The sequence below is a fragment of the Kitasatospora sp. Xyl93 genome (genome assembly GCF_055383135.1).
Genome location: NZ_AP029185.1, coordinates 3297718 through 3352279 on the forward strand (window position 1 = coordinate 3297718; position 54562 = coordinate 3352279).

Genomic DNA, 54562 nt, shown 5'->3' on the forward strand with positions numbered 1-54562 from the left:
GGCGGACGGCGGCGACAAGGTCTCCCCGATGTGGCTCGTCTCGATCTACATGATCCAGACCATCGGCGAGCTGTGCCTCTCCCCGGTCGGCCTCTCGGTCACCACCAAGATGGCGCCGCAGAAGTACGCCTCCCAGATGATGGGCGTCTGGTTCCTCGCCGTCACCGCCGGTGACTGCACCACCGGGCTGCTCTCGCTGGCCGGCGTCGACCTCAACGGCACCGGGATCATCGCGATGCAGGCCGCGCTCGCGGCCCTCGCCGGGTTCGCCGTCTTCACGTACCGCAAGAAGGTCCAGGCCCTCATGGGCGACGTGCGCTGACGGACCGGCCTCCGGCTCCCGACTCCGGGGCCGCCGTGGATTCCTGAGATCCACGGCGGCCCCGGTCGTCTTTCCGGCCACCGGCGCGGAGCGGCTGATCGCCGACCCGGCCGCGCTGGGCCCCCACGAGGGCATCGCCGGGTACGGCCAGGCCTTCGCCCCGTCGAGCCGACGGAACGACTCAGCCCCGGAGCGGCACCGGGTTCTCCGGACCGTCCAGCCACACGGTGTGCCCGTCGGGCCCGGCCGTGAGGCCGAACCGGTCGAAGCCGGGGCGGCCCTGGTCGTCCCACCAGTGCCAGGCGGCCTCCACCTCGTCCCAGAGGTTCCGGGGGCCGGACTGGTACACCTCGTACTCCCTGCGGCCGCGCTCGTAGTCCGCGGACGCCCAGGACCGCTTGTCCCGGCTGTAGAGCCAGAGGGTGTACGCGCCGTTGCCGTAGCGCTCCGCCCGCCAGAACACGCCCGGCACGGCCGCCCCGATGACGAACTGCTCCAACCACCCGCCCGTGTCCGGCGGGGCGAGTGCGGTGGTGATTCTCCTCCCGTCGGCGGGCCAGTTCTGCCCGCGCAGGTAGTCCTCGAAGGGCGGCCGGTCCGTGCGCTGCTGGCGCAGCCGCATGAACGCGGAGCTCCGGGTGAACCTGCCGCTCGCGCTGGTGCCGTCGTCGTTCACGGTCAGCCGGACGATCTGCTCGCCGCCGTACTCGGTGCCGAAGGGCGCCACGATGATCCCGCCGGGGGCTGACTGGGCCAGCCATGCTGAAGGAATCTCCAGCAGGGAACAGGTGGCGATGATCCGGTCGTAGGGAGCGCCGTCCGGCCAGCCCGAGCGTCCGTCGCCCTCGATGACGGTCGGTGTGAGTCCCGCCCGGGCCAGGTTCGCCCGGGCGCCGAGAGCGACGTCCGGGTCGTACTCGACAGTTACGACGTTGGGGCTGCCCAGGCGGTGGGCGAGGAGGCCCGCGTTCCAGCCCGTGCCGGTGCCGACCTCCAGCACCCTGTCACCCGGGCGCACGTCGAGGTCCCGGAGCATGGAGAACACCATCGTGGGCATGGAGTTGGAGGACGTCGGCGTCGTGCCGAGCCCGTCCCCCACATGGTCCCCGTCGTCCCACTGCGTGGTCAGGGGGATGTCCGAGTAGACCGCCCGCCGCCACGCTTCGGGGTCCTGCGCCCGGTACACCACCGGGTTCTGTTCGGTGCCGTCCGCGATACCCGGCCAGATGCGGTCCGGGACGAACAGTTCACGGGGTACGGCTTCGAAGGAAGGGAGCCAGTCCGAGGAGAGCGCGCCGCCGGCCACAAGCGCGGAGGCGAGCCCCTGGGGGCCCGCCTCCCGGTGCGTCTCGCCGGTCACTTGCCGCCCGCCGGGGACGAGCCGTCGGAGGTGTTGCCGCCCTCGTCGGACCCTCCGCCGCCGTGCCCGGCGCCCTTGTTGCTGTCGTCCTGCTGCCCGCCGCCCTTGCCGTCGCCGGTCCCGCCTCCGTGCTTGGCCATCTCGATACCTCCGTGCCGATCGGACCCAACGGGCGGCTGCCTGTTGGGTGGTGCTACCCACCCCAATTGGGGCGGAACTTGTGGGGATGGTGAGCCGAAGGGGCCGGTGCTCGGTCGCACGTCCGCGCGCCCCGCATCTTCACCACCCATTGGCCTCCTCCCGCTGAGCAATCACCAATCTCCGACAGCGCCCGGGACGGTGAAACCTCACGCAAAGGACACTTCAGAACGTCCCTCACGCGGTACAACGTCCCTATAAGAGTCCGGGCTTCGCGGAGAGACAGGCGAGATGCCGAACGAAAAGCTGAAAGGCGTTATGGCGTCGGGTGGTTGGACGTGCGCCGCCCTGGCAGACAAGGCCGGAGTGGACACCAAGTCGGTTGAGCGATGGGCCAATCAGAACCGGACGCCCCGGCTGGGGACGGCCCGTCTGGCCGCAGAAGCGCTGGGAGAAGACATGTTCGCACTGTGGCCGAGCCTGCGGCAGCCACGCGCCGCAAGAGCGATAAGTCCCGAGCTGGTGGCCCTCCACGAGCAGCGCGCTGACCTACCAGTGTCCGTCTTCGTGGACCTGTTCGGGAAAGCTGCAGAGCGCATCGACGTGCTGGTCTACGCAGCTGTGTTCCTCCACGAGGCGTACCCACGCCTCAACGATCTGCTTCGGGAACGCGCCGCCGATGGCTGCGCGGTCCGGATCGCGCTCGGCGACCCTGACAGCGCGAACGTCAGGCAGCGCGGAGAGGAGGAGAGGTTCGGTCACGGCATCGAATCTCGGTGCCACCTTGCTCTCATGCATTACCGCCCACTGCTCGGCACACCGGGCATTGAGATCCGCACTCACGGGACCACCCTCTACAACAGCCTCTACCGGGCAGATGGCGAAGTCCTGGTGAATGCACACGTGTGGGGGGTCAATGCCTTCGCAGCACCCGTCTGGCACCTGCGCCAAACCGGCGCAGGAGCGCTGTTCGACACCTATGCTGCGAGCTTCGAAGCGGTATGGAACGCCGCACTACCGGCTGAGGAGAGCTGATCACGTGGCAAGGACGGAGTTCTACGACGATCCCAACGCGCCCGAGCCGAATCGGCTGGTCGTGGCAGCATCCGCAGTGGTGACGGATCCCGACGGGCGCATCCTGCTCCAGCGACGCACCGACAACGGCCTGTATGCGCTGCCGGGTGGAACGATGGATCTCGGCGAATCGCTTCCGGACACGGCCGTACGGGAGGTCCGTGAGGAGACCGGCCTCGATGTCGAGATCACCGGACTCGTCGGCACGTACACCGACCCCCGGCACGTGATCGCCTACTCGGACGGTGAAGTCCGACAGCAGTTCAACGTCTGCTTCACCGCGCGCATCACGGGCGGGGACCTGCGGATCTCGGGCGAGTCCACCGACCTTCGGTTCATCGCTCCGAGCGACATCGAAGAGTTGCCAATGCACCACACTCAGCGCCTCCGACTTCAGCACTTCCTGGAGCGCAGGGCGATCCCGTATCTCGGCTGACAGAGGGCGCCCGCGAGGCCCTCGCCACAGGTGGGCAAGGGCCTCCGCACGTTTCCGCGCCGGTCGTCGCCCCCTGGGGAGGGGCCATCCGGAGGGCACAGCGACGTTCTGGCGGTGGAGATCCGAGACACCTTGGACGGGTGCCAGCCGCACAGGGCCGCAAGCTGCTTGCCGTCCAAGCCAGCGTCCTCGCACATCTCCCGAAGGCGATCTGCAAGGACTTTCCTGGCTGCTTGGACGTGAGACGACTCCGAGGCGGGCATGACGGATCAGACCAGCTTGTAGTCCTCGTGCGGAGTTGCGCGCTCCCACACGGCCTCAAAGGCGGCACTGACCAGATCCACAACGGCATGATCCGTCCGCCATTCCCTGTCCACGACCTCGCCGGCCCCGGAGAAGTACGTGAACAGCACGGCCGACCCATCGAACATCCACAGGTCCGTTCCCGGCAGCGCGATGTCGGCAGCCCTCCGCCGGGGCAACCAGCGGACCAACTCACCCGCTGCGACGTTCGCGAACGTGAGGTCGTGCTCGAACCGGATGTAGTCCGTCACAGGCTCCGAGACGACCCGGGCCCGCCGCATGACCACGCCGCGCCCGGTTGTCTCAGCCACCAGATCAGCCCAAGGCCCCCACCAGTCGGGCAGCTTGGCCGGATCCCTGTCATACCGATGGCCGGCACGCCAGCGGGTGAACTCCGGATCATCCGGCGTGTAGCTGTCGCGCATCTCCAGGTGCACGGCGGAGCGCTGCGCCCCAGCCAAGCCCTCACGTACGGGGAACTTCACCGGTTCCGTCCTCCAGAGGCGGAATGAACTGCCGCATCACGGCGGTGAGTCGAACGATCGTCTCGTGATCCGGAACATCCGTGCTGTGAGCAGGAATCGACCCGATCTCCTGGCAAGCCGCCACCTCTTCTTCCGTGGCCTTGTAGGACTGGATCAGCAGATCCCCCGTGTCCTCGTCCAGCCAGATCGTCGGCGAGTCATCGACGGGAGTGTTCGGGATGATCCCCAGGAAACGCAACCTCACGACCTCTCGCCGTGTCAATCCGATTGCGCTCGGCTGCACGACTATCGCCACCAGTGGCGCGCCGACCCGGGCCATTTCCCGGCGCCATGGAACCGCAGCTGGTTCAGCCCGTTTCGCGGTAGAGCGCACGGGCGCCTGCGAGGCCCTCGCCCGGGGTGGGCGAGGGCCTTCGCGTGTTTCAGTGCCACTCGTCGCGTGCCTCGGGGCGGGGGGTCCCGAGGGTCGCGAGGGCGAGGAGGGTGACAAGGACCGCGTCGGCGGCGAACCTCACCGGTGCCACGCCTCGTCCCGCTCCAGGTCGCGGAGCAGGTGGAGAAGGTTGAGCAGAGTGCTGACCGGCGCGTTGCCGAAGTCGACCAGGATGCGGCCGTCGAGGGTGGTCTCGCCGGCCGAGGCGGAGCCCCAGAGGAGCCCGTGCGGCATGCCGCGCCGGTGCAGCTCGCCGAGGAGAGAGGTGATCTGGGGCGCGGTGTAGTCGCTCATCCGGGGGTCGTCCGGCGCGACGGGGTCGCGGGTCACGCGAGGGAGTCCAGCTCGTACCAGGTGGTCTTGCCGCGCTTCTGCGGGTCGACGCCCCAGCGGTGGGCGAGGCCCTCCACGAGCTGGAGGCCCCGACCGGTCTCGGCGAGGTCGGAGGACGTTCGCAGCCGGGGGAGGGCGTCGCTCTCGTCGGAGACGGTGACCCGGAGGGTGCGGTCGCGGATGGAGAACCAGACGACGGGCGCGGGGGTCTCACCGTGCCGCCAGGCGTTGACGATGAGCTCGCAGAGGGCGAGTTCGGCGTTGAAGATGGCCTCGGCGTCCCAGGCGCTGCGGGTCATGGCGTCCCGCAGGGCCTGTCGGGTGAGGGTGAGCGAGGGGGTGTTACGGGTGCACACGGGAACCTCCGTGAGGCTGTGGTGTGGGGAGGGATGGTGACGGACGTCGCCGTGAGCCAGGCCGGGGCGCGGCTGCTCTGCGGCGCGCGGGCAGCAGGCGCCTACTGCCGTGAATGCGGGCATTACTGACGATCCGTCTGATCGAGCTGAGACTGACGATAGCGCGGTCCGCCACAGATTTGTGGCGGACCGCAAGAAGTTCCCTCTAACGTGGCAGCACCTCTGCGGCAGACTGGTCCCACGGCCAGCAGAGAGGACACCATGGCGCTTCGATCGAACCCAACTCTCCGTCAACGGCGCCTGGGGGCGGAGCTGCGACGGATGCGTGAGCAGGCAGGGCTTGGCGGCAGTCAACTCGCCCGTGCGCTCGGCATCAATCCCGCCCACGTGACGCAGATGGAGAGTGGCCGGACCGGCATCAGCGTCGAGCGGCTGCGGACGGTCGCCGCGTTGTGCATGTGCGTCAACGAGCCGCTGATCGAAGCCCTGGCGGAGATCATCACGGACCGGGGCAAGGGCGCTTGGTGGGAGGAATATCGCGGGGCCCTCTCAGACGACTTCCTGGAGGTCGCTGAGGTTGAAGGCTATGCGCGCAGACTCTCGACCTACACGATGGCCTTCATCCCCGGACTTCTCCAGACCAACGCATATGCCGGTGCTGTCTTTGATCGCTCCCTGACACCGCTTCCACACCACGAGGTCGAGCAGAGGACGGCCTTTCGAATGCGACGACAGGAAATCGTCCGCTCCGGCGCAACGCCGTACTCCGCCTACGTCCATGAAGCTGCTCTACGCATGCAGTTCAGTGGGCCCGCGATCCAGGCCGAGCAGCTTCACAGCCTCATTGAAGACTCCGAGCGTCCGACCATCTCGATCCGAGTCGTGCCCTTCGACGTCGATGCGCTTCCGCTCAACTACGAGAACTTCACCTATGTCGAAGGGCCGATCCCGGAACTGGACACCGTGCAGACAGACTCCAGCGTCGGCAATGTGCTCTTCGATGCACCGGCCCACCTTGCCAGGTTCCGCTCTCTGCTCGCCCGGCTTGAATCGGCCGCCATCTCGGAAGGCGACTCCCGAGGGTTCATTCAATCCATCAAGAAGGACGTGGAAAGCAAGTATGCCTAACTCTAGCTGGAAGAAGTCCAGTTACTCGGGCGCAAACTCCGACTGCGTTGAGGTGCGGACCGTCGAAGGGGCGGTCGAACTCCGTGAGTCCGATGACGCGGGTGTCATCGTCCGCACCACACCCCTCAGGTTCGCCGCCTTCCTCCAGGGCGCCAAGGCAGGCGAGTTCGACCACCTCACCGCCACCCCCTGAGCGAAAGGCCCCCGCGCCCGGAGCGCGGGGGCCTTCCAGCGACCGTCGTCAGGCCTCGCGGACGCCCGCGCGCCAGACGGCGGCCGTGAGGGGCACGCCCGGGCGGTAGGCGAGGTGGACGTGGGACGGCGCGTCCAGGAGGAGCAGGTCCGCGCGAGCGCCGGGGGCGACCACGCCGACGTCCGTGCGCCGCAGGGCGCGGGCGCCGCCGGCCGTGGCCGCCCAGACCGCCTCGTCCGGGGTCATGCCCATCTCCCGCACCGCCACGGCGATGCAGAACGCCATGGAACTGGTGAAGCTGGAGCCCGGGTTGCAGTCCGTCGAAAGCGCCACCACCGCCCCCGCGTCCAGCAGCCGGCGCCCGCTCGGGTACTCGGCCCTCGTGGAGAACTCCGCCCCCGGCAGCAGGGTCGCCACCGTCGCCGAGCCGGCCAGCGCCGCCACGTCCTCGTCCGTCAGGTGGGTGCAGTGGTCCGCCGAGGCGGCCCCCAGCTCCACCGCGAGCTGCACGCCGGGCCCGTACGTGAGCTGGTTGGCGTGCACCCGGGGGGTGAGGCCGCGCTCGATCCCCGCCGTCAGGACGGCCCGCGCCTGGTCCCCGTCGAAGGCGCCCTTCTCGCAGAACACGTCCACCCAACGAGCGTGCGGGGCACAGGCGTCCAGCATCTCGCCGGTGACCAGGTCGACGTACCCGGCCGGGTCCTCGGCGTACTCGGGGGCGACCACGTGGGCACCCAGGTACGTCGTCTCCGGGGTGTGCCGGGAGGCGATCCGCAGCGCCCGCGCCTCGTCCTCGACCGTCAGCCCGTAGCCGGACTTGCACTCGATGGTGGTGGTGCCCTGGCGCACCGCCTCCCGGACGAACCGGGCCAGGTTGGCGTCCAGTTCGCCGTCGCTCGCCGCCCGGGTGGCCGCCACCGTCGTCCGGATGCCGCCCGCCGAGTACGCCTGCCCGGACATCCGGGCGTTGAACTCGGCGGTGCGGTCGCCCGCGAACACCAGGTGCGCGTGCGAGTCGACGAAGCCGGGCAGCAGGGCCCGGCCCTCCGCGTCGAAGCGCTCGTCCGCCGCCGGTGCCCCGGCCGCCGGGCCGACCCAGGCGACGGTGTCGCCGTCGACCACCACGGCCGCGTCGGTCAGCAGGCCGAGCGGCCCGGCACCCTGCCCGGGGTCGTTGGTGACCAGGCTGCCGATGCCCGTGATCAAGGTGGTCCTGGTGCTCAAGACAAGGCCTTCCGAAGAGAGTCGAACAGAGGAGTCAGCAGTCCAGCGCGCCGATCGCGGAGCGCAGCGCGCCCGGCACGTCGGCCACCAGCAGGTGCGCGCCGTCCCGGACGACGTGCCGGCCGCCGACCACCACGTGCCGTACGTCCGCCGCCGAGGCCGCGAAGACCGCGATCTCGGCGCCGAGCCGGGGCGGCGGTCCCGCCGTGCGGACGGTGTCCAGCGCGATCACCGTGAAGTCGGCGAGCGCCCCGGCCTCGACCCGTCCCGCCTCCGGCCAGCCGAGCGAGGCGTGCCCGTCCTCGGTTCCGGCCCGCAGCAACGAGTTCGCCGTCCAGTGGCCCCGGGTGCGGGTGCGCAGCCGCTCGTCCAGCTCCAGCGCCCGGGCCTCCTCGAACGGGTCGATCACCGCGTGGCTGTCGCTGCCCAGGGTGATCGGGGAGCCCGCCGAGGCGAGCCGGCGGGCCGGGCCGATGCCGTCCGCGAGGTCCCGCTCGGTGGTGGGGCACATGCAGACCGTGGTGGAGGAGTCGGTGAGCAGCCGGACGTCCTCGTCGGTCAGGTGGGTGGCGTGCACGGCCGAGGTGCGCGGGCCGAGCGCGCCGTGGTCGGCGAGCAGCCGGGTCGGGGTGACGCCGTGCGCGGCCAGGCAGGCGTCGTTCTCGGCGGTCTGCTCGGACAGGTGGACGTGCAGCGGTGCCTTGCGCATCGCCGCCCAGTGCGCGACGGTGCCCAGCTGCTCGGCCGGGACGGCCCGCACCGAGTGCACGGCGGCGCCGATCCGGGCGTGCTCGCGCGGCTTGAGCGCGTCCGCCCGGGCCGCCCAGGCGTCCGCGTCGCCGTCGCTGAACCGCTGCTGCGGCTTGGTCGGCTCGGCGCCGAAGCCGGAGGAGAGGTAGCAGGTGTCCAGCAGGGTGATCCGGATGCCGGCCCGGGCGGCGGCCTCGATCAGCGCCTCGCCCATCGCGTTGGGATCGGCGTACCGGGCGCCGCCGGGCGCGTGGTGCAGGTAGTGGAACTCGCCGACGGCGGTGATGCCGGCCAGCGCCATCTCGGCGTAGACGGCGGTGGCGAGGTCGAGGTAGCGGTCCGGGTCCAGCGCGCCGGCGAACCGGTACATGGTGTCGCGCCACGTCCAGAAGGTGCCGGAGCCGACCTGGACGTGCCCGCGCAGCGCCCGGTGGAAGGCGTGCGAGTGGGCGTTGGCCTGCCCGGGCAGCAGCAGCCCGTCGAGCCGGACGGCGTCCGGCGGGCAGGGGCCGCTGTCCGGGGTGACGGCGGCGATCGTCCCGCCGGGGCCGGTGGTGATCAGCACGTCCTGCTCGACCACCGGCCCGTTGTCGTGCGGCAGCCAGGCGTACTGCGCCCAGTACCTCGTCGTGGTCACTGACACGCCAGGTCCTCCAGTACGTCGGCGAGGGCGGCGACCCCGGCCAGGCAGTCGGCCTGCTCGGCGTGCTCGGACGGGGAGTGCGAGACGCCGGTGGGGTTGCGCACGAACAGCATGGCGGTCGGGATGGCGGAGGCCAGGATCCCGGCGTCGTGTCCCGCGCCGGTGGGCAGCACCGGGGCGTCCAACAGCTTGGCCAGCCGGTCGCGCAGCGGCCCGTCGAAGTCCACCACCGGGGTGTAGGACTCGCGGGTCAGCTCGACCCGGACGCCGTCGCGCCCGCCGCGCTCGGCCGCCGCCCGCTCGATCTCGGCGACCAGCTCGGTGAGGGTGCGCTCGTCGGCCGCCCGGGAGTCCAGCCAGCCGCGCACCAGCGAGGCGATCGCGTTGGTGCCGTTGGGCTCGACCGCGACCTTGCCGAAGGTGGCCAGCGCGCCCGCCAGCTTGGCCTTCTTGCGGGCGGCGAGCACGGTGTTGGCGTAGGTCAGCATCGGGTCGCGGCGGTCCTCGATCCGGGTGGTGCCGGCGTGGTTGGCCTCGCCGTGGAAGTCGAACCGCCAGCGGCCGTGCGGCCAGATCGCGCCGGCCACGCCGACCGGCTGCCCCTCGGCGAGGCAGCGGCCCTGCTCGACGTGGAGCTCGACGAAGGCGCCGATCCGGGCCAGCCGGTCGTCGTCCGCGCCGATCGCGGTGGGGTCGTAGCCGGCCCGCTCCATCGCGTCGGGCAGCCGGACGCCGTCGGCGTCGCGCAGCTCGTACGCCTGCTCCGGCGACAGCACCCCGGCGGTGAGCCGGGAGCCGATGCAGGCCACGCCGAACCGGGCGCCCTCCTCGTCGCCGAAGTTGACGATCGCCAGGGGCTTGGTGAACGCGGCGCCGCGGGCGCGCAGTTCGTCCAGCGCGGCGAAGGAGGACACCACCCCGAGCGGGCCGTCGAAGGCGCCGCCGTCCGGGACGGAGTCCAGGTGCGAGCCGGTGACGACGGCCCCCTGCCCGTTCGGGTCGCCCAGCCAGGCCCACTGGTTGCCGTTGCGGTCCAGCTCGTACGTCAGGCCGCGGCCGCGCGCCTGCTGCTCGAACCAGGCGCGGCACTCGGCGTCGGCGGAGTTCCAGGCGAACCGGCGGTAGCCGCCGGAGGAGGCGGAGCGGCCCACGGGGAGCAGCTCCGCCCACATCTCCTCGAACGACGGGCTCACAGCTCACCCATCGGGACGCGCACCCCGCGCTCGGCGGCGACCTCGGTGGCCCGGTCGTAGCCGGCGTCCACGTGCCGGATGACGCCCATGCCCGGGTCGTTGGTGAGCACCCGGCGGATCTTCTCGCCGGCCAGCGCGGTGCCGTCGGCGACGGTGACCTGGCCGGCGTGGATCGAGCGGCCGATGCCGACGCCGCCGCCGTGGTGGATGGAGACCCAGGAGGCGCCGGAGGCGACGTTGACCATGGCGTTGAGCAGCGGCCAGTCGGCGATCGCGTCGGAGCCGTCCAGCATCGCCTCGGTCTCCCGGTACGGGGAGGCGACCGAGCCGCAGTCCAGGTGGTCGCGGCCGATCACGATCGGGGCGGACAGCTCGCCGGAGGCGACCATGTCGTTGAAGCGCTCGCCGGCCTTGTCGCGCTCGCCGTAGCCGAGCCAGCAGATCCGCGCGGGCAGGCCCTGGAAGTGCACCTTCTCCTGGGCCATCTTGATCCAGCGGTGCAGCGACTCGTTCTCCGGGAAGAGGTCGAGCACGGCCTTGTCGGTCTTGTGGATGTCCTGCGGGTCGCCGGACAGCGCCGCCCAGCGGAACGGGCCCTTGCCCTCGCAGAACAGCGGTCGGATGTACGCCGGGACGAAGCCGGGGAAGGCGAAGGCGCGGTCGTAGCCGGCCAGTTGGGCCTCGCCGCGGATCGAGTTGCCGTAGTCGAAGACCTCGGCGCCGCGGTCCTGGAAGCCGACCATCGCCTCGACGTGCCGGGCCATCGACTCGCGGGAGCGCTGGGTGAACTCGGCGGGCTTCTCGGCCGCGTAGGCGGCCATGTCGTCGAAGGCGACGCCGACCGGCAGGTAGCTCAGCGGGTCGTGGGCGCTGGTCTGGTCGGTGACGATGTCGATCGGCGCGTCCATCGCGAGCAGCTGCGGGAACAGGTCCGCGGCGTTGCCCAGCAGGCCGATGGAGAGCGGCTGCTTCCTGTCGCGGGCCTCGGTGGCGAGCTGCAGGGCGTGGTCGAGGTTCTTGGCCTCGACGTCCAGGTAGCGGTGCTCGATCCGGCGGCTGATCCGGGACGGGTCGCAGTCGATGCAGATCGCCACGCCGCCGTTCATGGTGACGGCCAGCGGCTGGGCGCCGCCCATCCCGCCGAGGCCGGCGGTGAGGGTGATGGTGCCCTCCAGCGAGCCGTTGTAGCGCTTGTTGGCGACGGCGGCGAAGGTCTCGTAGGTGCCCTGGAGGATGCCCTGGGTGCCGATGTAGATCCAGGAGCCGGCGGTCATCTGGCCGTACATGGTGAGCCCGAGGCTCTCCAGCCGGCGGAACTCCTCCCAGTTGGCCCAGTCGCCGACCAGGTTGGAGTTGGCGATCAGCACGCGCGGCGCCCACTCGTGGGTCTGCATCACGCCGACCGGGCGGCCGGACTGGACCAGCATGGTCTCGTCCTGCTTGAGGCCCTGCAGCGTCTTCACCATGGCGTCGAAGGACCGCCAGTCGCGCGCCGCCTTGCCGGTGCCGCCGTAGACCACCAGCTTCGACGGGTGCTCGGCCACCTCGGGGTCGAGGTTGTTCATCAGCATCCGCAGCGCGGCCTCCTGCTGCCAGCCCTGCGTCGTGAGCCCCGTGCCACGCGCCGCTCGCACCTCGCGCGGCCCACTCGCCTGCTGCACCATAGTCCCGGCCTCTCTGCGGATGGATTCATTCAAGCTCGGTTCGGCTGAATATATCCAAACATTCAGCTCCCGACCAGACCCGGAACCCATCGGAACAGCCCTGGCCGGAACCGGGCCCCGGGCACGCCGAAGCGCCCGCCCGGCACGGCCGGAACGGGCTGGTGCGGACGGGTGCGGACAGCCCTCAGGCCGCCGCGCCGCCGTCCCAGTCGATGCCGATCTCGGCCAGCCAGCGGCGGTCCTCGGCGTCCGGGGCGGGCGGGGACGGCGGGCGGGGGACGTTCTGGACCGGGCCGAGGCCGTACTTCTCGGCGGCCGCGGCGGCGGCGTCGGGTTCGATGACGCCGACGTGGACGGCCGACTCGTCGCCCGGGTCGAGGACGGTCAGTTCGGGTTCGGGCAGCCGCCGCAGGGTGACGCGGCGTCCGCAGGCGGGGCAGGACCATTCGTCGGCGCCCGAGGACAGCCGGGCGACGAACTTCATCTCGTGGATCACGTGCATGGGCGGCACCCCCTGCCGTAGGGGATGCCCGGGTTCGTGTCGAGTACTCCCCCGCCGCCGCTGCCGGCCGCGCCCGTTCCCGGAACTACTCCAGGAACAGCCCGCGCGCCGCCGCCGACTGCTCGATCGCCTCCAACCTGGCCTCCGCGCCCGGGATTTCGTCGCACATGGACTGCAGCAGCACCCGGCCGAGCATCATCGGCGCGCAGGCGGTGTCGAAGACCAGCCCGGTGCCGACGGCGGCCGGCAGCATCAGGTCGGACAGCTTGGCGACCGGCGCGAAGGCGCTGTCGGCCACGGTGAGCACCGTCAGCCCGCACTCGCGGGCCACCGTCAGCGCGTCCATCAACTCCCGCGGGTAGCGCGGCAGCGCGAAGCAGAGCAGCGCGTCGGCCCCGGCCGCCCGGGCCTGCTCCAGCCGGTCGGCGAGCATGCTGCCGCCCTCGTCCAGCAGCCGGACGTCCGGGTGCACCTTGGACGCGAAGTAGGCGAAGCCGCGGGCCTGCGCCGAGGCGGCCCGCAGCCCGAGCACCGGCAGCGGGCGGGAGGCGGCGAGCAGCCGGGCGGCCCGGATGATCGGCTCCGGGTCGGCGAGGAGTTCGGCGAGGTGGCGCAGGTGCGCGATCTCGGCCAGCACGGCCTGCTGGTGCTCGTTGCGCACCGCCTCGTCCGGGCTCTCCGGCGCGGCCGGTTCGCCGCCGCCGAGCTCGCGCAGCTGCTTGCGCAGCGCCGGGTAGCCGTCGTACCCGAGCGCGACCGCGAAGCGGGTGACGGACGGCTGGCTGACACCCGCGAGTTCGGCGACCTCCACGCTGGACAGGAACGGCGCCTCGGTGGCGTGCCGCACCAGCGAGTGGGCGATCCGGCGCTGGGTGGGCGTCAGCCGGTGCCCCTCGAACAGCTGGAGCAGCCGGGCGGAGGGGCCGACGCTGCCGGTCTCGTCGGTGGCGGTCATCAGCGGTACCTCCGGGTGCGAGGGGTTCGGACGACGACTGTGCAGGAGCGGGCCGCACCTGGCAAAGACGTCTCGTACGGCGGAACGCCCGGTGGGACGTCCCGAGGAGGGCGGGGTCCGGGGCGCCGCCGGGTCGGGGTAACCCTGATTTGTCCCTGAGCCCGCCCGGATTCCTCCGGCGAACGGATGGACCGGCGGCCCCGTCGGCCCCACTCTGGTTCCATGGACACTCGTCAGGACGAACTGCGGCGCGACCTCGACGCCACCCTCCAGGCCCGCAAGGAGCTCGGCCCGGAGTACGAGGACGCCCTGGTCGACTCCTTCATGAAGCGGCTCGACGCCCGGATCAACGCCCGGGTCGAGCGCTCGGTGGCCGAGCGGATCGACGACTACAAGCCGCGGTCCCGCCACGACCGGGGCCACCCGCGCCGTTCGGGCTTCGGCAAGCGCTCCGGCACCGGGCTCGCGGTGACCTCGCTGGTCATCGGCGTCCCGCTGACGGCGATCGCCGGCAGCCCCGAGAGCGGCGGCTTCGCCGGCCTGGTGGTCTGCTGGGCGGGCATCGTCGGGGTCAACCTGGCCGCCGCCCTGGGCGAGCTGCGCAACCGCGGGAACCGCGGCGAGCGCGGGCCGCGGAGCGACTGGGACTGAGCCCCCGTCACCCCGCGGCGGCTCCCGCTCAGGCCAGCGGGCCGGTGACCCGCTCGACCGCGCGCACCAGCTCGCCGGAGGCCACCAGCTCGGCGGCCGCCTCCAGGTCCGGCGAGAGGAAGCGGTCGCGGCCGGCGCCGCCGACCCCCGCCTCCCGGGCGGCGGCCAGCGCGGCCGCGGTGGCCGGGGCGAGCCCGCCGGACCCGTCGGTCTGCTGACGGATCTCCAGCGCGCGGGCGGAGGCGGTGAGTTCGACGGCCAGGATCCGGCCGAGGTTGGCCACCGCCTGGCGCAGCTTGCGCGCGGCCGACCAGCCCATCGACACGTGGTCCTCCTGCATCGCGGAGGACGGGATCGAGTCGACCGAGGCAGGGACGGCGAGCCGCTTGTTCTCGCTGACCAGCGCCGCCTGGGTGTACTGGGCGATCATCAGGCCGGAGTCCACGCCCGGGTCGTCGGCCAGGAAGGCCGGCAGGCCGTGCGAGCGGGCCTTGTCGAGCAGCCGGTCGGTGCGGCGCTCGGAGATCGAGCCGAGGTCGGCGGCGGCGATGGCGAGGAAGTCCAGCACGTACGCGACCGGCGCGCCGTGGAAGTTGCCGTTGGACTCCACCCGGCCGTCCGGCAGCACCACCGGGTTGTCGACCGAGGCGGCCAGCTCGCGCGAGGCGACCAGCCGGGCGTGCGCCAGGGTGTCCCGGCCGGCGCCGGCCACCTGCGGGGCGCAGCGGATCGAGTAGGCGTCCTGGACGCGCGGGGCGTCGTCCTGGTGGTGGCCGGTGAGGCCGGAGCCCTTGAGGACGGCGAGCATGTTGGCGGCGCTCAGCGCCTGGCCCGGGTGCGGGCGGATCGGGGCGTGCAGCTCGGGGGCGAGCACCTTGTCGGTGCCGAGCAGCGCCTCCAGGCTCATCGCGGCGGTGATGTCGGCGGTGGTGAACAGCCGCTGGAGGTCGGCGATGGCCATCACCAGCATGCCGAGCATGCCGTCGGTGCCGTTGATGAGGGCGAGGCCCTCCTTCTCCAGCAGCTCGACCGGCTCGATGCCGGCGGCGGCGAGCAGCTCGGCGACGGGCTTCTCCACGCCGTCCGGGCCGGTGGCGGTGCCCTCGCCCATCAGGACCAGCGCGCAGTGCGACAGCGGCGCGAGGTCCCCGGAGCAGCCGAGCGAGCCGAACTCCCGCACCACCGGGGTGATGCCGGCGTTGAGCAGGGCGGCCATGGTCTGCGCGACCAGCGGCCGCACGCCGGTGCGGCCGGAGGCCAGCGTCTTCATCCGCAGGAACATCAGCGCGCGGACCACCTCGCGCTCGACCGCCGGCCCCATGCCGGCGGCGTGCGAGCGCACCAGCGACCGCTGCAGCTGGGCGCGCAGCTCGGGGCTGATGTGGCGCACGGCGAGCGCGCCGAAGCCGGTCGACACGCCGTAGACGGGACGCGGCTCGGCCGCGAGGGCGTCGATCCGCGCGCGGGCGGCCGCCATCTCGGCGAGCGCGTCGGGACCGATCTCGACCCGGGCGTTGCCCCGGGCGACGGCCAGGACGTCCTCGGCGCTGACGTCGGCCTTGCCGACCAGGACCAGCGGAGCGTCGGGGGCCACAGCACTGTGCATATCCATATACACCATCACATCAGGTGAATGAAGATATGACAACAGGTGCTCACCATCCGGATTCTCCGTCCTCCGGATCGGCGCCGCACACGGTGGCCCCCCGGCCGATCCCCCCGCTACTTCGCGAGCTCCGCCTCGATCAGGTCGGCCGCCCTGGCCGTGCCGCCCTCGGCCCGGCCGGCGGCGGACAGCTCCCGCAGCCGCTCGGCCACCGCGGGGTCGCCGACCAGCTCCAGCAGCGCCGCGCGCAGCGCCTCCGGGGTGGCCTGGTCGGTGTCCAGCCGACGGGCGACGCCGTGCGCCACCAGGGCGTCCGCGTTGGCGAACTGGTCGACACCCTGCGGCACCGCGATCATCGGCACGGCGTGGAACAGCCCCTCGCTGGAGCCGCCCATGCCCGCGTGGGTGACGAAGGCGTCCGCCTGGGCGAGCACCGACAGCTGCGGCACCCACCGGTGCACCTCGACGGTGTCCGGCACCTCGCCGAGGTCGGCGAGGTCGGTGTGCTTGCCGACCTGCAGCACGGTGTGCCAGCCCGGCAGGTCGCCGAAGGCCTGCACGCAGGCCCGGTAGAAAGCGGGCTGGTTGGTGTAGGCCGAGCCCAGCGAGACCAGCAGCACCTTCTCGGCGCCCTCCGGCCGCCGCCACTCGCCCTGGTGGCCGCGGTCGCCGAAGCAGGGCCCGACGAAGGTGATCCGCTGCTCGTCGACCCGGTCGGCATTGGGCTGCAGGGCGCGCGGGATGAGCGCGATCGCCCGCTGCGGGCGGGCCTTGAAGGCGTCCACGTCCCGCTCGGTCGCGCCGGCCTCGGCCAGCCAGTCAGCGAACCGGCGGTAGTACTCGGCGCCGCCCTTCCCGTTGCGGATCGCCTCGAAGACCTCCGCCAAGTCCTCCTCGAAGCCCTCCCAGCCCACGTAGGTGGGCGACAGCTGCACCACCGGCACCCCCAGCCGCTCGCCCAGCGCCCGGCCGGCGAAGCCCGCGATGTCGGTGAGCACCAGGTCGGGCCGGTCGTCGGCGAAGGCCGCCAGCAGGACGGGCCACATCGCGAGCGCGTCCTCCAGGAACAGCTCCTGGAGCCCCACCGGGTCGTCCGTCCAGCTGTTCGGGTCGTCGCCGAGCGGCAGCGTCGTCGGGTACGGGACGAAGGCGGCGCCGGTGGACTCGACGGTCTCCCGGAAGGAGGCGTCGTTGACGTAGCTGACCCGGTGGCCCCGGGCGACCAGCTCGGTGATCACGGCGAGGCTGGGGTTGACGTGGCCGTGGGCAGGAATGGAGACCATCAGGATGTGGGCGGAGCGGGTCATGGGCACCTCCGGGGTAGCGGATGAGACGAGACGGTCCGTCTCGCTGCGTCTTGAGAAGACAATACGTCTCGTCTCGCCGTTTCGCATAGACTTTTTTCCCATGACATCCAGAACCGCTCCGGACCCCGCCCGCCGCAGCGAACGCGCACGCGCCGCCGTCCTCGGCGCCGCCATCGAACTCGTCGCCGAAGTCGGCTACGCCAAGGTCACCGTCGAGGCGATCGCCGCCCGGGCCGGCGTCGGCAAGCAGACCATCTACCGGTGGTGGCCCTCCAAGGGGGCGGTCGTCTTCGACGCCTTCCTCGCCGCCAACGAGCACGAGGGCAGCCTCGCCCTCCCGGACACCGGCGACCTCGCCGCCGACCTCCGCGCGGTGCTGCGCCCCACCAGCGACGAGTTCGCCGACCCGGGCGCCGACCGCACCTACCGCGCGATCATCGCCGAGATCATCAACGACCCCGCGCTGTACACCGAGTACCGCACCCGCCTGCTGGACCCGCTGCTGGAGGTCACCCGTGACCGCCTGCGCAGCGCCCGCGAGGCCGGCCAGATCGCCCCCGACACCGACCTCGACCTCGCGATCGAACTCTTCTACGGCCCGCTCCAGTACCGCTGGCAGTACCGGCTCGGCCCGCTCACCCACGAGCACGCCGACCGGCTGGTCGACGCCGCCCTCCGGGCCCTCAACCCGCCTGCCGCCACCGGCGGTTCCGGCGCCTGACCCGGACCGCGGCCGGCACCGCGGCCGGCACGCGGACCAGCAGGCCGACGGCGACCCACGCGGACGGCCAGCCGAGGCCGCCGTGGGACCCGTGCCGCGACCTGCGAGGGACACGCCGGTCGCCGCATCCCCACCCGGCGCGGGCGGCCGTGAAGCCGGGCGGTCGGCCGGGGCGGCCGGCCGCGGCGAACGCTCAGACCACCGGCGGCGAGGCCGGCCCCGCCAGGGCGACCGAGACCAGGGCGCGCATCGCGCAGGCCGCCTGCCCCAGCGGCAGGGTGGCGTCGTCGGCGAAGAGCTCCACCAGCCAGCCGCCGGCCGGGTTCTGGCCGCCCGCCGCGACCATGCCCCGGTAGCCGGAGACCACGAGCATCGCCTCCTCCGCCGGGTCGTTCCCGGCCGCGCCCGCCCGCAGGGCGAAGGCGCCGCCGCGCACCGCACGGCGGGTCATCGGGTAGTGCCGGAGGTCGAAGACCGCGTCGGGGGCCTCGATCTGGGCCCGCTGGGTCTCGGCGCGGGCGCTGCTGGGCCCGCTGGTCATCCGGTAGACGGCGTGCTGGGCGGTGCGCATCAGGTGGGAGCCGGGCGGGACGTACGAGACCCACCAGCCGACCGCGTCCAGCAGCCGGGCGGAGGCCTCGGCGACCACGACCAGCTTGCCCAGGGTGTCCGCCGGGTGGACGGCCCGGGTGGTGGCGGCCTGGTCGAGGGAGGCGAGCACCGCGGTGAGCAGCTGCCCCGGGTCGGCGCTGTGGGCGGCGCCGCGGAACCGCCGCCGGTCGCCCGCCCCGGCCCGGCCGCTCGGCCCGCGCCGACCGTCCGCCCGGTGGTGCGGGTCGGCGGCGTCGGCGAGCAGCACGGTGGGGTCGGGCGAGAAGCCGGGGCCGTGGCTGCGCCCGGCGACCACCGGGTGGGCGGCCCGGGCCGCCTTGGCCCGGTACTGGGCCGCGTCGGCGAGCCGGAACAGCCGGTCGGGGGTGGTGACCGGCCCGATCGAGTCGCCGGTGGAGGCGACGCCGCAGGCCACGCCCTCGCCCTCGGAGAGCGCGAGGGCCCGGGCGCACAGCTCCTCGGCGACGGCGACCACCTCGTCGGCCTTCTGCCCCTCCACCAGCAGACAGAACTCGTCGCCGCCGAGCCGGGCGGCGAGGCTGCCGGGGAGCTTGGCGGCGGCCAGCGAGAGCTGGTGGGCGAACCGCTCCAGCAGCCGGTCGCCCATCTCGTGGCCGAGCTGGTCGTTGACCCGCTTCAGCCCGTTGACGTCGCAGACCACCAGCGAGACCACGGTGTTGTCCCGGTTGTGCGCCTCCAGCGCGCTCTCCAGCCGGGCGTCCACGGCGCGCCGGTTGGCCAGGCCGGTGAGCGGGTCGGAGAAGGCCAGCTTGCGCAGGTCGGCGAGGCGCTCGGTCTGCGCCAGGCCGGCCGAGACCTGGGCGGCGAGCAGCGTCGCGTAGTCGGCGTCGGCCTCGGTGAACTCCGGCATCCCGGCCGAACGGGCGAGGTACAGCTCGCCCCAGGCCTGGCCGTGCAGCACGATCGGCGCCACCACGCAGCAGGCCCGCCCGCGCCGGCGCAGCGCGGCGGCGCGCTCCTGGCAGTACGCGCCGGCGGTCGGGTGGGCGTGCCCGGCGTGCGACTCACTGCTCTCGGCGCTCTGCAGCCAGGCCCGCGGCAGCCGCCCGGTGCTCCAGCGCTCCTCCAGGTATGTGACGATCTCGGGGAAGTCGGCGACCGGGTACGACTCGTCCTCGGGCAGCTCCTCCTCGCCCGGGGCGAGGTCGCCGTGGTTGACCAGCACCCGCAGCCGACCGGACTCGCGGTCCCAGACCGAGACGGCGGCCATGGCGGCGCCGAGCGCCTCGGTGGCCCGGGCGGCGGCGGCGCGGACCGCCTCCAGCGGGGTGAGCGCGGCGGCCATGTCCTGGGCCAGCTCGACCACGGACTGCAGTCTCAGGTCGGGCAGCGGGTCGGGACGCCGCGAGCCACCGCAGTCGCAGTCGCGGTCCGTCATGATCGCCTCGCTGCTCACCGGCTCGCCTCGCTCCCTGTGCTCGGTCCTGCCGGACCCCCGTCGACCGGCCGCACCGCACCCGATCAGCCGCTTGCACCAAGACTAGGGCGGTTTCGATCGGTTATGCCCCGTTTGCCCGGGCGAACCCGCGACAGAACGTACGGGTTTCAACCGTTCGGCACCCGCGAAGGCCCGCGCACCGCGGGGTAGCGCTCCCGCGAACACCCCGCGGAGCCCCCGCACCGCCTGTGGTTCCTCCACCGGGCGTCTTCCCCGCGGGTCGGCCGCCACTCGGCCGTTCGGCCACGGCGCTAGTCGGCCGTCAGCCGCCGGGTGAGCAGCCACGGCTCGACCAGCCCGAGCCCCCGCACCGGCCGCCGCCACATCGGCTGCAGGTGGAACCGCGCCCCCGCGTCCGGGCCCGGCATCGGCAGCCCGGAGGCGGGCATCCCGGCCGCGGCCGACAGCGCCTCGGCCAGGCCCGGCCCCTCCGAGTCGACCGGGGCGACGCTGCCGTTCTGCTCCAGCGCGGCCGCGAACTCGCCGTCGATCAGCACCGCGTCCTTGGGCGCGATGGAGGTGAGCCGGCTGGCCAGGTTGACGGTGGTGCCGAAGACGTCGCCCATCCGCGAGGTGACCGTGCCGAAGGCCATCCCGACCCGCAGCGGCGGGATGGTGTCGTCCCCGGCCAGCGCCTCGATCAGGCTCAGCGCGATCTCGGCGGCGGTCGTCGGATCCTCGGAGACGTAGAGGATCTCGTCACCGAGCGTCTTGATCACCCGGCCACCCTGGCCGGCGATCAGGTCCGAACAGGTGTTCTCGAAGGTCTCGACCAGCTCGCCGAGCTCCTCCTCCTCCAGCCGCCGGGACAGCCGGGTGAAGCCGACCAGGTCGGCGAAGCCGACGGCGAGCCGCCCGCTGGTGATCTCGTGGTCCTCGGCGGCCTGCACCACCCGGCCGGTGACGGCCGCCAGCTGGCGCCGCCAGACGTACACCAGGAACTGCTCCAGCTCCGGCAACAGCAGCTCGACCAGCGGGTACGCGACGTCGGCGCGGGTCAGCCCGGGCTCGACGGACTGGGTGAGGTTCTCCAGGAAGGTGTCCATCTGCCAGCCGGCCAGCCGGGCCGTGGTCTGGCCGGTGGAGCGGGCCACCTGGATCGCCATCGACTCGCTGAGCAGCCCGGACTCGACCAGGCCGGCCAGCCGCCGCAGCGCGATCACGTCGCCGTCGGTGAGCGCCCGGGACTGGCCGATGTCGGGGAAGCCCATGGCGCGCCAGAAGCGGGTGGCCAGCTCCATCGGGACGTCGGCGGCGCGCGCGGCCTGGTACGGGGTGTAGCGGCGCGGCGCGTCCAGGATCAGGCGTTCCAGTTCGAGCGCCACCGTGGGGTCGTTGCCGCCCGCCGTCGCGCCGCTGCCGCCGTCCTCTGCCACCGGTCCGTCCCCGTGCGATCGCCGCACTCGCCTCGTGTCCCACCTGTCCGGGCGCGCCGCCCGCCACCCGGGCGGGCAGTGGCGCGCCTCACACCGCTGCCAGGTGGAATATTCGCACGGAATCGTCGGATCCGGGGCATCAGCCCGGGTCAAGGGGAGGTGAAGACTGCCGTTCAGCGGGGCTCGGGGCGCACGTGGACGACGTCCCCCGCACCGACCGCCCGGCGCACGCCGTCGGGCGTGCGGACCACCAGCCGCCCGTCGCCGTCCACCGCCACCGCCTCGCCGACCAGCTCGCGGTCGCCCGGCAGGTGCACCTTCACCTGGCGGCCCAGCGTGGTGCAGCGGTCCACGTAGGCGCGCATCAGGTCGCTGGCGTGCGGGTCGCCCGCGGCGGCCGTCCAGTCCCGGTACAGCTCGGCGAACTCGCGCAGCAGGGCACGCAGCAGGGTGCCCCGGTCGGTGGTCGAGGCGCCGGCCAGCGCGAGCGAGGCCGCGGTCGGGACGGGCAGCTCCTGCGCCCGCAGCGACACGTTGAGGCCCATGCCGACCACCACCGCACCGCCGGCCAGCTCGGTGAGGATGCCGCCGAGCTTGCGCTCCGCGCCGTCGACCTCCACCTGGAGGTCGTTGGGCCACTTCAGCCCGACCTCGACCCCGGCGACCCGGCCCAGCGTACTGGCCGCGGCCACCCCGACCAGGATCGGCAGCCAGCCGTACCGCTCGACCGGCACCTCCTCGGGGCGCAGCAGCACCGACAGGAACAGCCCGGAGCGCGGCGGGGCGGTCCACTGCCGGTCCATCCGGCCGCGGGCGGCGCTCTGCGCCTCGGCCACCAGCACCGCGCCCTGCCCGGCGCCCGCCGCGGCCCGGGCGGCGAGGTCGCTGTTGGTGGAGCCGGTCTCCGCGACGACGTCCAGGGAGGTCCACAGCCCGCCCGGGACGAGCAGGTCGTGGCGCAGCGCCTCCTCGTCCAGCGGCGGACGGTCCAGGTCGGTCCAGGGCGACGGTCCGGCGTGGCCGAAGCCGCGCAGTCCGCTGCGGCGGGGGGTCCGTGGTTCGGTCATGGGGGAAACCCTAGATCGGCCCGGGGAGCCAGGCCGCCCCATCGTCCCGCAGAACGCCCCTCGGCAAAACTGTGTCGATGGCCATAACGCCAGGACATGACGCATCGCCCTCCGCGCTGGCTACGCTACCCAGCGGTAGTTCGTAGCGCCGCCCTGCCCTCATGCGCGGGCCCACCCCCCGGTTCCGCGCGCACTCGAACAGGTCGCGGCCATGGATCAGGGAGAGCCACCGGATGACCGAGGCGCCGTACGACCCCCACACCACCGCGGGCAAGCTCGCCGACCTGCGGCGCAGGCTGGACGAGGCGGTGCACTCCGGCTCCGCGAAGGCCGTGGAGAAGCAGCACGCCAAGGGCAAGCTGACCGCCCGCGAACGGGTCGTGGAACTGCTGGACGAGGACTCCTTCGTGGAGTTCGACGAGTTCGCCCGGCACCGCTCGACCAACTTCGGCCAGGAGAGGAACCGCCCGTACGGCGACGGCGTGGTGACCGGCTACGGCACCGTGGACGGCCGCCAGGTCGCCGTCTTCGCCCAGGACTTCACCGTCTTCGGCGGCTCGCTCGGCGAGGTCTTCGGCGAGAAGATCGTCAAGGTGATGGACTTCGCGCTGAAGACCGGCTGCCCGGTCATCGGCATCAACGACTCCGGCGGCGCCCGGATCCAGGAGGGCGTGGTCTCGCTCGGCCTGTACGGCGAGATCTTCCGCCGCAACGTGCACGCCTCCGGCGTCATCCCGCAGATCTCGCTGATCATGGGCCCCTGCGCGGGCGGCGCGGTGTACTCCCCCGCGATCACCGACTTCGTGGTGATGGCCGACCAGACCTCGCACATGTTCATCACCGGCCCGGACGTGATCAAGACCGTCACCGGCGAGGACGTCGCGATGGAGGAGCTGGGCGGCGCGCGCACCCACAACACCAAGTCGGGCAACGCGCACTACCTGGCCGCGGACGAGAAGGAGGCGATCGAGTACGTCAAGAGCCTGCTCTCGTACCTGCCCTCCAACAACCTGTCCGACCCGCCGTCCTACCCCGAGCAGGCCGACCTCACGGTCACCGAGGAGGACCTCGAACTCGACACCATCGTGCCGGACTCGGCGAACCAGCCGTACGACATGCGCAAGGTGATCGAGCACATCGTCGACGACGGCGAGTTCCTGGAGACCCAGCCGCTGTACGCGGGCAACATCATCACCGGCTTCGGCCGGGTCGAGGGCCAGTCCGTCGGCATCGTCGGCAGCCAGCCGATGGACCTGGCCGGCTGCCTGGACATCAACGCCAGCGAGAAGGCCGCCCGCTTCATCCGCACCTGCGACTCCTTCAACGTCCCGGTGCTGACCTTCGTGGACGTGCCCGGCTTCCTGCCCGGCACCGAGCAGGAGTGGGACGGCATCATCCGGCGCGGCGCCAAGCTGATCTACGCCTACGCCGAGGCCACCGTCCCGCTGATCACCGTAATCACCCGCAAGGCCTTCGGCGGCGCGTACGACGTCATGGGCTCCAAGCACCTGGGCGCCGACCTCAACCTGGCCTGGCCGACCGCGCAGATCGCGGTGATGGGCGCGCAGGGCGCGGTCAACATCCTGCACCGCCGGGAGATCGCCGAGGCCGAGGCGGCCGGCACCGCCGAGGAGAAGCGGGCCGAGCTGATCGCCTCGTACGAGGACACCCTGCTGAACCCGTACCTGGCCGCCGAGCGCGGCTACGTGGACGCGGTGATCGCGCCGAGCGAGACGCGCCGGCACATCGTCCGCGGCCTGCGGGCGCTGCGCGGCAAGCGCGAGGTGCTGCCGCCCAAGAAGCACGGCAACATCCCCCTGTAGGCCCCGTCCCTGTCGGGAGAGAACCAGCCATGTCCCCGATCCACGTGCTGCACGGGCAGCCGACCCCCGAGGAGCTGGCCACCGTCCTGGCGGTGGTCCAGGCCCGGGCCGCCGCCGCGCAGGCCGCCGCCGAGACGGCGCGGCCGGCCGGTGCCGGCCCGGCCTCCCCCTGGAACGACCGCTCCCGCCTGCTCCGCCCGGCCGTCCACCCGGGCGTGAACGCCTGGCGGACCTCGGGCTGGGCGCACTGAAGTCCCCCGGGTGGAGCGGGAGTCCGGCCGCGCCGGCGACCCGCTCCACCCGGCTCCCCCGCCCGCCCCGCCGAGGGGCTCCGCCCGAAACCTGAGTACGGATACTCAGGCGCCCGCAGCCCCGCCCGGCGCACTCTGGACGGGTGCTCTGGTCAGACCCCCGTGACGAGCCCTCGCCCGAGGCCCGTCGGATGCAGGAGCGGATGCAGCGGGCCGGCAAGGTGCTCGCCGCCCTGGTGCTGGTCGGCGCCGTGCTGATGATGCTCTCCCGCTCCTTCACCTGAGCCGTTCACCCGAACGGCGGACACGGGCACCCCCTACGCTGGTGGGCATGACCGACCAGCGCCCCCTCGTCCTCGCCTCCGCCTCCCCCGCCCGCCTCGGGCTGCTGCGCCAGGCGGGGCTCGACCCCCGCGTGGTGGTCAGCGGCGTCGACGAGGACGCGATCACCGCCGCCACCCCCGCCGAGCTCGCCCTCGTCCTGGCCGAGGCCAAGGCGAAGGCCGTCGCCGCCGGACTCTCCGACGGCGAGCTGGTGATCGGGTGCGACTCCGTCCTGGAACTGGACGGCCGGGCCCTCGGCAAGCCCGCCGACGCCGCCGAGGCGCTGGCCCGCTGGCGGTCGATGCGCGGACGGGCCGGCGTGCTGCGCACCGGCCACTGCGTGATCGACACCGCGACCGGCCGGCAGTCCTCGGCCACCGCCTCCACCACCGTCCGCTTCGGCACCCCGGACGACGCGGAGATCGCCGCGTACGTGGCCTCCGGCGAACCGCTGCACGTGGCCGGGGCGTTCACCCTGGACGGCCGCTCGGCGCCGTTCGTCGACGGCATCGACGGCGACCCGGGCAACGTCATCGGCCTCTCCCTGCCGCTGCTGCGCCGGCTGCTCGCCGACCTGGACCTGCGCATCACCGATCTGTGGACCGACTGACCTGCCGCACCCGGCGGTGGTGCCCCTAAGCTGACCGGCGTCCGGACGGGGAGGGGACGCGGCAGATGACCGACAGCGTGCTCAACGTGGTGCTGGGCCTGGTGGCCAGCGCGATCAGCGCCTGCCTCGGCTGGCTGGCGCAGGCGCTGCGGCGCCGCCGCAGGGTCGAGCGGGTGCGGTCCTTCCTCGGACTGCCGAACGGCAGCGAGTGCCTGGTCGTGGTGCCGCGCAGCATCGGGACGGGCTCGCACGCCCACACCGTGACCCGGCGCGACGCCTACGCGCTGATGTGGCTGGCCGGACTGGTCGAGGAGTGCGGGGCGCGGCCCGAGCTGGTCGCCCACGACGCCGCGCACCGCGGCCTGGGCGCCAAGACCGAGCTGTGCCTGGGCGGGCCGGTCAGCAACGAGCGGACGGCCGCCCACCTCGCCTGGGGCCTGCCGGGCGTGCTGGTCACCTCGGGCCCGGGGCCGGGCAGCAACGTGATCGTGGTGGGCGAGCGCGACTTCGCCGCCGGTCCCGACCGGACGCACGCCCTGCTCGCCCGGATCGCCACCCCGGACGGCGGCCGCCCGGTGTTCCTGGTCGCGGGCCAGACCGGCATCGCCAACCAGGCCGGGGTGCGCTTCCTGGTCGCCCGGCACCGCGAGCTCGCCCGGAAGTACGGCCAGGACGGCACCTTCGCGCTCGTCCTGCGGGCGGTCAACCCGGAGGCGTACGGGCCGGACATGGTCGAGGTGGCGGCCGACGTGACGGCCGAGGCGCTGCGGCGGCCCGAGGCCCGCTCAGGCGCCGCTTGAGCGGTCCGCGCGAGACTGTGGCCGATGCCACCTCCCGCCACGCCGCCGGCCGGTCACCCGCTGTGGCCCCCGCCGGTCCGGGCGGACCCGCGCCGACCTGCGGTGTCGTGCGGGAGCCCGTCCAGGGGCCCGGGAGAGCCATCACCGAGCGTGTGGGATAGTTCACAACCCGGGGCTACTCGCCGGTACTGCCCGGGAATCCATAAACTCATCGAGGTTCAAGAAGGGAGCCACAGTGCGCAAGGTGCTCATCGCCAACCGCGGGGAAATCGCCGTCCGCGTCGCCCGGGCCTGCTCGGACGCCGGTATCGCCAGCGTCGCCGTCTACGCCGAGCCGGACCGGGATGCGCTGCACGTCCGCGCGGCCGACGAGGCTTACGCGCTGGGCGGTGACACCCCCGCTACCAGCTACCTGGACATCGCCAAGGTCCTGAAGGCGGCCGCCGACTCCGGCGCGGACGCCGTCCACCCCGGTTACGGGTTCCTGTCGGAGAACGCCGACTTCGCCCAGGCCGTCCTCGACGCGGGTCTGATCTGGATCGGCCCGCCGCCGCAGGCCATCCGCGACCTCGGTGACAAGGTCACCGCCCGGCACGTCGCCCAGCGGGCCGGTGCCCCGCTGGTGGCCGGCACCCCGGACCCGGTCTCGGGTGCCGACGAGGTCGTCACGTTCGCCCGGGAGCACGGCCTCCCGGTCGCCATCAAGGCGGCCTTCGGCGGCGGCGGCCGCGGCCTCAAGGTCGCCCGCACCCTGGAGGAGATCCCGGAGCTGTACGACTCCGCGGTGCGCGAGGCCGTCGCCGCCTTCGGCCGCGGCGAGTGCTTCGTCGAGCGCTACCTGGACAACCCGCGGCACGTGGAGACCCAGTGCCTGGCCGACAAGCACGGCAACGTGGTGGTCGTCTCCACCCGTGACTGCTCGCTCCAGCGCCGCCACCAGAAGCTCGTCGAGGAGGCGCCCGCGCCGTTCCTGACCGAGGAGCAGAACGCCGAGCTGTACCGGGCGTCCAAGGCCATCCTGAAGGAGGCCGGCTACGAGGGCGCCGGGACCTGTGAGTTCCTGGTCGCGCTGGACGGCACGATCTCCTTCCTGGAGGTCAACACCCGCCTCCAGGTGGAGCACCCGGTCACCGAGGAGGTCACCGGCCTCGACCTGGTCCGCGAGATGTTCCGGATCGCCGACGGCGAGGAGCTCGGCTACGGCGACCCCGAGGTGCGCGGCCACTCCTTCGAGTTCCGCATCAACGGCGAGGACCCGGGCCGCAACTTCCTGCCCGCGCCCGGCACCGTGACGCTGTTCGCCCCGCCGTCCGGCCCGGGCGTGCGCCTGGACTCCGGCGTGGAGAGCGGCTCGGTCATCGGCCCGGCCTGGGACTCGCTGCTGGCCAAGCTGGTCGTCTCCGGCCGCGACCGCAAGCAGGCCCTGGAGCGGGCCCGCCGCGCCCTGGCCGAGTTCAAGGTGGAGGGCATGGCCACCGCCATCCCGTTCCACCGGGCGGTCGTCACCGACCCGGCGTTCGCGCCCGAGGTGCACGGCGGCGAGGGACCGTTCACGGTCTTCACCCGGTGGATCGAGACCGAGTTCGACAACACCATCCCGCCGTTCGCCGGCACGGCCGGTGACGGCGAGGAGGCCGAGACCCGGGAGACCGTGGTGGTCGAGGTCGGCGGCAAGCGGATCGAGGTCTCGCTGCCGTCCTCGCTGGGCGTCGCGGCGGCCCCGGCGGCCGGTGCGGCGGGTGCCGCCAAGGCCAAGCGCCGGGTGGGCGCCAAGAAGGCCGGCTCGGCCGTCAGCGGTGACACCCTGGCCTCGCCGATGCAGGGCACCATCGTCAAGGTCGCCGTGGAGGAGGGCCAGGTCGTCGCCGAGGGCGAGCTGATCGTGGTCCTGGAGGCGATGAAGATGGAGCAGCCGCTGAACGCCCACAAGGCGGGCACCGTCTCCGGCCTCAAGGCCGAGGTGGGCGCGAGCGTCAGCAGCGGCGCGGCGCTCTGCGAGATCAAGGACTGACACCGTCCCCGTCCTCGGACCGGTCCGTACGCCCTCCGGGGTGTGCGGACCGGTCCCGTTTCCGAGGCCGGTACGGGCTCAGCGCCCGCGCGGCAGGCCCAGCTCGGCCAGCCGGGCCGGCATGCCGCCCGGGCCGACCGGCCCGCCGTGCGCGCCGGGGCGGCGCTGGCCGGGCAGCGGGGCGCCGCCGGGGGGCGGGCCGCCGCGGCGGGCCATCGGGCCGGGCTGGGTCTGGTGCACCGGGCCGCTGCCGGTGCCGTGCACCGGGGCGTCACCGCTCGGGCCCGCGCCCAGCGGGGCCAGGTCGACCTGCACCCCGCAGTCGGCGAGCGCGTCCAGCTCGCGGGCGGTGCCGTCGTCCGCGGTGGCCTGCTCGTCGGTGACCAGCCGGGTGATGGTCTCGGTGGCGACGGTCTGGAACATGCCGGCCGCGCCGAGCTTGGTGTGGTCGGCGAGGACGATCACCTCGGCGGCCGCCAGCACCATGGCCCGGTCCACGCTCGCGGACAGCATGTTCGCCGTCGACAGCCCACGCTCGGCCGTCAGCCCGCTGCCGGAGATGAAGGCCTTGTTGACCCTCAGCCCCTGCAGCGACTGCTCCGCGCCGCTGCCCACCAACGCGTAGTTGGAGCCGCGCAGGGTGCCGCCGGTCATCACCACCTCGACCCGGTTGGCGTGCGCCAGGGCCTGGGCGACCAGCAGCGAGTTGGTGACCACCGTCAGCCCGGGCACCCGGGCCAGTCGGCGGGCCAGCTCCTGGGTGGTGGTGCCGGCGCCGACCACCACCGCGTCGCCCTCCTCCACCAGGCCGGCGGCGAGGTCCGCGATGGCGCTCTTCTCCGCCGCGGAGAGGTGGGTCTTCTGCGGGTATCCGGGTTCGCGGCTGAAGCCGCCGGGGAGCACCGCGCCGCCGTGCCGGCGGTCGAGGAGCCCTTCTGCCTCCAGCGCCCGCACGTCACGACGCACGGTCACTTCGGAGGTCTGGACGACGCGGGCCAACTCCCGGAGCGAGACGGCTCCGTTGGCGCGCACCATTTCGAGGATCAACTGGCGACGTTCTGCTGCAAACACAGAACCGACGGTAACCTGCGTGACCGTCTGCTTTCAGGCGTTTGCAGCTAGTAGCGGGAATTGCTCACGCACGAGCGGCGCGTGACCGTACAATACGCGCCGTCGACGGCCCGGGACTGCGCCCGCCGTCCGGGTGACGGGCATGCCCGCGCGAAGGGCGGCCGCCGATCGGCAGCCGCCCTCAACTGTGCGCCGGACGCTCAGGATTCGCCGTCGGCCCGCTTGCGGATGTGCAGCTGCCGGGCGGCCTCGGCGGTCGAGCCGGAGACGGACGGGTAGACGGTGAAGGCGCTGGCCACCTGTTCGACCGTCAGATTGGCGTCCACCGCGAGCGAGATCGGGTGGATCAGCTCGCTGGCCCGCGGGGCGACGACCACGCCGCCCACCACGATGCCGGTGCCCGGGCGGCAGAACAGCTTCACGAAGCCGTCCCGGATGCCCTGCATCTTCGCCCGCGGGTTGCCGCGCAGCGGGAGCTTGACCACGACGGCGTCCATCTTGCCGCACTCCACGTCGGCCGCCGTGTAGCCGACGGTGGCGATCTCCGGGTCGGTGAAGACGTTGGAGGCCACGGTCTTGAGGTTCAGCGGCTGCACCGCGTCACCGAGCGCGTGGTACATCGCGATCCGGCCCTGCATGGCCGCCACCGAGGCGAGCATGAAGACGCCGGTGCAGTCGCCCGCCGCGTAGACGCCGGGGGCGGTGGTGCGGGAGACCCGGTCGACCTGGATCTGGCCCCAGTCGTTGAGCTTGACCCCGGCCTCCTCCAGGCCCATCTCGGACGTGTTGGGGATCGAGCCGACCGCCATCAGGCAGTGGCTGCCCTCGATCACCCGGCCGTCGGCCAGCATGACCTCGACCCGGTCGCCGATCCGCTTGACGCTCTCGGCGCGCGAGCGGCCCATCACGTTCATGCCGCGGCGGCGGAAGACGTCCTCCAGCACCTCGGCGGCGTCCGGGTCCTCGCCGGGCAGCACCCGGTCGCGGCTGGACACCAGGGTGACCTTGGAGCCGAGCGCCTGGTACGCGCCGGCGAACTCGGCGCCGGTCACGCCGGAGCCGACCACGATCAGCTCGCGGGGCAGCTCCTCCAGGTCGTACACCTGGGTCCAGGTGAGGATCCGCTCGCCGTCCGGCTGGGCGTCCGGCAGCTCGCGCGGGTGGGCGCCGGTGGCGATCAGCACGGCGTCGGCGCGCAGCGACTGCACGGTGCCGTCGGGCGCGTCCACCAGGACCTCGCGGGAGCCGTCCACGGCCTGCCCGCCGGTGCCGAGCCGGCCGCGGCCGCGCAGCACGGTGACGCCGGCCCGGGTGACGGACTGGGTGATGTCGTGGGACTGCGCGATGGCCAGGCGCTTCACCCGGCGGTTGACCTTCCCCAGGTCCACGCCGATCACCCGGGCCGCCTGCTCGATCGGCGGGGTGTCGTCCGCGACCAGGATGCCCAGTTCCTCGTACGAGCTGTCGAAGGTGGTCATCACCTCCGCGGTCGCGATCAGGGTCTTCGACGGAACGCAGTCCGTGAGCACCGCCGATCCGCCCAGACCGTCGCGGTCGACGACGGTCACCTCCGCGCCGAGCTGTGCGGCGACCAGGGCCGCCTCGTAGCCGCCGGGTCCGCCACCGATGATCACGATCCGAGTCACGCTCCCCATTGTCCCGCACGCCGGGAGCGCCGCCACGGCGGGGTCCGGGCTCGGTACCTTCGTCCAGTCGCCGCGGCCCGCCCGCCGCCCGGGCTACGCTGGCCCCCATGCCCCTTTACGCCGCGTATGCCACCAACCTCGATGCTCGGCAGATGACCCGCCGAGCCCCGCACTCCCCGCTGCGCGGCACGGGGTGGCTAGCCGGCTGGCGGCTCACCTTCGGTGGCGAGCAGCTCGGTTGGGAGGGCTCGCTGGCGACCGTGGTCGAGGACGAGAAGGACCAGGTCTTCGTCTCGCTGTACGACGTCGCGCCGATGGACGAGGAGGGCCTGGACCGCTGGGAGGGCGTCCAGCTCGGCATCTACCGCAAGATCAAGCTGCGCGCGCAGACCCTGGACGGCGACATCCCGGTCTGGACGTACGTGCTGAACGACTACGAGGGCGGCCTGCCCGCGGCCCGCTACCTCGGGCTGGTCGCCGACGCCGCGGAGAGCGCCGGCGCCCCGCACGACTACGTGATGGACCTGCGCCGCCGCCCCTGCTGAGGCGTGTCCGACGCTTCCCGCCGGGTGTGGGAACCGACGAGCCGGGTGCCCGGAGAACGCCGCCGAGCTGTGCCTTCGGGTCATCCGGGTAACGATCCGGCACGCCGGGACCGAATTTCTACGCGCGTAGCCGAAACCCGTCTATCCTCTGACCCGTGAACGCTTCTCCTCAGTCGGTCGTCTCCGCCGACCCCTACGCCGCCGCCCAGGCCGCCGCCGAGCGCCTGCGCGAGCTGACCGGTGCCGAGCGGCACGACGTCGCCCTGGTGATGGGCTCCGGCTGGGTGCCGGCCGCCGACGCCCTGGGCGAGACCGTGGCCGAGTTCCCGGTCACCGACCTCCCGGGCTTCCCCGCCCCCGCCGTCGCCGGCCACGCCGGCAAGATCCGTTCGGTGAAGATCGGCGACAAGCGCGCCCTGATCTTCCTCGGCCGCAACCACTACTACGAGGGCCACGGCGTGGCCACCGTCGTCCACGGCGTGCGCACCGCCGCCGCGGCCGGCTGCGGCATCGTCGTGCTGACCAACGGCTGCGGCGGCCTGCGCCAGGGCTGGACCCCGGGCCAGCCGGTGCTGATCAGCGACCACATCAACCTGACCGGGGACTCCCCGATCGTCGGCGCCAACTTCGTCGACCTCACCGACCTGTACTCCAAGCGCCTGCGCGCCCTGTGCCACGAGGTCGACCCGACCCTGGACGAGGCCGTCTACGTCCAGTTCCGCGGCCCGCACTACGAGACCCCGGCCGAGGTCAACATGGCCCGGGTGATCGGCGGCGAGCTGGTCGGCATGTCCACCACCCTGGAGGCCATCGCCGCCCGCGAGGCCGGCTCCGAGGTGCTCGGCATCTCCCTGGTCACCAACCTGGCCGCCGGCATGACCGGCGAGCCGCTCAACCACGAAGAGGTGCTGGAGGCCGGCAAGGCCTCCGCCGAGCGCATGGGCGAGCTGCTGGCGAAGGTCCTTGAGCGGATCTGACCCCCGCGGGGCGCAGAATCATGACTGACGGGGCCCACGGGCGGTGTGATCCGCTGATCACACCATCCCGTGGGCCCCGTCCGCGTGCGCGACCCCCTTCTGTGCGGAACCCTCCGGTCACAGCGGAACCCTCCCGACCCACGGCGGAACCTCCGGCCGACACACCGACGCACTTCCCGATGGAGCTGGCATGACGCAGGCACCCACCACCGACCTCCTCGCCCGGGCCCGGACCTGGCTGGCCGAGGACCCCGACCCGCGGACCCGCGAGGAGCTCGCCGCCCTGCTGGCCCGGGCCGAGGGCCCGGAGGCCGAGACCGACAGCAAGCTCGCCTGGGCGGAGCTCGCCGAGCGCTTCTCCGACCGCCTCCAGTTCGGCACCGCCGGCCTGCGCGGCGAACTCGGCGCCGGCCCGATGCGGATGAACCGCGCCGTGGTGATCCGGGCCGCGGCCGGCCTGGTCTCGTACGTCCGGCAGCAGGGCCTGGGCGACCTGGTCGTCATCGGCTACGACGCCCGCCACAAGTCGTACGACTTCGCCCGCGACACCGCCGCCGTGGTGGTCGGCGCCGGCCTGCGCGCCGCGCTGCTGCCGCGCCCGCTGCCGACCCCGGTGCTCGCCTTCGCCGTCCGCCACCTGGGCGCGGCCGCCGGCGTCACCGTCACCGCCAGCCACAACCCGCCGCAGGACAACGGCTACAAGGTCTACCTGGGCGACGGCTCGCAGATCGTCCCGCCGGCCGACGCCGGGATCGCCGCCGAGATCGACGCGATCGGCTCGCTGGACGAGGTCCCGCGCGTCGAGGAGGGCTGGGAGGTGCTCGGCGAGGACGTCGTCGAGGCGTACCTGGCCCGGGCCGTCTCCATCGTCGACGAGCACGGCCCGCGCGACCTGGAGGTGGTCTACACCCCGATGCACGGCGTCGGCCGCGACACCCTGGTCGCCGCGTTCCGCCGGGCCGGCTTCCCCGCGCCCACCGTGGTCGCCGAGCAGGCCGAGCCCGACCCGGACTTCCCGACCGTGGCCTTCCCCAACCCGGAGGAGCCGGGGGCGATGGACCTCGCCTTCCGCACCGCCGCCTCCGTCGGGCCGGACATCGTGATCGCCAACGACCCGGACGCCGACCGCTGCGCGGTGGCCGTCCCCGCCAACGGCAACGCGGCCGGCAGCGGCGGCGGCGCCGGCTGGCGGATGCTGCGCGGCGACGAGGTCGGCGCGCTGCTCGGCTCGGCCCTGGTCGCGAAGAAGGCCGAGGGCACCTTCGCCACCACCATCGTCTCCGCCACCCTGCTCGGCCGGATCGCCGAGGCGGCGGGCCTGGGCTACGCCGAGACGCTGACCGGCTTCAAGTGGATCTCCCGCGCCGAGGGCCTGCGCTACGGCTACGAGGAGGCGCTCGGCTACTGCGTCGACCCGCAGGGCGTCCGCGACAAGGACGGCATCACCGCCGCCCTGCTGGTCGCCGAGCTCGCCGCCACCCTCAAGAAGTCCGGCCGCACCCTGTCCGACCTGCTGGACGACCTGGCGCTGGAGCACGGGCTGCACGCCACCGACCAGCTCTCCGTCCGGGTCCAGGACCTCACGCTGATCGCCGACGCCATGCGCCGTCTGCGCGAGCGGCCGCCGACCGTCCTGGCCGGCCTCCAGGTGACCCGCGCCGACGACCTGTCGGCCGGCTCCGCCGACCTGCCGCCCACCGACGGCCTGCGCTACTACCTGGCCGGCGAGGGCGTCCGCTCCGCCCGCATCGTGGTGCGCCCCTCCGGCACCGAGCCCAAGCTCAAGTGCTACCTGGAGGTCGTCCTCCCGGTCGCCTCCGCGGCCGACCTCGGCCCCGCCCGCGAGCGCGCCGCCGCCCTCCTCGCCACCGTCAAGCAGGACCTCGCCCTGGCCGCCGGCATCACCGCCTGACGCCACGGAACGCGCGAAGGGGCCCGCCGGTCGCGACCGGCGGGCCCCTGCGCGCGGGTGCGGTGTCAGACCGCGATGACGGTGACCAGGGCGATCAGGCCGAGCAGGGTGGGCGCGATGACCCACCAGCACCAGCGGACCCGCACCGGGCCGGCCGCGGCGGGGCGGGCGGCGTTGCGTTCGGCCATCTCCTGGAGGACGGCGGTGACCTGGTCGGACCAGGCGCGGGTGGGGTCGGGCGAGCCCTGGACGACCGGGTTGGTGCGCTTGGCCAGTCCCATGCCCAGGCCGGTCCGGGAGGCGTGCTCGGCGGCGCTGGGGCTCTGCGCCCGGGTGGCCCGCTTGCGCTGGCGCAGCGACACCGGCACCGCCCAGACCTGGTACTTCCTGCCGCCCGCGAGCAGTTCGACCGAGTACCCGGCGCGCAGCGCGTCCACCGAGGCCCACGGCGCGACGACGGTCCGCCACGGGTTGCGCACCACCAGCCGGTCGCGGCCGGCCCGCACGGCCGGGCGCAGCGTGTACGCGATCACCGGGAAGGCGAACACCGGCACCGCCGCGAGCGAGACGTACGGGGTCTTCCCGGTGCCACTGGCCACCGCGTCGCCGACCAGCCAGGCCGCGACGACCAGCAGCAGCACTCCGGAGATCACACCGGGGACAGAGCGGTACACCCGGTCGGCGTACTCGGGCTCCCCGTCGGGGGCGGCGGGGCCCTGGTCGGGCTTGCCGTCGGAATCGGTCATGGCGTCGATTCTGCCCCATGCCCCCCACCTGCGGAGGTCTCGGTCCGGCCACGATGGGTCGGCGGCCTAGCGGTCGACTACGCGCGTAGATATGCTGGTCTGGTGACTATGTCCACTGTTGCAGCCAATGCCCCCGGCGTTGCGGGCAGCGGCCTTCAGGACGTTGCGGCGTCCGAGGCCTCGCTCCGCCGCTTCCTGCACGGCCTGCCCGGCGTCGACCAGGTCGGCCTGGAGGCGCGCGCCGCCGCTCTCGGTACCCGCTCGATCAAGACCACGGCGAAGGCGTACGCCATCGACCTGGCGATCTCGATGATCGACCTGACCACGCTGGAGGGCGCGGACACGGTCGGCAAGGTGCGCGCGCTGTGCGCCAAGGGCAGGACCCCCGACCCGACCGACCCGACCACCCCCCGCGTCGCCGCCATCTGCGTCTACCCGGACATGGTCGCCACCGCCAAGGACGCCCTGAAGGGCACCGGCATCCAGGTCGCCTCGGTCGCCACCGCCTTCCCGGCCGGCCGCGCCGCCCTGCCGGTCAAGCTCGCCGACACCGCCGACGCGGTGGCCGCGGGCGCCGACGAGATCGACATGGTGATCGACCGCGGCGCCTTCCTCTCCGGCCGCTACCTCGACGTCTTCAACGAGATCGTCGCCGTCAAGGAGGCGTGCAAGCGCCCCGACGGCAGCTCCGCCCACCTCAAGGTGATCTTCGAGACCGGCGAGCTCCAGACCTACGACAACGTCCGCCGGGTCTCCTGGCTGGCGATGCTGGCCGGCGCCGACTTCATCAAGACCTCCACCGGCAAGGTCGCCGTCAACGCGACCCCGCCGGTCACCCTGCTGATGCTGGAGGCGGTCCGCGACTTCCGCGCGGCCACCGGCGTCCAGGTCGGCGTCAAGCCCGCCGGCGGGATCCGCACCACCAAGGACGCCATGAAGTACCTGGTGATGGTCAACGAGACCCTCGGCGACGACTGGCTGACCCCGCACTGGTTCCGCTTCGGCGCCTCCAGCCTGCTCAACGACCTGCTGATGCAGCGCCAGAAGCTGGCCACCGGCCGCTACTCCGGCCCCGACTACGTGACGGTGGACTGATCACCATGGCCAAGAAGAAGAACACCGAGGAGCCCGTGGCCGAGCCCGCCGGCGGCCTCTTCGCCTACGCCCCGGCCCCGGAGTCCCCGGCCGCCGCGGGTGACATCGCCACCTCCTACGGCCACTTCATCGGCGGCGAGTTCGTCGACTCCTCCGGCAACGAGGCCCTGAAGACGGTCAACCCGGCCACCGAGCAGGTGCTCGCCGAGTTCGCCCAGGGCACCGAGCAGGACGTGGACCGCGCGGTCGCCGCCGCCCGCAAGGCCTTCGCCGACTGGTCGGCGCTGCCCGGCAGCGAGCGCGCCAAGTACCTGTTCCGGATCGCCCGGATCATCCAGGAGCGCAGCCGCGAGCTGGCCGTGCTGGAGTCGATCGACAACGGCAAGCCGATCCGCGAGACCCGCGACGTCGACCTGCCGCTGGTCGCCGCGCACTTCTTCTACTACGCGGGCTGGGCGGACAAGCTGGACTTCGCCGGCTTCGGCCCGAACCCGAAGCCGCTGGGCGTGGCCGGCCAGGTCATCCCGTGGAACTTCCCGCTGCTGATGCTGGCATGGAAGATCGCGCCCGCGCTGGCGACCGGCAACACGGTCGTCCTGAAGCCGGCCGAGACCACCCCGCTGACCGCGCTGCGCTTCGCCGAGATCTGCCGCCAGGCCGGTCTGCCGAAGGGCGTCGTCAACATCGTCACCGGTGACGGCCGCACCGGCGCCGCGCTGACCTCCCACCCGGACGTCAACAAGGTCGCCTTCACCGGCTCCACCCCGGTCGGCCGGGCCATCGCCAAGCAGCTGGCCGGCACCCGCAAGAAGCTCTCGCTGGAGCTGGGCGGCAAGGCCGCGAACATCGTCTTCGACGACGCGCCGATCGACCAGGCGGTCGAGGGCATCGTCAACGGCATCTTCTTCAACCAGGGCCACGTCTGCTGCGCGGGCTCGCGCCTGCTGGTCCAGGAGTCGGTGCAGGACGAGCTGCTGGACGCCCTGAAGCGCCGGATGGCCACCCTGCGGGTCGGCGACCCGCTGGACAAGAACACCGACATCGGCGCCATCAACTCGGCCGAGCAGCTGGCCCGGATCACCGCGCTGACCGACGCCGGCGAGGCCGAGGGCGCCGAGCGCTGGTCGCCCGCGTGCGAACTCCCGGGCACCGGCTTCTGGTTCAAGCCGACCCTGTTCACCGGCGTGAGCCAGGCCCACCGGATCGCCCAGGAGGAGATCTTCGGCCCGGTCCTGTCGGTGCTGACCTTCCGCACCCCCGCCGAGGCGGTCGAGAAGGCCAACAACACCCCGTACGGCCTCTCCGCCGGCATCTGGACGGAGAAGGGCTCGCGCATCCTCTGGATGGCGAACCAGCTCAGGGCCGGCGTGGTCTGGGCCAACACCTTCAACAAGTTCGACCCGACCTCGCCGTTCGGCGGCTACAAGGAGTCGGGCTACGGCCGCGAGGGTGGCCGCCACGGTCTGGAGCCCTACCTGAATGTCGAGGCCCGAGATGTCTGATGTCGCAACGCGTCTTGACGTCCTCAAGACCTACAAGCTGTACGTCGGCGGGAAGTTCCCGCGCTCCGAGAGCGGACGGGTGTACGAGGTGACCGACTCGAAGGGCGAGTGGCTCGCCAACGCCCCGCTGGGCACCCGCAAGGACACCCGCGACGCCGTCCTGGCCGCCCGCAAGGCGGTCAAGGGCTGGGCCGGCACCACCGCGTACAACCGCGGCCAGGTGCTGTACCGGGTGGCCGAGATGCTCCAGGGCCGCCGCGAGCAGTTCGCCGCCGAGGTGTCCGTCTCCGAGGGCGTCGGCCCGAAGAAGGCCGCCGCGCTGGTGGACGCCGCGATCGACCGCTGGGTCTGGTACGCGGGCTGGACCGACAAGGTCGCCCAGATCGCGGGCGGCGCCAACCCGGTCGCCGGGCCGTTCTTCAACCTCTCCACCCCGGAGCCGACCGGCGTGGTCGGGATCGTCGCCCCGCAGGCCGGGTACGGGCACTCGCTGCTCGGCCTGGTCTCGGTGATCGCCCCGGCGATCGCCACCGGCAACACGGTCGTGGTCGCGGCCGCCGCGGACGCCCCGCTGCCCGCGCTGTCGCTGGGCGAGGTGCTGGCCACCTCGGACGTCCCGGGCGGCGTGGTCAACATCATCTCGGGCCGGACCGCGGACATCGCCCCCACCCTGGCCTCGCACCAGGACGTCAACGCGCTGGACCTCACCGGGGCGATCGCCTCCGACGGCCCCGGCGCGCCGCAGGCGCTGGAGGCGGCCGCCGCGGATACCCTGAAGAGGGTGGTCCGTCCGGTGCTGGACCCGTTCGCCCAGGACTGGACCAATGCGCCCGGTACGGACCGGCTACTCTCGTTCCTGGAGACGAAGACGGTCTGGCACCCGATGGGGATCTGACCTCGTCGCTCCGAGCGAACAACTCCACAGACTGGCCGTCCCCAGTGCCCTCACCCCCCCAGGGCCCGGACGGTCATTGGACGGACCCGCGCCTCTCCCCCCCTGGCGCGGGTCCGTCGCCGTTCCGGCCGCCCGCCGCCGGCGTTCCGGCGACTTTCGTCACTGCCCACCGCCGACTTTCGACGCTCCCGCACACCCCTGCGGCCGGGCCAGAATCACCGGAGACGGAAACGATCGAGGGGGACGGATGGGCGAGTTCATCGGCGAGCTGATGGCACTGTTCGCGGACGGCTTCTACCGCCGGTGGCACGTGGCCCGCACCACGCGGCGGCTGGCCGCCGGCCGCCCGGTCCGGGTGCCCTGCTCGGCCCGGTCCGAGCGACAGGCCGGGTACACCAACGGCACCCTCCACATCACGCCCGGCGCCGACAGCGTGGCCCTGGTCTCCCGCGACGACGGACGCCTCGACCTGCCCGCCGGGGGCACCTTCCACGAGCCCGAGCCCGACACCTGGCACAGCCAGGACTGGGCCGCCACCGGCTACCTGCCGCCCGGCACCGGGGAACTGGTCTACCTCCAGGTGGACAGCCGCTACCTGCCGATGGTGCACGTCGCCCTCGCCGACCCGCGGTCGCAGCGGACCGCCTGACGGCAGAAGACCCGTGCCGACCGGTTTCGGCAACCGGCCGGGATGCGTCAGACTGGTGTCCCGTGAGTGACTCCCCCATGAACCCCGCACCGGCCGCGCACGCCCGGGTGATCCTGCTCTCCGGGCCCTCCGGGTCGGGGAAGTCCTCGCTCGCCGAGCGCAGCGGCCTGCCGGTGCTCCAGCTCGACGACTTCTACAAGGACGGGGACGACCCGACCCTGCCGCGGCTGCCGGACGGCGCCGTCGACTGGGACTCCCCGCTGGCCTGGCACCGCGACCAGGCCGTCGCCGCGATCCGCGCCCTGCACGAGCACGGCCGCGCGGACGTCCCGGTGTACTCGATCCCGGACAACGGCCGGGTCGGCACCCGCGGCCTGGAGCTGGACGGGGCGGGCGCGTTCATCGCGGAGGGCATCTTCGCCGCCGAGATCACCGCCGAGTGCGCCGGACAGGGCCTGCTCGGCGACGCCCTGTGCCTGCGCAACGGCGCGCTCACCACGGCCTGGCGCCGGCTGCGCCGGGACGTCCGGGAGGGCCGCAAGTCGCTGCCGGTGCTGCTGCGCCGGGGCCTGCGGCTGATGCGGGCCGAGCGGTCCATCGTCGGCCGGCAGGTCGCGCTCGGCTCGTACGCGTGCGCCGGCCCGGAGGCCGAGCGGCGGATCCGCGCCGCGGCCCTGGCCACCGAGCTCTCCGCCGTCTGAGCCGACCGTCGGGGCCGACCGTGGGGGCCCGCGTCCGGGACCGCGCCCGTGTCCGAGACCGGCCCTGCCCTGCCCCGCCCTGCCCACGGCACGACGAAGGCCCGGTGCGTCTCCCCCGCACCGGGCCGTCGCCTTCCCCGAACGGTCCTCGGCTCCCCCACGGGCATGCTCCCCCGAGCCGCTGCCCCCGGACCGTGACCGTCCGCTTCCCGTCCCCCGACGGGAGTCCTCTGTTACGCGACCAGCTCGCCGAACGCCCGGACGGTGTCGCCGGACTTGTTCAGGTGCTCGTCCTCGCGCAGCCGGCGCAGGGCGCGCCAGATGCTGCTCTTGACCGTGCCGACGCTGATCCCCAGCACGTCGGCGATCTCCGGGTCGGTCTTGCCCTCGTAGTACCGCAGCACCAGCATGGTGCGCTGGTTCTCCGGCAGCTTCGCCAGCGCCTGCCAGAGCACGGTGCGCAGCTCGGTGCCGCCCATCGCGTCGGTGTCGCCGGCCGTCTCCGGCAGCTCCTCGGTCGGGTACTCGTTGACCTTGCGGCGCCGCCAGGCGGAGATGTGCAGGTTGGTCATGGTGCGGCGGAGGTACCCGCCGACCGCGGCCTTGTCGGTGATCCGGCCCCAGGCCCGGTACGTGCTGAAGAGCGCGCTCTGCAGCAGGTCCTCGGCCTCGTAGCGGTCACCGGTCAGGTGGTAGGCCGTGGCGTACAGGGAGGCGCGGCGCTCGCGCACGTACGCGGTGAACTCCGTGATGTGGTCCTCCGCGACGGCCGAGTGCTCCCCCTGCGCGCCTCCCTGTCCCGCCTCGGTGGTGCGGGCCGCCGCGGGGTTCAACCGCAGCAGCGTCGCACCGGCGGCCTCGCGACCGGTCGGCTCCCCCGAACCGACCGTCCGCAGACCGTTCCCCCCGGTCCCCCGGTTGCCCCCCGGGGCGTCCTTGCCCTCGACGCGGACGGGGAGGATCCCCCGCAGCGTGAGGGTGTTGGCGGAGTCGACCGAACTCCCCAGACGGCCGATCCCGTACAGCTCCCCCGTCCTGCCGCCGCCGCTCACCCGGCGGGCGACAGGGTTTCCACCGGTGCTGTGCGCGCACCCCCGCACGGTCACGGCACCGGAGTTCTCGTCGGTCCTGACCTCGTACCGGGTCCGGTGGGACGCGGCTGACGAACGCGCGGTGCGGACAGCCGGGTTGGTCCGGGTCTGAAGCATGGCGTTCATCGTGCGCCCCCTGGGTCGGTACGAGCGGTTCCGGTAGCCGCCCTCCAGCCGGCCTTGCGGCCCGCTGTCCTGCGGCGACATGGAAAATCCTGCCCGCCGGTTGTGATGGCGCTGTCCGCCGACTGTCACAGGGGTGTCACAGGAGCGGGTCGAACGTCCCGGTCCGCCTCCCTCCGTAGCGGACGCCGGTGGCGCCCGTTCCGGTTCCCGGGGGGCCGGTGATCGGTCCGGGGGGTGATTCGGGGCTGCGGGTGGGCCAAAATGGGGCCGTGCCTTTCCTCCTACTGATCGAGGACGACGACGCCATCCGGACCGGCCTCGAACTCGCTCTCACCCGCCAGGGCCACCGCGTGGCCACCGCCGCCTCCGGCGAGGACGGTCTGAGGCTCTTCAAGGAGCAGCGACCCGACCTGATCGTGCTGGACGTGATGCTGCCCGGAATCGACGGCTTCGAAGTCTGCCGCCGGATCCGCCGCACCGACCAGCTGCCGATCATCCTGCTGACCGCCCGCTCCGACGACATCGACGTGGTGGTGGGTCTGGAGTCCGGAGCCGACGACTACGTGGTGAAGCCGGTCCAGCCCCGCGTGCTGGACGCCCGGATCCGCGCGGTGCTGCGGCGCGGCGAGCGGGAGAGCTCGGACTCCTCGGCCTACGGCAGCGTGGTGATCGACCGCGCGGCGATGACCGTCACCAAGGACGGACAGGACCTCCAGCTCACCCCGACCGAGCTGCGGCTGCTGCTGGAGCTCAGCCGCCGCCCCGGCCAGGCGCTCTCCCGCCAGCAGCTGCTGCGGCTGGTCTGGGAGCACGACTACCTCGGCGACTCCCGGCTGGTGGACGCCTGCGTGCAGCGGCTGCGGGCCAAGGTCGAGGACGTGCCGTCCGCGCCGACGCTGATCCGCACCGTCCGGGGGGTGGGCTACCGGCTGGACCCGCCGGCCTGATCCCGAACGCCTCCCGACCAGCCCCCACCCGTCCCCTGAACTCCCGTATCACGACAGGCTCTTGTGACTGACCATCAGACGACTGCCCGGCGGTTCTCGACGGGCCGGTGGCGTCGGCTGCGCTCCCTGCGGGTGCGGCTGATCGCGGTGTTCGCGGCCGTCGCGCTGCTCGCCGCCGTCTCGGCCTCCGGCATCGCGTACTGGCTGAACCGCGACGCGGTGCTCAAGCGCGCCCAGGACACCGCGCTGAACGACTTCCGGGTGTCGCTCACCCGCAACGTCTCCGAGCTGCCGCTGAACGCGAGCTGCCCGGAGCTGGCCTCGCTGGCGTCCACCGTGGCCAGCTCCGGCCTGACCTACGACGTGGTGGTGGTCGACCCGGCGCACCCGGAGTGCACGGCCTCCTCCGACCCGGCGAACTTCACGCTCGCCGACGTCCCGACCGCCCTGCAGGCCACCGTCGCCAGGCCGCGCGAGGTCACCGAGAACAACCCGTTCCCGTACCACCTGTACTGGCAGCGGCAGAACCTGGAGGGCCGGCCGTTCGTGATCGGCGGCACCAAGGTGGTGCCGAGCGGCCCGACGGCGTACATGTTCAAGTCGCTGGAGAACGAGCGGGCCGACCTCAACACGCTGGGCTGGTCGCTGGCCATCGCCACGCTGCTCGCGCTGATCGGCTCGGCGCTGCTCGCCCAGGCCGCCTCGGCGACCGTGCTGCGGCCGGTCAAGCGGCTCGGGGACGCCGCCCGGCGGCTCGGCGAGGGGCGCCTGGACACCCGGCTGGAGGTCGAGGGCTCGGACGAACTCGCCGACCTGGCGAGGACGTTCAACCGGGCCGCGGAGTCCCTGCACGAGCAGGTCGAGGAGCTGAGCGCGCGCGAGGCGCAGAGCCGGCGGTTCGTCGCCGACATGTCGCACGAGCTGCGCACCCCGCTGACCGCGATGACCGCCGTGACCGACATCCTGGAGGACGAGGCCGAGTCGCTGGACCCGATGATCGAGCCGGCCGTCCGGCTCGTGGTCAGCGAGACCCGGCGGCTGTCCGACCTGGTGGAGAACCTGATGGAGGTGACCCGCTTCGACGCCGGCACCGCCAAGCTGGTCGCCGACGAGGTGGACGTCGCCGACCTGATCATGTCCTGCATCGACGGGCGGGCCTGGTACGACGCGGTCGAACTGGACGCCCCGCGCGGCATCCTGGCGGTGGTCGACCCGCGCCGGCTCGACGTGGTCTTCGCCAACCTGATCGGCAACGCGCTGAAGCACGGCGGCTCGCCGGTGCGGGTGAAGGTCCGGCAGGACGGGGAGTCGGTCGTGGTCGAGGTCTCCGACAGCGGGCCGGGCATCCCGGAGGACGTGCTGCCGCACGTCTTCGACCGGTTCTACAAGGCGGACCGGGGGCGGGCGCGCTCGGAGGGCAGCGGTCTCGGCCTGTCGATCGCGATGGCCAACGCGCAGATACACGGGGGGACGATCACGGCGGCGAACGGGGAGGTCGGCGCGGTGTTCACCCTGACCCTGCCGCTGGCCCCGCCGCCTCCGCCGTCCGCGGGCGGGGCCGAGGGCGGCCCCGCCGGCGACGCCGCCGAGGACAAGGACGCCACGTGACCCCCCGCACCGACACCGCCGTCCCCCGCACCGTCCTGCGCCGCGGCGCGGGCGTGCTGCTGCTGCTCGCGCTGGCCTCCGGCTGCGGCATCCGGCCGACCGCCGTACCGGTCGACGCCGGCGCGCCCGCCAGCCGGACGGCCTGCCCGACCACCCCGCACATACCGCCGGCCCTGGCCACCCCGCCGGGACCGGCCCCGACCACGACGCCGGCCCGCGGCGGCAAGGCGGCCGCGAGCCCGAGCCCGTCGCCCACCCCGGTGGCGCCGGGCAGTCCGCCGCCGGACAACGTGTTCGGCGCGGTGCCGACGGCCTCGCCCTGCAAGTAGGCCGCCGGGAAGGGGGCGGGAAGGGCGGCGGGGGGCGCGTCCTGGAATGTTCACGCCCGGCGTGGAACCGACGTGGCGTCGGCCCACGTCCTTCCCCCCGTGCAGCGAGATGGCACCAGGACACGCGACGAGCGTTCCGGCGCGGGGACCGAGAGCAGCCCGGCGGCGGCCGTCCACCGTCCCCTGCGGTTGGCCGGGCTGGCGGGCCTCACCGGCCACCTGGCGCTGGTGCTCTGGCTGGTCCTGAGACCGCTGCCGGTGGCCTGGGTGTACGACGCCAACCTGACGCCGCTCGCCTCGCTCCGCTCCTCCAGCGCCTGGCAGGTGCTCGGCGAGCTCCTGCTGCTGGCCCCGCTCGGCGTCCTGCTGCCGCTGGCCGGCGGCCGGCTCCGGGCCCCCTGGCTGCCGTCCTTCCTGCGCACCACCGGCGTCTCCGCGCTGCTGGCGACCGCGCTGGAGTTCCTCTCCTCCTGGGCTCCCGGGCACGTCCTCAACGTGGACCACATCCTGTTCGCCGCGGCCGGCGTGGCCGTCGCCCACCTCGCGCTCGTCCCCGGCCTGCGGCTCCTGCTGCGGGACCGGCGGCCCCGGGCGCCCCGGCGGGCGGTGCGCTCCGTGCCGCCGGTACCCACCGCCGGCTCCGTCCCGGCCGTCGGCTCCATCGCCGCCGTCGCGGCCGTCGCCTCCGTCACGGCCGTCACGGCCGTCGCACCCGCCGCCCGGCGGCGGGCCTACGCCGAGCCGACGCCGCCGACCGGCTGAGGCCCCCGGTCGCGGACCACCCGGCCGCCGACCTCGACCAGCCCGCCCGGGCGCGGACCGGCCAGCAGCAGCGATCCCCGCCCCTGGGTGACGGTCAGCGCCCGGCCGAGGCTCGCGGCCAGCAGCAGCGCGGCCGCGCCGGTGGCCTCGTCCTCGTCGATCCCGTCGCCCCGCCCGGGGAAGGCCCGGGCCCGTACGGTGCCGGCCGCCTCGTCCTGCCAGGCCCAGGCGTAGACCCACTCCCCCGGCGGCGGCACCTCCAGCGTCTCCACCTCGGCCGCCGAACCGTACTGCCGCAGCGTGCGCCCCGGGGCCCACTCCGGCCGGGCCGCGATCCGGGTCAGCCCGTCCTCGCGCCGCACCGCCACCTCTCCGGCGGCCGTGACCAGCCGGTCCACCCCGAGCAGCCAGGCGGCGCCCACGCACGGATGGCCGGCGAACGGCAGGCGCACCGACGGGGTGTAGATGTCGATCTCGCCGCGCTCCGGATCGTCGACGAACACCGTCTCGCTGAAGCCGAGTCCGCGTGCGATCCGCTGCCGGTCCGCGCGCTCCGGCACGGCGGCGCCGTCGCGCACCACACCGAGCGCGTTCCCCTGGCTCCCGTCGGGCCCGCAAAAGACCCGCAGCACCTCAAACTCCGTCATTTCCCACCTCGTCGACTTCCGCTGCGGCACAGCGCAATGACACCGTGACGCAAAGGCGGAGACGGATGTCGGCCGCCTCCAGTACTGTGCGCTCTCGTCCCCGAACGGTGCCCGCCGTTTTCGTCTTCCCCTTCCCAGGAAATCTCCTTGAACAATCTCGACTTCAACGCCGAACCGCTTTTCTCCTGGTACGTCGTCGCACTGGCGGTCAGCGGCGTCATCATGGTGGTCCTCGGGGCCGTCGCCGGCGGGATGAAGGTCGGCCTGCGCATCCTCAACGTCGTCATCGGCCTCGCGTTCCTGGGGTACGCCTACTACCTGGCGTTCGTCTTCGAGGGCGGCACGTACACCATCTTCTTCAAGGTGTTCATCCTGCCGGTCCTGATGATCGTCGCCTCGGTGAAGGCGCTGGTCGAGCGCGGCAACGCCAAGCAGCAGCAGGCCGCCCAGGCGGCCGCCGCGTTCAACCCGAACGCGCCGTTCAACCCCAACGCCCCGCAGGCGCCGTTCAACCCCAACGCCGCCCAGGCCCCGCAGGCGCCGTTCAACCCCAACGCCCCGCAGGCGCCGTACGCCCCGCAGCCGGGCGCTCCCGTCCCGCCGCCGGCCGGTGCCCCCGTCCCGCCGGTCGCTCCGCCGGCCCCGCCGCAGGGCGCCGCACCGTACCAGCCGGGTCTCCCGCCGCAGCCGGTCGCGGACAACCCGTACGCGCAGCCGCAGCCGCCGCAGCACCCGGTCGGCTGACCGCGCCGTACGGCCGTCACGGAACCGACCGAGGCCCGTCCGACCCCGCCACCCGGCGGGGACGGGCGGGCCTCGCCGTCCTCCGGGGTCAGTTCCCGGCGCCGCGCCGCACGCGGTCGCGGCGCCGCGCCACCACCAGGGTGCCGACGCCGAGGGCGATCGCGGCCGCACCGGTGACCGCCATCGGCTCCGCCGCCGTCCCGCCACCGGTGGAGGCCAGCCGGGGGTCGGCGGCCGGGGCCGCGACGGCGGCCGTCCGCACGCCGCCCACCGCCGGGCTCGGCACCCCCGAGGAGGCCGTCGCGGGGCCGACCGGGGCGGTGGGCGACTCCGCCGCCTCCGGGGCCGGGTCGGGGTCCGGGACGGCGCGAGCGGGCACCGCGGTGGCGCGCGTCGCGGGCACGGTGATGAAGTCGGCCGCCGGGCCGTCCGCCTCGGCCGCGCTCTCGCCCGGCTCCGGCAGGGTGCCCGAGACGGCGACCAGGGACTCGAAGAGGATCGGCGCGTCCTTGGTGAAGGCCAGCCGGAGGTCGACGGTGCGGCTCTCGCCCTTCGCCAGCGCGACGACGTCGGCGTTCCGATCCCCGGTCCGCAGCCCGAAGTACAGCCAGGTCGGGTGCTCCGGGCTGCCGCCCGGGGTGGCTTCCCGCCACTGGCCGTCGGCGGTGCGGAACTCCAACACGACGGTCTGCGGGGGGAGTTCGTCCACCCCCTGGAACACCACCGCGGGCACCACCCGCAAGCCCCGGCCGCTCCGGTTGGTGAGGACCAGCCGGAACGGCTTCGCCTCCCCGCCCACCGTGAACGCGGTCGGCACACCGTCGAACCCGACCCGGGCGGTGGCCGCCGGGGCGGCCGGCGTGGCGCTCGGTGGGGTGCTCGGCGCCGCCGCCGGGGCGATGAGCAGGTCCGGGTAGCCGCTGCCCGCCTCGGCGGCGCGCTGCTCCGGCGGCAGGGCCGGGTCCGAGACCACGGAGTTGAAGCCCGGCGCCACCCGCCCGGCCGGGGCGTCGGCGGTGACGGTGAGCCGCAGCCGGTAGCCCGCCTCGGCACCGGCAGGCAGCGACAGCACGGCGGGCTGGTCGAGCGTCCAGAAGGCGCCGACGCCCCCCGCGCTCACCCTGGCGTCCAGCCACTGGGTGCCGCCGGGCGGCCGGTACTCCAGCCGGAAGTGGCCCTGCCCGGCGCCGGCGCCGGTGCCGGCGACCACGAAGGCCGAGGAGGGGACGTCCAGCCGGTGGTCGGCGGTGTTCCGGAGCGTCGCGGTGAACTCCACCGGCGCGCCACCGGCCTGGACGGTGCCGGGAAGGCCGCTGAAGGTGATCGTGACCGGCGAGGGGCGGGACTGGGAGCCCGGGGCCGCCGCGACGGCCTCCGGCGCGGCGAGGACGGCCAGGGCCCCGGCGGCGGCCAGGCCGGAGGCCAGCGTGACGGCGGCGGTCGCGGTCAGGAATCTGCGATGCCGAATGTGCAATTCAACCCCACGAGAGAATTCGGGACAGAACCCATCAGGACGTGAAATCGCTTGCACGAGAGGTCGTTTCCACGACGAAGTCGGGCTCTTCCGTCCGCCCCCCGGCCGACCGCGATCGGCAGCATCCTACCGAGCCGCCTCCGGACGTTCGGACGGGCCCGGCCGGACTTCCGGCCCCCGTCCCTCAGGGTCACCCTGAGGAGGACCCCGACATTCGGCTACGCCTCCCCGGTGACCCTTCGGGGCCCGGAATCACCTGCCGGACGGAGGACTGGGGGCGGGTGGCGGCGGAGTATGGAAGCAGCCCGCCGGACCGGCCGGACCGGGCCGCCACCGTACGGAGAAATCATGAGCGCGCGCCTCGCCCGTCCCCGCCACAACCGCGTGATCGCCGGCGTCTGCGCCGGGATCGCCGAACGCTTCGGCCTGACCCCGTGGACCGTCCGGCTGATCTTCCTGCTCTCCTGCCTGCTCCCCGGCCCCCAGTTCCTCCTCTACCTGGCCCTCTGGCTGCTGCTCCCCCAGGAACCGTGAGCCCGGCGGCCCCGCGCACAGAGCGACGGGCCGCCCACTCCCGGGGTCTCCGGGAGTGGGCGGCCCGTCGCCGTGCCGTGGGCTCCGGCTCAGCCGCCCAGGCCCGGGAGCAGGCCGGTCAGCCCGCCGATCGGGGTCTTGTCCAGTCCGGGGATGGACGGGACGGCGGCGCGCTGCTGGGTGACACCGGCCAGCGGGGTGTCACCGGCGGGGACGGCCTTGCCGACGCTCGGGGCGAGGGTGCCCAGGGTGTCGGTCACCTTGCCGGTGGCGGGCAGCTTGCCGGCGGTGTCGGTGACCGCACCGGTCACCGCCGGGTTCGTCAACACGCCGGTGGGCAGCCCGAGGCCGCCGGCCGCCTGGCCGTCAGCCGCGGACGCGGTACCGGCGCCGACCGCCGCGATGGCGATGCCGAGCGCCGCGGTGCCGGCGGCCTTGAGAGCCTGCTTCATGGTTGGTCCCCTTTGGATCCTCGTCGGTGGCCGGGTTCACGCACGGGACCGGCGGACGTGCGACCGCCCGCCGCGACGTGTCGGCAATGACGGGCACACCGTAGTGAGCAGGTCGCGCGGCGACCAAAGGGCGTTCACTCACCCGAGTGACTAGTCGGATGAACACCAACTCCCCTCCAGGAGAGCGGTGTTCATCCGACGGGCGGGGCGGGCACACCGCGCCGGCGGCTCAGTTGCCGCCGACACCCCCGCTGAACAGCCACTCCGCCTTCAGCTCGGCGTAGCCCGGCTTGATCACGTCGTTGATCATCGCCAGCCGCTCGTCGAAGGGCAGGAACGCGGACTTCATCGCGTTCACCGTGAACCACTCCAGGTCGCCCAGGGTGTAGCCGAAGGCGTCCACCACGTGGCCGAACTCCCGGCTCATGCTGGTGCCGCTCATCAGCCGGTTGTCGGTGTTCACGGTGACCCGGAACTTCAGCCGGCTGAGCAGCCCGATCGGGTGCTCGGCGTACGAGGCGGCGGCGCCGGTCTGGATGTTGGAGGTCGGGCACATCTCCAGCGGGACGCGCTTGTCGCGCACGTACGCGGCCAGTCGGCCGAGTTCGACCGTGCCGTCCTCGCCCACCGTGATGTCGTCGACGATCCGCACGCCGTGGCCGAGCCGGTCGGCGCCGCAGCACTGCAGGGCCTCCCAGATCGACGGCAGGCCGAAGGCCTCGCCCGCGTGGATGGTGAAGTGGTTGTTCTCGCCCTTGAGGTAGTCGAAGGCGGCCTGGTGGCGGGTGGGCGGGTAGCCGGCCTCGGCACCGGCGATGTCGAAGCCGACCACGCCGCGGTCCCGGTAGCGGTTGGCCAGTTCGGCGATCTCGGTGGAGCGGGCGGCGTGCCGCATCGCGGTCAGCAGGGTGCCGACGCGGATACGGTGGCCGGCCTCGCGGGCGTTGGCCTCGCCGAGGCGGAAGCCCTCCTGGACGGCCTCGACGACCTCGTCCAGGCTCAGTCCGGCCTCCAGGTGCTGCTCGGGGGCGTAGCGGACCTCGGCGTACACGACGCCGTCGGCGGCCAGGTCCTCGGCGCAGTCCGCGGCGACCTTGACCAGCGCCTCACGGGTCTGCATCACGGCGCAGGTGTGTGCGAAGGTCTCCAGGTAGCGGACCAGCGAGCCGGAGTCGGCGGCCTCGCGGAACCACTCGCCGAGCTCCTTGGGGTCGGTGGTGGGCAGGCCCTGGTAGCCGCAGGCGGCGGCCAGCTCGACCACGGTCTCCGGGCGCAGCCCGCCGTCCAGGTGGTCGTGCAGGAGGACCTTCGGCGCGCGGAGGATCTGGTCGGGGGTGGGGATGCGCGGGCCGGTGCCCGCGGTGGTGACGGGGATCTGCTGTTCCATTGCGGAAATATAGCCCCTACGCGCGTAGACCGACCACCGCGCGCACCGCCGGATGGTCCAAACCCGTCCCGGAATTCCACCGCCCGGTCCATACGATCCGCCAAAGCGCCGCCCGCCCCCGGCGACGGCCTCAGTCGTGGTGCAGCAGCCGCCCGCGCCGGGACAGCACGAAATCCCGGAACGCCCGCGCCGGCGGCGTCAGCGGCCGCCCCGCCGCCCAGGCCAGCCCGACCGCCCGCCGGGTGCGCGGTGCCGTCACCTCCAGCTCCACCACCCCCGGCCGCGCCACCAGGGCCGGCGGCAGCAGCGCCACCCCCAGCCCGGCCGCCACCAGCCCGCGCAGCGTCTCCGCCTCCTCCCCCTCGAACGCCAGCCGCGGGACGAACCCGGCCTGCGCGCAGAAGCCGTCCGTGATCACCCGCAGCCCGTACCCCTGCTCCAGCCCGACGAACGGCTCCTCGGCCACCTCCGCCAGCCGGATCCGCCGCCGCCCGGCCAGCCGGTGGTCCGCCGGGACGACCAGGTGCAGCCGCTGCTCGTCCAGCGGGCGGGCGGCGAACGCCGGGTCGTCCGGCAGCGGCGCGACCAGGCAGAGGTCCAACTCCCCAGCCCGCAGCCGCTCCAGCATCGCCGCGCCGTAGTCCTGCACCAGCTGGAAGCGCACCCGCGGGTGCTCCGCGCGGAAGCCGCGCAGCAGCGCCGGCACCGCGTCCGGCCCCATCGTGTGCAGGAACCCGAAGGCCACCAGGCCCCCCGCCGGGTCCGCCTCCGCCCGGGCCGCCGCCGCACCGCGCTCGACCTCGGCCAGCGCCCGCTCCACCGAGGCCAGCAGCAGCCGACCCGCCCTGGTCAGCCGCACCGTACGGCCCTGCCGGGCCAGCAGGTCCACCCCCAGCTCCTCCTCCAGCCGGGCCACCGCGCGCGACAGCGTCGGCTGCGGCACCCCGAGCAGCGCGGCCGCCCGGGTCACGTGCTCCAGCCGGGCCACCGCGGCGAACTGCGCCAGCCGGGGCGCCAGCAGCACGGCCGGCTCCTCCGGCCCCAACTCGGCCTCCCGGTACCGCTGATCGCCGCCGTCCACCGGTTCCGGACCGGACATCCCGCCACCACCTCGACTCATACGACAGTGCATCGATCATCCATGCTTCATGCATTGGACGCATCAAGCGCGCCGGTCCTACGGTCGAGGACATGCAGCCCTCCAGTACCAGGGCATCCGTGGCCGCCCCGGATGCCCCCGCCACCGCCCCCTCCTCCGCCGCCATCTCCGGAGACGACCGCCACCGCCCCGGCGGGCGCGCCTTCCGCCGCGCCAACCTCGCCCTGTTCGCCGCCGGGGTCGCGACCTTCGTCCTGCTCTACTCCACCCAGGGCCTGCTGCCGGTCCTCTCGGCCGACCTCGACCTCACCCCCGGCCAGGCCAGCTGGACGGCCTCCGCCGCCACCCTCGGCCTCGCCCTCGGGCTGCTCCCGGCCAGCGCGCTCTCCGACCGGTACGGCCGCACCGCGGTGATGACCGCCTCCACCCTCGCCGCCTCCGTGCTCGCCCTCGCGCTGCCCTTCGCGCCGGACCTCACCACCCTCGTCGCGCTGCGGGCCCTCCAGGGCGCCGCCCTCGCCGGGCTCCCGGCCACCGCCATGGCCTACCTCGCCGAGGAGGTCCACCCCAGCGCGCTGCCCTCCGCGATGGGCCTGTACGTGGCCGGCAACAGCATCGGCGGGATGGGCGGCCGGCTGCTCTCCGGCTGGACCGCCGCCGGGCTCGGCTGGCGCTGGGGCCTCGCCGCCTCCGCCGTCCTCGCGCTGCTCGCCACCCTCGCCTTCCGGCTGCTGATCCCCGCCGCCCGGCACTTCACCCCGGCCCCGGTGGACGCCCGCGCGCTCGCCCGGACCGTCGGGCGGCACCTGCGCAACCCGCTGCTGGTGCGGCTGTACCTGCTCGGGATGCTGTTCATGGCGGTGTTCGGCGCGGTCTACAACACCGTCGGCTACCGGCTGATCGGCTCGCCGTTCCACCTGCCGGAGTCGGTCGCCGCCTCGATCTTCGTGGTCTACCTGGTCGGCACCGGCACCTCCGCCGCGGCCGGCCGGCTCTCCGGCCGCCTCGGCCGGCGCGGCGCCCTCTACGTCTCCATCGGCGTGACCGCGGCCGGCCTGCTGCTCTCCCTCGCCCAGTCCCTGGTCTGCGCCCTGCTCGGCCTGGTCCTGATCACCGCCGGCTTCTTCGCCGGCCACGCCACCGCCTCCTCCTCGGTGGGCCGCACCGCCACCGAGGGCCGCGCCCAGGCCTCCGCCCTCTACCTGATCGCCTACTACCTGGGCAACAGCCTGGGCGGCACCCTCGGCGCCGACGCCTACCACGCCACCGGCTGGCCCGGCGCCGCCACCGTCGGCCTCGCCGCCATGGCCCTCGCCGCCGCCGTCACCCTCTACGCCACCCGCCAGGCCCACGCGGCCCGGCGGACGGTCGCGGACGCTTGACAGCCACCGCCGATAAACTCCGGAACATGAGCATCGATCCTGCTGTGTACGCCCGGCTGCTCGAAATCGCGGATCAGCTGCCGAAGGTGCCGGGGATAGGGAAGATCGAGATCGCCGACGGCCAGATCGTCATGATGATGTCGCCCGTGAAGCGCCACGAACTCGCGGTGCTGCGCCTTTCCCGACAGCTCAACGCCCAGTTGTCGGCCACCCACCCGGGCCACATCGCGTACCACGGTGCGGATCTCCAGGACGCGGGGCTCGGCCGACTGCGCAACCCCGACCTGATGGTGTTCCCCGAGGCGACCCTGGAGGGCGAGCAGCGGGCGGTCCTGCCGCACGAGGTGCTGCTCGTCGTGGAGATCGTCTCGAAGTCCAACCCCGAGAACGACTACCACGACAAGGTTCGCGACTACTCGGCGATGGGGATTCCGTTCTACCTGCTCGTCGATCCCCGCACGGGCACCGGAATCGTGCACTCGGAACCCGGTTACGAGGCCCGGGAGAAGTTCGTGTTCGGCGACCACGTCGCCGTGGGCCCCTGGACGCTCGACACCAGCGGCCTGCTCACGTACGCCTGATCCGGCGTACGCGAGCAGACCCCGGGACCGTCAGGCGATGCGGTCCAGCACGATCGGGTTCGGGGTGAAGGCGGTGCCCGCCGGGGCGACCTCGATGCCGCCGGCCAGGGCCTCGACCGCGTAGTCGAAGCGCTCCGGGGTGTCGGTGTGCAGGGTCAGCAGGGGCTGGCCGGCCACCACCGTGTCGCCGGGCTTGGCGTGCATCTCGACGCCGGCGCCGGCCTGGACCGGGTCCTCCTTGCGGGCGCGGCCGGCGCCCAGGCGCCAGGCGCAGACGCCGACGGCGTAGGCGTCCAGCGCGGTGAGCACGCCGGAGGCGGGCGCCGGGATGACGTGCTGCTCGCGGGCGACCGGGAGCGGGGCGTCGACGTCGCCGCCCTGGGCGGCGATCATGCGGCGCCAGTGGTCCATCGCGGAGCCGTCCCGCAGCGCGTCCGCCGGGTCCTTGCCGTGCACGCCGGCCGCGGCGAGCATCTCGCGGGCGAGCGCCAGGGTCAGCTCCACGACGTCGGCCGGGCCGCCGCCCGCGAGTACCTCCATGGACTCCCGGACCTCCAGCGCGTTGCCCGCGGTGAGGCCGAGCGGGGTGGACATGTCGGTGAGCAGGGCGACGGTGTTGACCCCGGCGGTGGTGCCCAGGCCGACCATGGTGCGGGCGAGCTCGCGGGCGTCGTCCAGGTTCTTCATGAACGCGCCGGAGCCGACCTTGACGTCCAGGACGAGCGCGCCGGTGCCCTCGGCGATCTTCTTGGACATGATCGAGGAGGCGATCAGCGGGATGGCCTCGACGGTGCCGGTGACGTCGCGCAGCGCGTACAGCTTCTTGTCGGCCGGCGCGAGGCCGTCGCCGGCGGCGCAGATGACCGCGCCGGCGTCGCGCAGCACGTCCATCATCTCCTCGTTGGAGAGCAGGGCGCGCCAGCCGGGGATGGACTCCAGCTTGTCCAGGGTGCCGCCGGTGTGGCCGAGGCCGCGGCCGGACAGCTGCGGGACGGCGGCGCCGCAGGCGGCGACCAGCGGGGCGAGCGGCAGGGTGATCTTGTCGCCGACGCCGCCGGTGGAGTGCTTGTCGCTGGTGGGCAGCGGCAGCGAGGAGAAGTCCATCCGGACGCCGGAGCGGATCATGGCGTCGGTCCAGCGGCTGATCTCGCGCGGCCCCATCCCGTTCAGCAGGATCGCCATCGCCAGGGCGGACATCTGCTCGTCGGCGACCTCGCCGCGGGTGTAGGCGTCGATGACCCAGTCGATCTGAGCGTCGCTCAGCTCTCCGCGGTCGCGCTTGGTCCTGATGACGGAGATGACGTCCATGCGTGCTCCAAGAGGGTTTCAAAAAAGCGTCAAAAGCGAAGAGTGCCGCGAGATGACCCGGTTCCGGCCCACTCGCGACACTCTACGCGCGTAACAGAAAAGGATGCTAGAGCCGCTCCGGCCCGAACGCGTCGGGCAGGACCTCGCTCATCGGCTTCACGCCCGAGGCCAGTTCGATCAGCAGCTCCGGCCCGCCGTGCTCGTACAGCAGCTGGCGGCAGCGCCCGCACGGCATCAGCAGG

Annotated in this window: 57 protein-coding genes and 1 pseudogene (2 of these 58 running past the window's edge); 29 read left to right on the plus strand and 29 right to left on the minus strand. The window is 73.4% G+C overall.

Translation table 11 applies throughout. From position 1 onward, the window contains the following. A protein-coding gene (locus tag ACZ5GH_RS14545; protein ID WP_387756592.1) for a peptide MFS transporter crosses the window boundary here: on the plus strand, window positions 1-322 show its 3' end. Its footprint begins 1202 nt before the window's first position; 322 of the gene's 1524 nt are visible here — the last part of the coding sequence; the start codon falls outside the window, past its left edge; the stop codon is at window positions 320-322. A 181-nt stretch (window positions 323-503) separates the two neighbouring features. Here the strand turns inward: ACZ5GH_RS14545 and ACZ5GH_RS14550 are convergent, their stop codons facing one another. Further along, window positions 504-1682, minus strand: a complete 1179-nt coding sequence (locus ACZ5GH_RS14550) for a methyltransferase domain-containing protein (RefSeq protein WP_387756590.1) — start codon at window positions 1680-1682, stop codon at window positions 504-506. Continuing rightward, window positions 1679-1822, minus strand: coding sequence for a hypothetical protein (locus ACZ5GH_RS14555; protein ID WP_387756588.1), 144 nt, complete (start codon window positions 1820-1822; stop codon window positions 1679-1681). The genes ACZ5GH_RS14550 and ACZ5GH_RS14555 overlap by 4 nt, the downstream gene beginning before the upstream one ends. Before the next feature lie 289 nt (window positions 1823-2111). Between ACZ5GH_RS14555 and ACZ5GH_RS14560 the strand changes: the two genes are divergently transcribed. After that, window positions 2112-2855: an XRE family transcriptional regulator gene (locus ACZ5GH_RS14560; protein ID WP_387756586.1), complete on the plus strand. Its 744-nt coding sequence runs from the start codon at window positions 2112-2114 to the stop codon at window positions 2853-2855. A 4-nt stretch (window positions 2856-2859) separates the two neighbouring features. Next, window positions 2860-3330: an NUDIX domain-containing protein gene (locus tag ACZ5GH_RS14565; protein ID WP_387756584.1), complete on the plus strand. Its 471-nt coding sequence runs from the start codon at window positions 2860-2862 to the stop codon at window positions 3328-3330. On the opposite strand, the gene ACZ5GH_RS14570 is transcribed toward ACZ5GH_RS14565, so the two are convergent. From ACZ5GH_RS14570 to ACZ5GH_RS14590, 5 genes are all read right to left on the minus strand, one after another. Then, a complete protein-coding gene (locus tag ACZ5GH_RS14570; RefSeq protein WP_387756582.1) occupies window positions 3288-3593 on the minus strand; it encodes a helix-turn-helix domain-containing protein in 306 nt (101 codons plus the stop codon). The genes ACZ5GH_RS14565 and ACZ5GH_RS14570 overlap by 43 nt on opposite strands. Before the next feature lie 6 nt (window positions 3594-3599). Then, window positions 3600-4118: a DUF6879 family protein gene (locus tag ACZ5GH_RS14575; protein WP_387756580.1), complete on the minus strand. Its 519-nt coding sequence runs from the start codon at window positions 4116-4118 to the stop codon at window positions 3600-3602. Continuing rightward, window positions 4099-4362, minus strand: a complete 264-nt coding sequence (locus ACZ5GH_RS14580; protein WP_387756578.1) for a hypothetical protein — start codon at window positions 4360-4362, stop codon at window positions 4099-4101. The genes ACZ5GH_RS14575 and ACZ5GH_RS14580 overlap by 20 nt, the downstream gene beginning before the upstream one ends. Window positions 4363-4629: 267 nt before the next feature. Continuing rightward, the gene (locus ACZ5GH_RS14585; protein WP_387756576.1) at window positions 4630-4881 is read right to left on the minus strand and encodes a hypothetical protein; all 252 of its coding nucleotides are present in this window, start codon (window positions 4879-4881) and stop codon (window positions 4630-4632) included. Next, window positions 4878-5240, minus strand: coding sequence for an ATP-binding protein (locus ACZ5GH_RS14590; protein ID WP_464334455.1), 363 nt, complete (start codon window positions 5238-5240; stop codon window positions 4878-4880). Before ACZ5GH_RS14590 ends, ACZ5GH_RS14585 begins: the two co-directional genes overlap by 4 nt. A gap of 261 nt (window positions 5241-5501) precedes the next feature. On the opposite strand from ACZ5GH_RS14590, the gene ACZ5GH_RS14595 reads away from it, so the two are divergent. Together ACZ5GH_RS14595 and ACZ5GH_RS14600 are read left to right on the plus strand one after the other, a co-directional pair. Continuing rightward, window positions 5502-6368, plus strand: coding sequence for a helix-turn-helix domain-containing protein (locus ACZ5GH_RS14595; protein WP_464334456.1), 867 nt, complete (start codon window positions 5502-5504; stop codon window positions 6366-6368). Next, window positions 6361-6561, plus strand: a complete 201-nt coding sequence (locus ACZ5GH_RS14600; protein ID WP_387756570.1) for a DUF397 domain-containing protein — start codon at window positions 6361-6363, stop codon at window positions 6559-6561. The genes ACZ5GH_RS14595 and ACZ5GH_RS14600 overlap by 8 nt, the downstream gene beginning before the upstream one ends. 48 nt (window positions 6562-6609) lie before the next feature. Here ACZ5GH_RS14600 and hutI read toward each other — a convergent pair whose 3' ends face one another. The 6 genes from hutI to ACZ5GH_RS14630 all read right to left on the minus strand — a co-directional run bounded on the left by hutI (window position 6610) and on the right by ACZ5GH_RS14630 (window position 13492). Then, window positions 6610-7785 carry an imidazolonepropionase gene (gene hutI / locus ACZ5GH_RS14605; protein ID WP_464334457.1) on the minus strand — a complete coding sequence of 392 codons (1176 nt, stop codon included), beginning with the start codon at window positions 7783-7785 and terminating at the stop codon, window positions 6610-6612. A gap of 34 nt (window positions 7786-7819) precedes the next feature. Next, window positions 7820-9172: a formimidoylglutamate deiminase gene (locus ACZ5GH_RS14610; RefSeq protein ID WP_387756566.1), complete on the minus strand. Its 1353-nt coding sequence runs from the start codon at window positions 9170-9172 to the stop codon at window positions 7820-7822. Further along, window positions 9169-10350, minus strand: coding sequence for an allantoate amidohydrolase (locus tag ACZ5GH_RS14615; protein WP_387756613.1), 1182 nt, complete (start codon window positions 10348-10350; stop codon window positions 9169-9171). The genes ACZ5GH_RS14610 and ACZ5GH_RS14615 overlap by 4 nt, the downstream gene beginning before the upstream one ends. A gap of 17 nt (window positions 10351-10367) precedes the next feature. Then, on the minus strand, window positions 10368-12035 hold the full coding sequence (gene hutU, locus ACZ5GH_RS14620; RefSeq protein ID WP_387756564.1) for a urocanate hydratase: 1668 nt from the start codon (window positions 12033-12035) through the stop codon (window positions 10368-10370). Between the two features lie 184 nt (window positions 12036-12219). After that, a complete protein-coding gene (locus ACZ5GH_RS14625; protein WP_387756562.1) occupies window positions 12220-12537 on the minus strand; it encodes a hypothetical protein in 318 nt (105 codons plus the stop codon). An 85-nt stretch (window positions 12538-12622) separates the two neighbouring features. Beyond that, entirely contained in the window at window positions 12623-13492 is an 870-nt protein-coding gene (locus ACZ5GH_RS14630) for a MurR/RpiR family transcriptional regulator (RefSeq protein WP_387756560.1), read from the minus strand. Window positions 13493-13714: 222 nt separating this feature from the next. Between ACZ5GH_RS14630 and ACZ5GH_RS14635 the strand changes: the two genes are divergently transcribed. Further along, entirely contained in the window at window positions 13715-14143 is a 429-nt protein-coding gene (locus ACZ5GH_RS14635) for a hypothetical protein (RefSeq protein WP_464334458.1), read from the plus strand. Window positions 14144-14171: 28 nt separating this feature from the next. Here ACZ5GH_RS14635 and hutH read toward each other — a convergent pair whose 3' ends face one another. Beyond that, entirely contained in the window at window positions 14172-15749 is a 1578-nt protein-coding gene (hutH, locus tag ACZ5GH_RS14640) for a histidine ammonia-lyase (RefSeq protein WP_387756556.1), read from the minus strand. A gap of 116 nt (window positions 15750-15865) precedes the next feature. Then, window positions 15866-17158: a macrolide family glycosyltransferase gene (locus ACZ5GH_RS14645; RefSeq protein WP_387756554.1), complete on the minus strand. Its 1293-nt coding sequence runs from the start codon at window positions 17156-17158 to the stop codon at window positions 15866-15868. Between ACZ5GH_RS14645 and ACZ5GH_RS14650 the strand changes: the two genes are divergently transcribed. Next, the gene (locus tag ACZ5GH_RS14650) at window positions 17157-17777 is read left to right on the plus strand and encodes a TetR/AcrR family transcriptional regulator (RefSeq protein ID WP_387756552.1); all 621 of its coding nucleotides are present in this window, start codon (window positions 17157-17159) and stop codon (window positions 17775-17777) included. The two genes, ACZ5GH_RS14645 and ACZ5GH_RS14650, sit on opposite strands and share 2 nt — an antisense overlap. Before the next feature lie 784 nt (window positions 17778-18561). Here ACZ5GH_RS14650 and ACZ5GH_RS14655 read toward each other — a convergent pair. The 3 genes and pseudogenes from ACZ5GH_RS14655 to ACZ5GH_RS14665 form a co-directional block, all read right to left on the minus strand. After that, a pseudogene (locus tag ACZ5GH_RS14655) lies at window positions 18562-19695 on the minus strand (GGDEF domain-containing protein); the annotation flags it as partial. 404 nt (window positions 19696-20099) lie between these two features. Then, window positions 20100-21251 carry an adenylate/guanylate cyclase domain-containing protein gene (locus tag ACZ5GH_RS14660; protein ID WP_464334459.1) on the minus strand — a complete coding sequence of 384 codons (1152 nt, stop codon included), beginning with the start codon at window positions 21249-21251 and terminating at the stop codon, window positions 20100-20102. A 146-nt stretch (window positions 21252-21397) separates the two neighbouring features. Continuing rightward, entirely contained in the window at window positions 21398-22291 is an 894-nt protein-coding gene (locus ACZ5GH_RS14665; protein ID WP_387756548.1) for a biotin--[acetyl-CoA-carboxylase] ligase, read from the minus strand. A gap of 233 nt (window positions 22292-22524) precedes the next feature. Between ACZ5GH_RS14665 and ACZ5GH_RS14670 the strand changes: the two genes are divergently transcribed. The 6 genes from ACZ5GH_RS14670 to ACZ5GH_RS14695 all read left to right on the plus strand — a co-directional run bounded on the left by ACZ5GH_RS14670 (window position 22525) and on the right by ACZ5GH_RS14695 (window position 28110). Further along, window positions 22525-24114, plus strand: a complete 1590-nt coding sequence (locus tag ACZ5GH_RS14670; RefSeq protein WP_387756546.1) for an acyl-CoA carboxylase subunit beta — start codon at window positions 22525-22527, stop codon at window positions 24112-24114. Between the two features lie 29 nt (window positions 24115-24143). Next, complete coding sequence (locus ACZ5GH_RS14675; protein ID WP_387756544.1) at window positions 24144-24365, plus strand: acyl-CoA carboxylase subunit epsilon; 222 nt, start codon at window positions 24144-24146, stop codon at window positions 24363-24365. 143 nt (window positions 24366-24508) lie between these two features. Next, a complete protein-coding gene (gene mmpB / locus ACZ5GH_RS14680) occupies window positions 24509-24649 on the plus strand; it encodes a morphogenic membrane protein MmpB (RefSeq protein WP_387756542.1) in 141 nt (46 codons plus the stop codon). A 47-nt stretch (window positions 24650-24696) separates the two neighbouring features. Next, window positions 24697-25299, plus strand: coding sequence for a nucleoside triphosphate pyrophosphatase (locus ACZ5GH_RS14685; protein WP_387756540.1), 603 nt, complete (start codon window positions 24697-24699; stop codon window positions 25297-25299). A 65-nt stretch (window positions 25300-25364) separates the two neighbouring features. Continuing rightward, window positions 25365-26099: a hypothetical protein gene (locus ACZ5GH_RS14690; RefSeq protein ID WP_387756538.1), complete on the plus strand. Its 735-nt coding sequence runs from the start codon at window positions 25365-25367 to the stop codon at window positions 26097-26099. Between the two features lie 235 nt (window positions 26100-26334). Continuing rightward, window positions 26335-28110, plus strand: coding sequence for an acetyl/propionyl/methylcrotonyl-CoA carboxylase subunit alpha (locus ACZ5GH_RS14695; RefSeq protein WP_464334460.1), 1776 nt, complete (start codon window positions 26335-26337; stop codon window positions 28108-28110). A 78-nt stretch (window positions 28111-28188) separates the two neighbouring features. Here ACZ5GH_RS14695 and ACZ5GH_RS14700 read toward each other — a convergent pair whose 3' ends face one another. Both ACZ5GH_RS14700 and ACZ5GH_RS14705 read right to left on the minus strand, forming a co-directional pair. Then, complete coding sequence (locus ACZ5GH_RS14700) at window positions 28189-29145, minus strand: DeoR/GlpR family DNA-binding transcription regulator (protein WP_387756612.1); 957 nt, start codon at window positions 29143-29145, stop codon at window positions 28189-28191. A 236-nt stretch (window positions 29146-29381) separates the two neighbouring features. Further along, entirely contained in the window at window positions 29382-30836 is a 1455-nt protein-coding gene (locus tag ACZ5GH_RS14705; protein ID WP_387756534.1) for an NAD(P)H-quinone dehydrogenase, read from the minus strand. 98 nt (window positions 30837-30934) lie between these two features. Between ACZ5GH_RS14705 and ACZ5GH_RS14710 the strand changes: the two genes are divergently transcribed. From ACZ5GH_RS14710 to ACZ5GH_RS14720, 3 genes are all read left to right on the plus strand, one after another. Continuing rightward, entirely contained in the window at window positions 30935-31372 is a 438-nt protein-coding gene (locus ACZ5GH_RS14710; protein WP_049660023.1) for a gamma-glutamylcyclotransferase, read from the plus strand. 155 nt (window positions 31373-31527) lie between these two features. Continuing rightward, window positions 31528-32349: a purine-nucleoside phosphorylase gene (locus ACZ5GH_RS14715; RefSeq protein WP_387756531.1), complete on the plus strand. Its 822-nt coding sequence runs from the start codon at window positions 31528-31530 to the stop codon at window positions 32347-32349. A 190-nt stretch (window positions 32350-32539) separates the two neighbouring features. Further along, the gene (locus ACZ5GH_RS14720) at window positions 32540-34261 is read left to right on the plus strand and encodes a phospho-sugar mutase (RefSeq protein ID WP_464334461.1); all 1722 of its coding nucleotides are present in this window, start codon (window positions 32540-32542) and stop codon (window positions 34259-34261) included. Between the two features lie 65 nt (window positions 34262-34326). Here the strand turns inward: ACZ5GH_RS14720 and ACZ5GH_RS14725 are convergent, their stop codons facing one another. After that, a complete protein-coding gene (locus tag ACZ5GH_RS14725) occupies window positions 34327-35007 on the minus strand; it encodes a PH domain-containing protein (protein ID WP_387756527.1) in 681 nt (226 codons plus the stop codon). A 108-nt stretch (window positions 35008-35115) separates the two neighbouring features. On the opposite strand from ACZ5GH_RS14725, the gene deoC reads away from it, so the two are divergent. The 5 genes from deoC to ACZ5GH_RS14750 all read left to right on the plus strand — a co-directional run bounded on the left by deoC (window position 35116) and on the right by ACZ5GH_RS14750 (window position 39849). After that, window positions 35116-36102 carry a deoxyribose-phosphate aldolase gene (gene deoC, locus ACZ5GH_RS14730; protein ID WP_464334462.1) on the plus strand — a complete coding sequence of 329 codons (987 nt, stop codon included), beginning with the start codon at window positions 35116-35118 and terminating at the stop codon, window positions 36100-36102. A 5-nt stretch (window positions 36103-36107) separates the two neighbouring features. Then, a complete protein-coding gene (locus ACZ5GH_RS14735) occupies window positions 36108-37604 on the plus strand; it encodes an aldehyde dehydrogenase family protein (protein ID WP_387756523.1) in 1497 nt (498 codons plus the stop codon). After that, the gene (locus tag ACZ5GH_RS14740; protein WP_387756521.1) at window positions 37597-38499 is read left to right on the plus strand and encodes an aldehyde dehydrogenase family protein; all 903 of its coding nucleotides are present in this window, start codon (window positions 37597-37599) and stop codon (window positions 38497-38499) included. The genes ACZ5GH_RS14735 and ACZ5GH_RS14740 overlap by 8 nt, the downstream gene beginning before the upstream one ends. A 247-nt stretch (window positions 38500-38746) precedes the next feature. Then, a complete protein-coding gene (locus ACZ5GH_RS14745) occupies window positions 38747-39148 on the plus strand; it encodes a hypothetical protein (protein WP_464334463.1) in 402 nt (133 codons plus the stop codon). A 62-nt stretch (window positions 39149-39210) separates the two neighbouring features. Beyond that, window positions 39211-39849, plus strand: coding sequence for an ATP-binding protein (locus ACZ5GH_RS14750; RefSeq protein ID WP_387756517.1), 639 nt, complete (start codon window positions 39211-39213; stop codon window positions 39847-39849). A 233-nt stretch (window positions 39850-40082) separates the two neighbouring features. Here the strand turns inward: ACZ5GH_RS14750 and ACZ5GH_RS14755 are convergent, their stop codons facing one another. Continuing rightward, window positions 40083-40745 carry a SigE family RNA polymerase sigma factor gene (locus tag ACZ5GH_RS14755; RefSeq protein WP_464336830.1) on the minus strand — a complete coding sequence of 221 codons (663 nt, stop codon included), beginning with the start codon at window positions 40743-40745 and terminating at the stop codon, window positions 40083-40085. Window positions 40746-41335: 590 nt separating this feature from the next. On the opposite strand from ACZ5GH_RS14755, the gene ACZ5GH_RS14760 reads away from it, so the two are divergent. From ACZ5GH_RS14760 to ACZ5GH_RS14775, 4 genes are all read left to right on the plus strand, one after another. Further along, complete coding sequence (locus ACZ5GH_RS14760; RefSeq protein ID WP_030257458.1) at window positions 41336-42013, plus strand: response regulator transcription factor; 678 nt, start codon at window positions 41336-41338, stop codon at window positions 42011-42013. Between the two features lie 63 nt (window positions 42014-42076). Then, window positions 42077-43621: an ATP-binding protein gene (locus tag ACZ5GH_RS14765; protein WP_387756515.1), complete on the plus strand. Its 1545-nt coding sequence runs from the start codon at window positions 42077-42079 to the stop codon at window positions 43619-43621. Beyond that, the gene (locus ACZ5GH_RS14770; RefSeq protein ID WP_387756513.1) at window positions 43618-43950 is read left to right on the plus strand and encodes a hypothetical protein; all 333 of its coding nucleotides are present in this window, start codon (window positions 43618-43620) and stop codon (window positions 43948-43950) included. Before ACZ5GH_RS14765 ends, ACZ5GH_RS14770 begins: the two co-directional genes overlap by 4 nt. Window positions 43951-44049: 99 nt before the next feature. After that, on the plus strand, window positions 44050-44712 hold the full coding sequence (locus ACZ5GH_RS14775) for a VanZ family protein (RefSeq protein WP_387756511.1): 663 nt from the start codon (window positions 44050-44052) through the stop codon (window positions 44710-44712). Here ACZ5GH_RS14775 and ACZ5GH_RS14780 read toward each other — a convergent pair. Next, complete coding sequence (locus tag ACZ5GH_RS14780; RefSeq protein WP_464334464.1) at window positions 44682-45359, minus strand: PhzF family phenazine biosynthesis protein; 678 nt, start codon at window positions 45357-45359, stop codon at window positions 44682-44684. The two genes, ACZ5GH_RS14775 and ACZ5GH_RS14780, sit on opposite strands and share 31 nt — an antisense overlap. Before the next feature lie 147 nt (window positions 45360-45506). Here ACZ5GH_RS14780 and ACZ5GH_RS14785 point away from each other — a divergent pair, with 147 nt between their 5' ends. After that, window positions 45507-46103, plus strand: a complete 597-nt coding sequence (locus ACZ5GH_RS14785; RefSeq protein WP_387756507.1) for a hypothetical protein — start codon at window positions 45507-45509, stop codon at window positions 46101-46103. An 88-nt stretch (window positions 46104-46191) separates the two neighbouring features. Here the strand turns inward: ACZ5GH_RS14785 and ACZ5GH_RS14790 are convergent, their stop codons facing one another. Further along, window positions 46192-47577 carry a hypothetical protein gene (locus ACZ5GH_RS14790; protein WP_464334465.1) on the minus strand — a complete coding sequence of 462 codons (1386 nt, stop codon included), beginning with the start codon at window positions 47575-47577 and terminating at the stop codon, window positions 46192-46194. A gap of 348 nt (window positions 47578-47925) precedes the next feature. On the opposite strand from ACZ5GH_RS14790, the gene ACZ5GH_RS14795 reads away from it, so the two are divergent. Then, entirely contained in the window at window positions 47926-48111 is a 186-nt protein-coding gene (locus tag ACZ5GH_RS14795; protein WP_355267409.1) for a PspC domain-containing protein, read from the plus strand. 89 nt (window positions 48112-48200) lie between these two features. Here ACZ5GH_RS14795 and ACZ5GH_RS14800 read toward each other — a convergent pair whose 3' ends face one another. The 3 genes from ACZ5GH_RS14800 to ACZ5GH_RS14810 all read right to left on the minus strand — a co-directional run bounded on the left by ACZ5GH_RS14800 (window position 48201) and on the right by ACZ5GH_RS14810 (window position 51049). Further along, on the minus strand, window positions 48201-48563 hold the full coding sequence (locus ACZ5GH_RS14800) for a hypothetical protein (RefSeq protein ID WP_387756503.1): 363 nt from the start codon (window positions 48561-48563) through the stop codon (window positions 48201-48203). A 229-nt stretch (window positions 48564-48792) separates the two neighbouring features. Next, window positions 48793-49950, minus strand: coding sequence for an adenosine deaminase (locus tag ACZ5GH_RS14805; RefSeq protein ID WP_387756501.1), 1158 nt, complete (start codon window positions 49948-49950; stop codon window positions 48793-48795). Window positions 49951-50080: 130 nt separating this feature from the next. Further along, a complete protein-coding gene (locus ACZ5GH_RS14810) occupies window positions 50081-51049 on the minus strand; it encodes a LysR family transcriptional regulator (protein WP_387756499.1) in 969 nt (322 codons plus the stop codon). A gap of 92 nt (window positions 51050-51141) precedes the next feature. Here ACZ5GH_RS14810 and ACZ5GH_RS14815 point away from each other — a divergent pair, with 92 nt between their 5' ends. Beyond that, window positions 51142-52431 (plus strand): MFS transporter, encoded by a 1290-nt coding sequence (locus ACZ5GH_RS14815; protein ID WP_387756497.1) that lies wholly within the window; start codon window positions 51142-51144, stop codon window positions 52429-52431. Window positions 52432-52457: 26 nt separating this feature from the next. Further along, window positions 52458-53012, plus strand: coding sequence for a Uma2 family endonuclease (locus tag ACZ5GH_RS14820; protein ID WP_464334466.1), 555 nt, complete (start codon window positions 52458-52460; stop codon window positions 53010-53012). A 30-nt stretch (window positions 53013-53042) separates the two neighbouring features. On the opposite strand, the gene ACZ5GH_RS14825 is transcribed toward ACZ5GH_RS14820, so the two are convergent. Further along, window positions 53043-54320 carry a thymidine phosphorylase gene (locus ACZ5GH_RS14825; RefSeq protein ID WP_464334467.1) on the minus strand — a complete coding sequence of 426 codons (1278 nt, stop codon included), beginning with the start codon at window positions 54318-54320 and terminating at the stop codon, window positions 53043-53045. 106 nt (window positions 54321-54426) lie between these two features. Further along, window positions 54427-54562, minus strand: partial view of a cytidine deaminase gene (locus tag ACZ5GH_RS14830; RefSeq protein WP_387756491.1) — the 3' portion only. The gene runs 266 nt beyond the window's last position; only the last 136 of its 402 coding nucleotides appear in the window; the start codon falls outside the window, past its right edge; the stop codon is at window positions 54427-54429.

Coding starts and splice junctions, on each gene's coding strand:
- ACZ5GH_RS14555 (WP_387756588.1), bottom strand. CDS start 1,822: ATGGCCAAGCACGGAGGCGGGACCGGCGACGGCAAGGGCGGCGGGCAG.
- hutU (WP_387756564.1), bottom strand. CDS start 12,035: ATGGTGCAGCAGGCGAGTGGGCCGCGCGAGGTGCGAGCGGCGCGTGGC.
- ACZ5GH_RS14670 (WP_387756546.1), top strand. CDS start 22,525: ATGACCGAGGCGCCGTACGACCCCCACACCACCGCGGGCAAGCTCGCC.
- ACZ5GH_RS14650 (WP_387756552.1), top strand. CDS start 17,157: ATGACATCCAGAACCGCTCCGGACCCCGCCCGCCGCAGCGAACGCGCA.
- ACZ5GH_RS14595 (WP_464334456.1), top strand. CDS start 5,502: ATGGCGCTTCGATCGAACCCAACTCTCCGTCAACGGCGCCTGGGGGCG.
- ACZ5GH_RS14825 (WP_464334467.1), bottom strand. CDS start 54,320: ATGGACGTCATCTCCGTCATCAGGACCAAGCGCGACCGCGGAGAGCTG.
- ACZ5GH_RS14815 (WP_387756497.1), top strand. CDS start 51,142: ATGCAGCCCTCCAGTACCAGGGCATCCGTGGCCGCCCCGGATGCCCCC.
- ACZ5GH_RS14600 (WP_387756570.1), top strand. CDS start 6,361: ATGCCTAACTCTAGCTGGAAGAAGTCCAGTTACTCGGGCGCAAACTCC.
- ACZ5GH_RS14665 (WP_387756548.1), bottom strand. CDS start 22,291: ATGACCGAACCACGGACCCCCCGCCGCAGCGGACTGCGCGGCTTCGGC.
- ACZ5GH_RS14805 (WP_387756501.1), bottom strand. CDS start 49,950: ATGGAACAGCAGATCCCCGTCACCACCGCGGGCACCGGCCCGCGCATC.
- ACZ5GH_RS14705 (WP_387756534.1), bottom strand. CDS start 30,836: ATGGGGAGCGTGACTCGGATCGTGATCATCGGTGGCGGACCCGGCGGC.
- ACZ5GH_RS14720 (WP_464334461.1), top strand. CDS start 32,540: ATGACGCAGGCACCCACCACCGACCTCCTCGCCCGGGCCCGGACCTGG.
- ACZ5GH_RS14560 (WP_387756586.1), top strand. CDS start 2,112: ATGCCGAACGAAAAGCTGAAAGGCGTTATGGCGTCGGGTGGTTGGACG.
- ACZ5GH_RS14740 (WP_387756521.1), top strand. CDS start 37,597: ATGTCTGATGTCGCAACGCGTCTTGACGTCCTCAAGACCTACAAGCTG.
- ACZ5GH_RS14795 (WP_355267409.1), top strand. CDS start 47,926: ATGAGCGCGCGCCTCGCCCGTCCCCGCCACAACCGCGTGATCGCCGGC.
- ACZ5GH_RS14700 (WP_387756612.1), bottom strand. CDS start 29,145: ATGGTGCGCGCCAACGGAGCCGTCTCGCTCCGGGAGTTGGCCCGCGTC.
- ACZ5GH_RS14675 (WP_387756544.1), top strand. CDS start 24,144: ATGTCCCCGATCCACGTGCTGCACGGGCAGCCGACCCCCGAGGAGCTG.
- ACZ5GH_RS14780 (WP_464334464.1), bottom strand. CDS start 45,359: ATGACGGAGTTTGAGGTGCTGCGGGTCTTTTGCGGGCCCGACGGGAGC.
- ACZ5GH_RS14635 (WP_464334458.1), top strand. CDS start 13,715: ATGGACACTCGTCAGGACGAACTGCGGCGCGACCTCGACGCCACCCTC.
- ACZ5GH_RS14810 (WP_387756499.1), bottom strand. CDS start 51,049: ATGTCCGGTCCGGAACCGGTGGACGGCGGCGATCAGCGGTACCGGGAG.
- ACZ5GH_RS14615 (WP_387756613.1), bottom strand. CDS start 10,350: ATGTGGGCGGAGCTGCTCCCCGTGGGCCGCTCCGCCTCCTCCGGCGGC.
- hutH (WP_387756556.1), bottom strand. CDS start 15,749: ATGCACAGTGCTGTGGCCCCCGACGCTCCGCTGGTCCTGGTCGGCAAG.
- ACZ5GH_RS14725 (WP_387756527.1), bottom strand. CDS start 35,007: ATGACCGATTCCGACGGCAAGCCCGACCAGGGCCCCGCCGCCCCCGAC.
- deoC (WP_464334462.1), top strand. CDS start 35,116: ATGTCCACTGTTGCAGCCAATGCCCCCGGCGTTGCGGGCAGCGGCCTT.
- ACZ5GH_RS14745 (WP_464334463.1), top strand. CDS start 38,747: ATGGGCGAGTTCATCGGCGAGCTGATGGCACTGTTCGCGGACGGCTTC.
- ACZ5GH_RS14820 (WP_464334466.1), top strand. CDS start 52,458: ATGAGCATCGATCCTGCTGTGTACGCCCGGCTGCTCGAAATCGCGGAT.
- ACZ5GH_RS14800 (WP_387756503.1), bottom strand. CDS start 48,563: ATGAAGCAGGCTCTCAAGGCCGCCGGCACCGCGGCGCTCGGCATCGCC.
- ACZ5GH_RS14690 (WP_387756538.1), top strand. CDS start 25,365: ATGACCGACAGCGTGCTCAACGTGGTGCTGGGCCTGGTGGCCAGCGCG.
- ACZ5GH_RS14645 (WP_387756554.1), bottom strand. CDS start 17,158: ATGGGAAAAAAGTCTATGCGAAACGGCGAGACGAGACGTATTGTCTTC.
- ACZ5GH_RS14685 (WP_387756540.1), top strand. CDS start 24,697: ATGACCGACCAGCGCCCCCTCGTCCTCGCCTCCGCCTCCCCCGCCCGC.
- ACZ5GH_RS14735 (WP_387756523.1), top strand. CDS start 36,108: ATGGCCAAGAAGAAGAACACCGAGGAGCCCGTGGCCGAGCCCGCCGGC.
- ACZ5GH_RS14625 (WP_387756562.1), bottom strand. CDS start 12,537: ATGCACGTGATCCACGAGATGAAGTTCGTCGCCCGGCTGTCCTCGGGC.
- ACZ5GH_RS14570 (WP_387756582.1), bottom strand. CDS start 3,593: ATGCCCGCCTCGGAGTCGTCTCACGTCCAAGCAGCCAGGAAAGTCCTT.
- ACZ5GH_RS14710 (WP_049660023.1), top strand. CDS start 30,935: ATGCCCCTTTACGCCGCGTATGCCACCAACCTCGATGCTCGGCAGATG.
- ACZ5GH_RS14630 (WP_387756560.1), bottom strand. CDS start 13,492: ATGACCGCCACCGACGAGACCGGCAGCGTCGGCCCCTCCGCCCGGCTG.